Below are 54366 nucleotides of genomic sequence, written 5' to 3'. Positions count from 1 at the left end.
CGCCACGGAGGTGTGGTGCGCCGGCGACGGCCGCTCGGATATCCCGGGGTTGTCGGCGATGCGCGACCGGTCACGGGTGCGCAGGGGGCCGGTCGGATCGCCTGGCCGGCCGGCGTCGTGACAGGTGACGATCTGGCCGCGCGACGCCTCGCTCTCGGGCGCGGCGACGGGCTGAGCCTTGGCCACGGCATGACGCGCCGTATGCGCATATGCGAAGGACGCCGTGGCCGCGAGGAGTTGGCAGGCGACCAGGACGGCGGCGAGCAGCACGAACGCGGGCCGGGCCGTCGCACCTCGGCGCATGCGCCTCCCTCTCGCGGTTCGCAACGTCTTGCGCAGACCAACAGTTGGTCAACGACCGGTCAAGGATGACGATAACTCGGCAAAGTCGTTTGCAGGGTTAACCGAACGTTACGAGCCGAAGAGCGCCCGAAAACCTAGCTTCGTCGGCGTGGCAGCGCGCCGCCCGCGACGACGGCGGAGGAACCGGAGGCCGGCAGAGGACGCCCGTGGGCGGCGTACTCCGCGCGCAGGGCCGACACGGCCCGCGGGGTGAGGCGCTCGTACGGGGCTCCCGGCGCCGGTCGCCACCACACCGGGTCCTCGCAGAGGAACGACTCCCGGCGCAGGGCCACCCGGTGGACCTTGTTCGTCGCCGTCAGCGGAAGCTCGGGCATGACGCGGACGAAGCGCGGAGGCATCTTCGTGCCGAGGTCCCGCTGGGCGGAGAGGAAGTCCTGGAAGGCCTCGGGGTCGAACACCGCGCCCTCGCGCAGCGCGAGCGCCGTCATCACCTGGTCCCCCGCGACCGGGTCGGGTATCGCGTAGACGGCGACGCCCGCCGCGCGCTCCCAGCGGGAGAGGATCCGCTCGATCACGGCCGCCGCGAGGTTCTCGCTGTCCACCCGCAGCCGGTCGTCCGTGCGCCCCGCGAAGTACAGGAAACCCGCCGCGTCCCGGTAGAAGAGGTCACCGGTCCAGTACCAGCCGCCCCGGAGCCGGGCCGCGTCCGCCTCGGGGTTGCGCCAGTACCCCTCGAAGGGGCTGCGGCCGCGGTTGACCAGTTCGCCGATGGCCGCCTCGGCGTTGAGCAGCGCCCCGGAGGGCGAGAAGACCGCCGGCTCGCACTCCCGGCCGGTCGCCGCGTCCACCACCGCGAGATCGTCCCCGGGCGCCGCCCGCCCGACCGCCCCGGTCGGCGTGTCCGGTGTCCGCCGGATCGCCGCGCCGCCCTCCGAGGAGCCGTACCCCTCCACGAGCCGCACCCCGAACCGCGCCTCGAACCGGGCCGCGTCCACCGCCCCCGCCTCCGTACCGAAGCCGAGGCGCAGTCGGTGCGCCCGGTCGTCGGGACCTTCCGGGGTGGCCAGGAGGTACTGGACCGCCCGGCCGACATAGGTGAAGTAGGTCGCGCCGAACTCCCGTACGTCCGGCAGGAACCGGGAGGCGGAGAACCGGGCCCGCAGCGCCACCCCCGCGCCCGCCACGAGCGCCGGCGCCCAGTCCGCGATCACCGCGTTGCCGTGGAACATCGGCATGCAGATGTAGTGGACGTCATCGGGCCCCAGTCCGAAGTGGGTGACGAGCGAGCCGCCCGCCGCCGCGAGCCGGCCCTGGGTGCAGACGGCCGCCTTGGGCGCGCCCGTAGAGCCCGAGGTGAAGTAGAGCAGCATCCGGCTGTCGGGGCGCACGGGCCGGACGGTGGCCTCGCCGGGTTTCGCGGCGCGGTAGGGGGCGAGCAGCTCCCGGTAGGCGTCGGTGTCGGTCACCAGGACCCGTACGCCCGGCAGGGGGAGCCCGTCGAGCAGGGGAAGGTGGGCGAGTTGGGTGACCAGGACACGGCAGTCGGTGTGGACGATGTCGCGGGCCAGTTCGGCGCCGCGCCGGGTGGGGTTGATCCCGGCGACGGCGGCCCCCGAGAGGGCCGCCGCGCTGAGCCAGAGGGGGAACTCCGGCGTGTTGTCGAGGAGCACCCCGAGGTGCGGCTCGGCACCTCGGGGCAGCAGATCGACGAGCAGCGCTGCCCGCGCTGCGGCTTCCGCGGCGACCTGATGGTGGGTGAGGGTGGCCTCCCGGCTCCTCAGCCCGATCCGGCGATCGCCCCACTGACGCTGCACGAGCTCCGCCACGGTCATACGTCGGACGGTAACTGACTGTCCGTCAGGACTGAACGGTCAGAACGAACAGTCAGAACTCAACGTCCGAGCAGGCGTAGAAGGCGTTCGCGGTGTCCGCGATCGTCCAGACCGCCAGGATCAGATGCTTGCCGGTCTTGCCCGCCGGGATGGTCCCGGAGTGCGAGAGCGTGGCCGGCGGCTGCTGGCTGTTGTACGGGACGGTCAGGAAGGGCTGGGAGTCGAGGGCCGCCCGGGTGAGCGGCTTGGTCCGGTCCCAGCCGTTCTTGGTGATGTAGTACCGGAAGTCGGTGGTGCGGTGACGGGCGGTGAACTGCCAGCGGAAGCTGTAGCTCTGGCCTGCCGTGACCCTGGTGGCGGGCCAGTTGCCACCTCGCGGGTCGTCGAGCTGGGCGAAGTGGGCGAGGCCGGCGGAGCAGATCCTGCCGTCGGCGGGACCGGCGGAGGGGAAGCCCTTGGGGCCCTCGACCGACTGCGGCTCCCACTGGATGGAGCCGCAGTTGGTCACGGTGCCGTTGGCGCAGAGCTTCTGCCGGCTGATCGGGGAATCGGTGTAGCCGTGGCTACTGGCGCTGCTCGTGGCGAAGAGGGAGGCGCCGGCGACGCCGAGCGCCACCGCCGCCATGCCTATCTTTTTGCGCATGCTGTCGCTCCAGGTGAACGTGGGGGAGTTCTGGGCCGTGCTGCACGCGTGCGGTGGGTGGTGCGTGTGCGGTGGGTGTGGTGCGTGTGCGGTGGTGTGGTGCGTGTGCGGTAGTGCCTATTCAGGTCTAGACCAAGTACCAAAGTATTGACGGAAGTTGAACCTGTCCATACCACTCACGCGCCTTCCCCGGGCCCGGAGCGACCGGTGTAGAACGCCACCGTCAGGTCCTTGACCAGCGACTTGCGCTCGTAGTCGTCCAGCTCGACCAGACCACGCGTGGTCAGCCGGTGGACCACGTCGTCCACGGCGTCCACGACCGCCGTCAGGACGCTGTCCCGGTGCTTGGCGTCGATCGCGGCGATCCGTCGGCGCCGCATCACCGCCGCGATCTCGGGGGCGTACTCGATACGGGTCGGCTGCGCCGAGAACACGTCGATCCCCACCGGCGCGCACTCCGCGGAGAGCATCCGGGTCAGGGCCTCGCCGACCGCCTCGGCGTCGCGCAGGGTCGGGGCGTCCTCGTGGAAGGCGTCGGCCGGAAGCTGGGAGAGGACCCGGGCCATGGCCGCCTCCACCTGTTCGCGCAGGTACTCCTCGTGGCCTTCGACCCCGAGCGCGGCGCGGACGGTGTCCCGGATGCGCCAGACGACGAGGACGACGACCTGGAGCGCGGTGCCCTTGGCGTCCACCGCGGAGAGCGGTTCGCTGCGCCAGTGCCGGAGGCGGACGTCGACCCGGCGGCGCAGGAGGAGGGGGCTGACCCAGAGGAGACCGGTGCGGCGGACGGTGCCGCGGTAGTCGCCGAAGAGGGTGAGGACCCAGGCGTAGCCGACGCGGCCGCGGCCGAGACCGCCGAAGAAGAAGAGGATGGCCAGGACCCCGAGGGCGAGCAGCGCCCACTGCCCGAGGTGGATGCCGTGGTACGGGCGCGGGGGCAGCCGGAGCATGTGGGCGACCGACTCGGGCACGGCCCCGGCCCACCACACGACGGCCGCGCACGCGGCGATCGCCAGGAGCCCGCCGACGACTCCGATCCACCCGGGCAGGACGGCGGCGGGCCGCTCGACGAGTTGGGGGTCGGCGGTGGGGGCGGGGCGGGAGGGGGCGGCGGGCCGGGCGGGGGCGGGGATGACCGCCTTGAGGGGCGCGAGGGTGGGGGTCGTGGTGGCGGCTCCCACGACGGGGCCGGCCATGGAGACGGTGGCGGGTCCGTCGTCGGCGACGCGGTCGGCCGACTCGGGCTCGTCCCGGAAGAGCAGGTGCACGGGGATCGACCCGGTCGTATCGGTCCCGATCACCGTCTTCCGCCGGACCCCTGCCGGAGCCGCACCCGCGCCGGGCGTGGAACCGGCCGTGGCTGTCCCGGCACGGGGGCTTCCGCCGGCCGGGGCTGTACCGCCGCCGGACTCCGAACCGGCCGGGGCCGACCCGCTGCCGGGCGCTCCCCCTGCCGAAGCCGCACCGGTATCGATCCCGGAGTGGGAATGGCCCGAAGCCGCCGCCGTGCCGTCAACTGACCCGGCGGGGGCGGTACCGAGGCCGACGCCTCCGCCTGTCGGAGCCGTACCAGGGCCGGAGCCTCCGCCTGCCGGATCCACACCGGAGCCCGAGTCCGAGCCTGGACGGGGACCACCGGCTCCCGGAGCCGCCGGGGTCGTCGCCGTGCCGGGCTCCGGACCGGCCGGAGCCGACCCGGTGCGGGGAGCCCCGCCAAGTCTGGGGCCTCCGCCCGTACCCGCGCCGGGATCCGCACCGCCACCGGCCGCCGATGCGACACCCGAGCCGGCGGGGGCCGTACCGGGGCCCCCGACTGCCGGAGCCGTAGCCGCGCCGGGCGTCGAACCGACCGGGCCCGTTGCCGCGCCGGGCTTCAGGCCTGCCGGAGCCGACCCGGTGGAGGGATCCGCTCCGAGGCGGGGGGCTCCGCCTGCCGGAGCCGTAGCCCCGCCGGGCGTTGAACCGGCCGGGGCCGTACCCAGGCCGGCGCCACCGGCCGCCGATGCGACACCCGAGCCGGCGGGGGCCGTACCGGGGCCTCCGACTGCCGGAGCCGTAGCCGCGCCGGGCGTCGAACCGACCGGGCCCGTTGCCGCGCCGGGCTTCAGGCCGGCCGGGGCCGACGCGGTGGAGGGATCCACGCCGAGGCGGGGGGCTACGCCTGCCGGAGCCGTAGCCGCGCCAGGCGTCGAGCCGGCCGGGGCCGACGCGGTGCGGGGATCCGCGCCGAGGCCAGGGACTCCCGCCGGGGCCGCACCCGCGCCGGGCGTCGAACCAGCGGCGGCCGTACCGGGAGGGGGACTACCGGCTCCCGGAGCCGTGCCCGGGCCAGGTGCCGAACCCGCCGGGGCCGTCGCCGTGCCGGGCTCCGCACCGGCCGAAGCCGACCCGGTGCGGGGGTCCCCGCCGAGGCCGGGGGCTCCGCCTACCGGAGGCGCATCCGGCCCGGGGGCCGAGCCGACCGTGCCGGGGTCCGGCCCGACCCGGGTCGATCCGGGTCCGGCGTCCGCGCCGGGGCGGGGGGCTCCACCTGCCGGAGGCGCACCCGCGCCAGGCGTCGAACCTGCCAGGGCCGTCGTCGTGTCGGGGTCCGGCCCGACCCGGGTCGATCCGGGTCCGGCGTCCGCGCCGGGGCGGGGGGCTCCGCCCGCCGGAGCCTGGCCGGTACCGGGCTCCGAACCAACCGAAACCGCCCCCGTGCCCGGCTCCGCACCGGCCGAAGCCGTGCCCGTGGCGGGTTCCCCGCCCGACGGAGTTGGTCTCGCGGTGGGCTCCACACCCACCGTGCCCGCCTCCGAGGCGGGCTGCGGCTCCTGGGCCGGGGGCACCTGGCCGGTCTCGCCGGCCGGCGAGACCTCCGGTCGCGCCTCGCCGGAGACGGCGGCCGGACCCGCGACCACGTCGGCGGACGGGGGCGCAACGGGCCCCGGCCCCGGCTGCGCGTCAGCACCCGGAGTCGCAACGGGCCCCGCCCCCGGCTGCGCGTCGGCGCCCGGAGGCGGGACCGGGCTCGGGGGGCGCGGCCTTGTCGGGCGGGGTTCGGAGGTCAGGCGTCTGGCCGTGCGGGCCGCGTCGCGTGTGGCCGCCGCGCCGGATTCCCCTGGGATCGGGCCCAGCGGGTTCGGGGTCGATCGGGTCATTCGGTCCACCTCATGATCTCGGGGTCATCGGAACAAGCGCCGCCAGGTCTCCGGGCCGGGGTAGCCGTCGGCCGCGCCGCCCCGCCACCCCTGCGCCCGCTGGAACGCCTCGACATTGCGACGGTCCGCCTCCGACCAGCGCGGACCGGGACCCGACAGGTAGTGCTTGCCGTAGCCCCGCTTCACCAGCTGTTTGCCCAGCTTCTCCACATATGCGTTGGAGCGGCCCGGACGGAAGTAGCCACGCCCGGGGAACCCCGGCGCATTCGCGCTCGGGCCGCTCGAACCACTCGAACCGCCGATGCTCCTGCCCTGGCCGGCCACCAGCAGCCGCCAGGTGTGCGGGCCCGGCAGCCCGTCCGCCTCCTTGCCCTTCCAGCCCTGCGCCCGCTGGAACGCCTGGGTCGCCCGGCGGTCCGCCTCGCTCCAGCGCGGCCCGGGCCCCTGGCTGTAGTACGTCTTGCCGCCGCGCTGGATGAGCAGCTTCCCGAGCCGGGTCACGTGCGCGTTGTTCGCGCCGGGCCCGAACTTCGACGCGCCCGGAAAAGCGACCGGGGCCGACGAACCTCCCCCGGCGCCGCCACCAGCGCTCACGATCCCCTTGTAGCGGTAGGCCGTATAGCGGTCGGAGTGCGTCCAGTACGCCAGCGGCGTCGCCTGCTTGCGCGTGCGCGGCTTGGCCTGTTCGTACGCGATGTACGACGTGTGGGTGTAGTCCGTCCAGCCGCCGAAGATCGTGACGTGCGAACCCTTGCTCGGGTCGGCCTGGTTGTGGAAGAGCAGGATGTCGCCGGGCTGGAGCTCGCTGCGGTCGATCCGCTCGCCGAAGCGGTCGAGGCTGCCGGTCCACTCGTTGCCGCGCAGGTTCCACGCCATCGAGATGTAGCCGGAGCAGTCCTGGCGGTATCCGTCCGACCAGTACTTCCCCATGGAGTACGGGACCTGGGCGCGCACCCACCGCTTGGCGCGGTTGATGATCTCGGCGCGAGTCGTCTTCCGCAGGGATGCCACGGTGATCTGACTGTTCGTCGGGGTGGCGCCGGGGGTCGGTGCTCCGTGCAGCGGGCCGGTGCCGCCCTGCGGCGTGTCCGGACCGGGAGCCGCGGACTCCGACAAGCCCGACAACTCCGAGAGCTCCGAGAGCTCCGAGAGCTCCACCGTGCTCGCCAGGTCCGTGACGTCCGCCGGGGTGACGGGGAGCCGTGCGTCCGGCGGACGGGCGAAGGCGCTCGGCCCTCCCCCGCCCAGGACCACTCCCGCCGCCGTCACCAGGACCAGCGCGCGGCGCGCTCCGTGCGCCGCCGGGTGACCGCCTGCCCGTACGGGCAGGCCAAGGGCATGATCGCGCCGCTGCTGGGCGCAGCCCGCGCAGCCGCAGTCGGCCGCGGGCTCGAACTCCTCGAAGACCGGCACACTCATGCGATTCCCCTCCACACTCGTCAAGATCTTTTGGCGCTGTAGTGGGCGTCAGTGTCTCAACTGTCTGGACAAATCGCATTTTGACGGATCGAAGCTAAGAAAGGACCATCCGACAGGCCGGAAGCGACCACCAATGGTCGGGAGCACCCGTCGGCGTCCGGTAGAGTTATGCAGGTCAGCAGGCGCCGCTAGCTCAGTTGGTTAGAGCAGCTGACTCTTAATCAGCGGGTCCGGGGTTCGAGTCCCTGGCGGCGCACGCAGAGTCGAGGCCCCCTCACCATCGGTGAGGGGGCCTCGGTCGTGCGGGCTCAGCGGGTACCGGTCAGATAGGCGGAGACGACCACGTTCGCCGTGTACGTACCGGTCGTGCGGTCGAAGGCGCCGCCGCAGGTGATCAGGCGGAGCTCGGCGCGGTCAGGCACCCGCTGTCCGTACACCTTCCGCGCGTCGAACCGCTCCCGCGGGAAGACCTGGACGTCGTCGACGGTGAACTCGGCGACCGAGCCGTCCGCGCGGGTGACCCGGACGGTGGCGCCCGGGCGGACGGAGCTCAGGCCGTAGAAGACGGCGGGCCGGGTCTCGGTGTCGACGTGCCCGACGAAGAGCGCGGCGCCCTCGGCTCCCGGCCGCGTGCCGGTACGGAACCAGCCGACCGAGTGGGGCATCTCGTACGGCGGCGGGTCCACCGCTCCCGTACGGTCGAGGCCGCGCCCGACCACTGGCGCCGTGACGCCGAGCGAGGGGATCTCCACCCGGCGGGGCTCCGCGGGCTTCAGGGGCCGGTGCGCCGGGGGCAGCGGGACGCCGAGGGGGCGGCCGACGGCGGCGATGTCGCCGTGGGCCGGCGCCGAGCTGCCGCCGGGGCCGTCGGTGATCTCCCGGCCCCAGAGCCACAGCGCCAGGAGCAGGACCGCCCAGGCCACACCGGTCGTCATCCGTCCGGTGCCCGCCGGACGGGTTCCAGGGCCGCGTCCGGGTCCGGGTCCGGAGGGCATGGTCAGTCAGCGCCCGGGGCGGAGTCGGTCCGGCCGCGGCGCGCGCTGCGGAAGGCGACGGCCACCGCGGCGACGGCGGCCATCCCCAGGCCGACGAGGGTGTACGGGGTGCCGAGGCCGCTCTCGCTCGCGGTCTGGGCGACGCCGGGTGCCACCGGTCCCGCCGGTACGGCCATGGCCGCGCCGCCGCCCCCGGCCCGGACCGGGGCGAACGGGGTCGGGTGATGCGAGGGCTTGTGATGCGTCGGCGGCGGCTTGTGATGCGTCGGCTCCGGCTTGTGGTGCGGGACCCGGATCGTGGCGACGCCCTTGTGGTCGTGACCGTCGCAGGTCACGCCCACCTTGTACGTACCCTCGCCGAGCCCCGGCTTGATCCTGGTGGTGCCGAACAGCGGGAAGTCGCCCCCGTCACGGCCGGTGAGCTCGGCCTCGGCGGCGAACGCCTTGGACGTGGCCGCGCCCCTCGTGCCCTTGCAGCCCTGGACGCGGATGTCGACATGCGCTCCCGGCTTGGCGGTGGACGGCGTGACGGTGACCTTCACCCCGTCGTGGGCGGACGCGGTACCGGCCGTGGGTGCCAGTACCAGCAGGGCCGCCGCCCCTGCGGCACGAAGAGCAATGGGACCTGAACGCATCGTGACCTCCTGATAGTGGCAGGGTCACCCGGTTCCGGTCGTTTCGCATCCGCAGGGGCGCCGCAGCACGCCGGTCGGGTCAGACCCGGTCCACGATGTCGGCGATCGAGTCGACGATCTTGGAGGGGCGGAACGGGTAGCGGTCCACCTCCGCCATGCCTGTCAGGCCGGTGAGCACCAGGAAGGTCTGCATGCCCGCCTCGAGTCCGGCGAGGATGTCCGTGTCCATCCGGTCGCCGATCATGGCGCTCGACTCCGAGTGGGCGCCGATCGCGTTGAGCCCGGTGCGCATCATCAGCGGGTTCGGCTTGCCCGCGAAGTACGGGTCCTTGCCGGTGGCCTTCGTGATCAGCGCGGCGACGGAGCCGGTGGCCGGGAGCGGGCCCTCGAGGGAGGGGCCGGTCTCGTCCGGGTTGGTGCAGATGAACCGGGCGCCGGCGTTGATCAGCCGGACCGCCTTGGTCATGGCCTCGAAGGAGTACGTCCTGGTCTCACCGAGGACCACGTAGTCGGGGGCGTGGTCGGTCAGGACGTAACCGATGTCGTGCAGCGCGGTGGTCAGTCCCGCCTCGCCGATGACGTACGCCGTGCCGCCGGGGCGCTGGTCGTCGAGGAACTGGGCGGTCGCGAGCGCCGAGGTCCAGATGTTCTCCACCGGCACGTCCAGGCCCATGCGGGCGAGGCGCGCGTGCAGGTCGCGGGCCGTGTACATCGAGTTGTTCGTGAGGACCAGGAACGGCTTCCCGGTCTCCCGCAGCTTCTTGATGAAGGCGTCCGCGCCGGGGATCGGGACACCCTCGTGGATGAGGACGCCGTCCATGTCGGTGAGCCAGGATTCGATCGGCTTGCGCTCTGCCATGTGCGGGGACTCCTGCCGTACAAACAACGTGCGGTGTGCTGGGGGGCGCCGCGACAGCGCTGTGGCGACGCCCCCACCCTAATCAGGAAGTGGTGACCTTGACCCCGTCGATCACCCAGTACCAGTTGTTGGACCCCGTGTAGCGGAAGCGGAAGCTGACGCTTGAGGCGCCGGTGGGGACGGCGACGGTGAGGGACTGGGGCTGGGAGACGACGTCGGCGGTGTAGCTCTTGACGAGGGTCGGCGTGCCCGCGTTGAAGGAGACGAGCACCTGGGCGCTCTGGCTGCCCTCCTGGCGGTAGAAGGTGGTGAAGTCGAGGATGACCCGCGACGCGCCCGAGACGCTGTACGCCGGGGTGACCAGGGTCGAGTCGTACGTACCGGAGAAGGTCTTGTCGGCCCACTCGTCGGAGTCGGCGACGGCGAAGACGCCGCGGGAGCGGATGTTCAGCTCGCGGGACTGGTCGCGCTGGGTGCGGGACCAGAACTCGTCGGTGGCGAAGGCCCAGCCGCGCCACTCGGTCACGCCGCCGGTGCCCATGGCGTTGTTGATGACGGACCAGCCGCTGGGCGCGGTGTGGGTGAAGCCGAGGACGCCGGCGGGGATGCCGGTCTCGTCGACGCGGCCGGAGAGCGAGCCGTACAGCGCGTCGAACGGGTCGGTGGAGCGCTGCTGGATCGGCTTGCCGTCCAGGCCCCAGGAGGGGTCGGGTGTGATGCCGAGCTGGTGGAAGACGGTGGCGGCGACGTCGACGAGGCGGGTGTCGATGGGGCGGGCGCCGGCGGCGATGCCCGGGCCCTGGGCGAGGACGAAGGTGCGGCGCTCCTCGATGGAGGAGCCGCCGTGGCCGCCGGCGTCGACATGGCCGTGGTCGGTGGTGACGATGACCGTCCAGCGCTCGGTGGCGTAGGAGGGGCGCGCCTTGATGGCCGTCCACAACCGGCCGACGTACGTGTCCTGGACGCCGATGACGTCGAGGTACGCCTGGCTCCCCGCACCGGAGTTGTGGCCGACGATGTCGGACTGGCCGAAGTAGACGAACAGGACGTCCGGGTTCTGGTTCCGCAGGATGGATTCGGCCTCGTCGGCGATGGTGGCGTCGTGGGCCACGTAGCCGTCGCGGTCGCCGTCGAGGACGAGCTTGGCGTCGGCGCCGGTGGTGACGGTGCCCTGGGTGTCCAGCGGCTTCCAGTCGACGGCGGCATACGTGGACAGCTCGGGCCGGACCTGCGCGAGGCGGGCGAGGAAGCCGGGGTACCGGGTGTAGTTCTTGCCGGTGAAGGTGTTGTCCTTCACGCCGTGCTTGTCGGGCCAGACGCCGGTGGAGATGGTGGACCAGCCGGGGCCGGAGGAGGTCGCGGCCATCGGGTTGGCGTACAGCAGGGAAAGGCCGTAGGTCCCGTTCGCCATCATCGCCTTGAGGTGCGGCGCCTTGGCGGCGTCGATCCTGTCGTACCGCAGGCCGTCCATCCCTATGACGAGCACCTTGTCCTTGCTCGTGCCGTTGGGGAGCGTGGGGGCGGCGGTGGTGGCGTGGGCGGCGGGGGCGGCGATCGCGCCCGTGGCGGCGAGGGCCGCGGTGGCACCGGTGGCGGCGAGCACGGTGCGGCGGGACATGCCGGGGGTCGGCATCTCGGATCCTCCGTGGAAGGGTGAGAAAGTGCGGGGCGGGGGGACGCCAACGCCCCTGACTGCTCAGGGGCGTTGACCCTTGGTCCGTACCCGTTATGTTTCCGCGACACTTCCGGCTCGCGCCAGAGCCGTGCGGTGAACTCTTGGAAGCGCGCGGTTAGCTTCCGGTGGCGGTCTTCCACGCGTCGATGTACGTCTTGAGGTTCTTGTCGATGTCGGCCCAGTCCGGCTCGAAGATCTCGACGCCCTCCATCAGCCTGGCCAGCTCGATGGCGTTGGCGTCGGTGGCCTTGACGTCCTTGCGGGCGGGGAAGCCGCCGCCGATCTCGCTGACCTGGCGCTGGGCCTGCTCGCCGAGCATGAAGTCGAGCAGCTTCTTGCCGTTCTCGCTGTGCGGGGCCTTGTTCACGAGTCCGGCGGCGTACGGCAGGGCGAAGGTGGTCGGCTTGCCGCCGTCCTTGGCCGGGAACCAGATGGCGAGGTTCGGCATGGACCTGGACTGGGCGAAGTTCATCTGGACGTCGCCGTTGGCGACGAGGATCTCGCCCTTGTCGACCTTGGGGGCGAGCTTGGAGGTGGAGGAGGACGGGCCGACGTTGTTGGCCTGGAGCTTCTTCAGGTACTCCATGGCCGGCTCCTGGCCGCCGAAGTCGTGCATCGCCTTGATGACCACGGCCGTGCCGTCGCCCGCGACGCCGGGGGTGGAGTACTGCAGCCTGTTCTTGTACTTCGCGTCGAGGAGCTCCTCCCAGGTCTTGGGGGCCTGGGGCAGCTCCTTCTTGTTGTGGATGAAGCCGAAGTAGTTGTTGACGACCGAGGTCCACTTGCCGTCGCCGGCCTTGTCGCCCCCGCCGACCTGGTCGGAGCCCTTCGGCTCGTACGACTGGAGCAGCCCCTTGGAGTCGGCCTGCTGGATGAAGGGCGGCAGGGTGACGATGACGTCGGCCTGTGTGTTGTTCTTCTCGCGGACGGCGCGCTGGACCATCTCGCCGGAGCCGCCCTCGACGTACTTGACCTTGATGCCGGTCTGCTTCTCGAAGTCAGCGAAGACCCTGTCGTACCAGCCGTCGCCCTTCTCACCCTTGAGGCCGTCGGCGCTGTAGACGGTGACGATCTTCTCGTCGGAGGCGGCGGAGGAGCCGCCGCAGGCGGTGAGGGAGGCGGCGAGGGCGAGGCTGCCGGTGACGGCGGCGATCGGCTTGAGGTGCTGGGACATCGTGCGCATGACGTCGTTCTCTCCTTGGGGATTCGCTGGGGGTTCAGCGGAAGGAAGCCTTGGTGCGGATACGGGAGACGGCGAGCAGGACGAGCAGGGTCGCGGCCATGAGGACCACGGCGAGCGCCGAGCCGGTGAAGAGGGAGCCGCGGTCCGTGGCGGTGAAGATGAGCACCGGCAGCGGCATCCAGTCCGGCGGGTAGAGCATCATCGTGGCGCTCAACTCGCCCATGGACAGGGCGAAGCAGAGCCCGGCGGACGCGTTCAGGGACGGCAGCAGGAGCGGCAACTTCACCCGCAGCAGGACGTACGACGGGCGGGCGCCGAGGCTGGCCGCCGCCTGCTCGTACATCGGGTCCAGACGGAGAATGGCGGCCGAGACCGACTGGTAGGCGAACGCCGTGACAAGAACGGTGTGCGCGAGGATCACGATCCAGCGCGTGCCGTTCAGGAGCACGGGCGGCTGCGAGAAGGCGACCAGCACGGCGAGGCCGACGACCACCGAGGGCACCGCGACCGGCAGCATGAACAGCGCGTCGAGGAGCCTGCGGCCCCGCCTGCGCATCGCCGCGGCGGCGAGCGCCGCCCAGGTGCCGAGGGCCAGCGCGAGGAGGCTCGCGGTGACGGCGGTGACCAGGCTGGTGGTGAGTGCCTGGAGGGATTCGCCGCGCACGGCCGCCGTGTAGTGCTCGGCGGTGGGCCCGGAGGGGAAGGCGCCGGACCAGTTCGTGGAGAACGAGGCGGCCAGGATGACGAGGAGGGGCACGGCGAAGAGCGGCACGAAGAGGACCGCGAAGCCGGCCCACGCCGTCCACCTGCCCGTACGGCTATGCACCAGCACGACGGCTCACCACCCGGTAGAGGCCGTAGAGGCCCACGGAGATCACGACGTTGACGACGGCGACCACGCAGGCGGCGGCGTAGTCGGACTCGAGGATGGCCTTGCCGTAGACGAGCATCGGGAGGGTCGTCACGCCCTTGGCGCCGGTGAACAGGACGATCCCGAACTCGTTGAGGCACATGACGAGGACGAGGCTGCCGCCGGCGGCGAGGGCGGGCAGCGCCTCGGGCAGGATCACCTGCCGGACGATGCGCGGCGGCCTGGCGCCGAGCGAGGACGCCGCCTCCAGTTGCGCGGTCTCCATCTGGGAGAAGGCGGCGAGGAGGGGGCGCATGACGAAGGGCGTGAAGTACGTGATCTCCGCGAGGAGGACGCCCCAGGGGGTGGTCAGGAACTGGAAGGGGCCGGTGGGGGCGCCGGTGACGTCCGTCCAGACTCCGTTGGCCATGCCGACCGTGCCGTAGAGGAACAGCAGGGCGAGCGTGATCAGGAAGGACGGGAAGGAGAGGAAGACGTCGATGAACTTCGACACGGCCTTCCCGCCGGGGAAGGGCACGAACGCGATGACGAGCGCGAGCACGAACCCGAGGACGAGACAGCCGGCGGTGGCGGCGACGGCGAGCCACACGGTGGTGAGGAGCGCTTCGCGGAACGCCACGGAGGAGAAGACGTCGGCGTACGCGCCGGGGGCGAGGGACTCCTGGACGACGAGGGCGAGGGGGTAGAGGAAGACGACCGCGAGCACGGCGACGGGCGGAAGGGCCCAGAGCCACACGGGCGTGGACCGTCGCACTCGTTGGGAACCCGTTGTGGGCATACGTTCCGCAGGGGCGGAACGGGTGGGCACAACCCCACGGCCCCGCTCAGCCTTCATGACCGGCTCCGCAGGACTAGCCATCGGTCACCCCGGCCCCCAGCAGCACCGCGTCCTCGGGGGTGAAGTGCAGTGTGACCTCGTCGCCGAGCGCCGGGGTCTCCCGCAGCTCCCGCACGTCCGCCTTCACGCGGTGGCCGTCCCCCACCTCCACGTACAGCCGGTGCGTCGACCCCCGCCACTGCACCTCGGCGATACGGCCCCGCAGCGCGTTCGGGCCGTCGCCGAGGCCCACGAGGTGCGGGCGGACGCACAGCGTGGCGCTCGCGCCCGGCGCCGCGTCGGCGACGGGGACGGGGACCTTGAGCGTGACGCCCCCGAAGGCGACCCCGTCCGCCCCCACCGTCACCGGCAGCAGGTTCGCGTTGCCGACGAACGACGCCGTGAACTCCGTACGCGGACGGCGGTAGAGGTCCTGGGGCGTGCCGCAGTCCTGGAGCCGGGCCTTGTCCATGACCGCGATCCGGTCGGCGAGGGTCAGCGCCTCGACCTGGTCGTGGGTGACGTACAGGATGGAGACGTCGGGCAACTCCCGATGCAGACGGGCCAGTTCCGCCAGCATCCCCGAGCGCAGCTGCGCGTCGAGCGCGGACAGCGGCTCGTCGAGCAGCAGGACGTTCGGCCGGATCGCGAGCGCCCGGGCGATGGCGACCCGCTGCTGCTGTCCGCCGGACAACTCGCGCGGGTACCGCTTGGCGTAGGCGGCCATCCCGGTCATCTCCAGGGCCTCGGCCACCCGCCCGGGGATCTCGGCCTTGGCCACCTTCTGTGCCTTCAGGCCGAATTCGACATTGGCCTCGACCCGCATGTGCGGGAAGAGGGCGTACTGCTGGACGACCATGCCGATCCCCCGCCGGTACGGCGGAAGGCCCGTGACGTCGCGGTCGCCGATGAAGACGCGGCCGGAGACGGGCTGGACGAAGCCCGCGACGGCCCGCAGCGCGGTCGTCTTCCCGGAGCCGGAGGGCCCGAGCAGCGCCATGACCTCGCCCGGCTCGACGGTGAGGTCGAGCGCGTCCAGGACGGTGTGCCGACCGTACGCGACGGTGACGGCGTCGAAGCGGATGCCGCTGGTCATGCGCCGGACTCCCCGAGCAGCGGCTCCCCGAACGGCGACTCCTCGAGCAGCGACTCCTCAAGCAGCGCGGGCAGTTCGGCGACCGACGCCAGCACGTGCGTGGCGCCGTGGCCCGTCAGCCCGCCCTCGTCGTGGGCACCGGTCAGTACGCCCGCCACGATCCCGGCCCCGGCCCGGACGCCGCTGAGCATGTCGTACGAGGTGTCGCCCGCGACCACGACCTGCCGGACGTCGTCCACGGCGCCCGTACGGAGGAAGGCGCCGAGGACCATGTCGGGGTAGGGGCGACCCCGGCCGCCCGCGTCCGCCGGGCAGAGGGTCAGTTCGACCAGGTCGTGCCAGCCGAGCGCGTCGAGGATGGCGTCCTGGGTGACGCGGGCGAACCCGGTGGTGAGGACGACGGTCCTGCCCTGGGCCTTCAGCTCGGCGATCGCCTCGGCCGCGCCCGGTATGGGGGCGATCCGGCCACCGGCGACCAGTTCGCCGTACGCCTCCTCGAAGGCGAGGTTGGCCTGCTGGGCGCGGTTCTCGTCGCCGCCGAAGAGGTGGCGGAAGACGGAGATCTTGGACTCGCCCATGGTGGCGCGGACGTAGTCGATCATCGTGGCGGGGTCCTCGCCGAGGCGCTCGGCGGCGGCGGTGAAGGCCTGCTCGACGAGGCCGCCGTCGGCGACGGTGGTGCCGGCCATGTCCAGGACGACGAGGTTGTGCTGCTGCCGCTTCTGCTGATTCTGCGGCTTCTGCTGCTTCTGCTGCTGCTTGTTCACGGTTGTCACCAGCCCAGTTCGTTCGCGGTCGTCTCGGCTATGGCGGGCGAGCAGGTCATGCCGCGTCCGCCGGGTCCCGTCACCAGCCACACGCCGTCGCGGACCCGCTGCCGGTGCACGACCCGGCCGGTGTCGGTGCACTGCGCGTACACCCCGGCCCAGCGGCGCCGGATCTTCGGCAGCGGGCGGCCGAGGAACGACTCGACGACGCGGGTGAGGTGCTCGTAGGGGTCCTCGACCGTGTCGAAGGCGAAGGGGTGCTCGTACTCGTGGGTGTCGCCGATGGTCAGCCCGCCGTCGAGCCGCTGCACCATCAGGAGCTGCATCTTGTGGGCGGCGGCGGTCGGGTCCTGCGCCTGCCCGGCGTTGAGCGCGTCGAGCGCCTCGGAGGCGTACGCCGGGTAGTAGCGGAAGGAGTCGGCGTCGGCGACGGAGGTGGTGAGCGGTTCGCCCAGTGGGGCGGTCTGCATCATCTGCAGCCGGACCCGGCGGACCGGGATCTCGCCGGCGATCTCGCGGACGAGGCCGGAGAGCGCGGCGCCGGTGCAGAGGACGACGGCGTCCCCGGTGTGGGTCTCGCCGCGGTCGTCGCGTACCGCGTGCTCGCCGACCACGTCCCGCACCTCGCGCTCCGGCAGGAAGGTGTACTTCCCTGTGGCGAGCAGCGCCTCCCGCAGGGCGAGTTGGGCGGTGCGCGGCTCGACGGCCGCGTCCCGCTCGCAGAACAGAGCGGCGTTGAACTCCCCGCGCAGGGCCGGGTTGACGTGCCGGGCCTCGTCGGCGGTCAGCAGCTTGTAGCCGCGGGCGGCGGCGTCGGGACGGGCCAGGGCCGCCTCGGCGACGGCAAGTTCGAGCGCGTTGCGTACGGGGGTGAGGGAGCCGATCGCCCGGAAGCCGAGGCGGGGGACGCGGGCGCCGACGCCCTCCCAGAGTTCACGGGCGCGCAGCGCTGTGTCCAGCTCCTCCCCGCCGGCGCGGCCGCTCACCCATATCTGGCCGAAGTTGCGGAGCGAGGCCCCGCGCGCCTCGGCCTCACGCTCGATGTGTACGACCTCGTGGCCGCGTTCCACTGCGTGCCAGGCGTGCATGGTTCCCACCACGCCGGCTCCTACGACGATCACCTTCATGACCGTCACGCTCCTGGGGGCGGGTGGCCCGGACGGATCCGGCGGGCAACGAGACGGTGAACGGCCCGACAAGGATGGCCTAGACCCGTTATCTTCTCGTGATCCTTTTCGTGATCTGCGTCCGGGCCATGGGGAGTTCAGGCCCGCGCGCCCAGGTGGGCGGTGAAGCTGAAGCGGTCGCCGCGGTAGAGGGTGCGGACGCGTTCCAGGGGGTGGCCGGCGGTGTCCCGGGAGAGGCGGTGGATCAGCAGCATCGGCAGGGCCGGCGGGGTGCCGATGAGGAGGGCCTCGCGCGGGGTGGCGAGCACGGTCTCGATCCGCTCGTCGGCGTCGCCGAACGCGATGCCCAGCTTGTCGTGGAGATAGGCGTAGAAGGAGGAGTCGGGGTCGAAGTCGCTGTCGAGGCGGGGGATGCGGGCCTCGGAGACGTACGTGCTCTCCAGGCCGACGCGCTCGTCGTCGGCGAGGAGCACGCGCTCCATGTGCCAGACGCTCTCACCGCGCCGGACCCCGATCTCGGGCGCGAGGGCGTCGGGGCAGGGGAAGCGGTCGAGCGAGATGAGGGTACGTCCGGGCCGCCGGCCCTGGCGGCGCACGCCCTCGGTGTAACTGGCGAGGGAGAGCGGCTGCTCCAGCTTCGGCCCGGCGACGACCGTGCCCCGCCCCTGGCGGCGCAGCCGCCCTTCGAGCAGCAGCTCGCGGAGCGCCTGCCGGACGGTCTCCCGGGAGACCTCGTACCGCAGGGCGAGATCCCGCTCGGTGGGCAGGAGGCCGCCCTCGCCCAACTCGTCTATGAGCGAGGCGACTTTCGCCTTCACGGCGTAGTACTTCGGGATGCGGCCGTGCTCCGGGATGCCGGAGCGGACGGGGGCGCCGGGTGCCTGGTCGTTCGGGTAGTCCACTCGGCGATGCTGCCAGACGCGAATGAACGGGGAGGTGTACGGAGGGTGGCCTGGCGGGGGTCGGGTGTCGGGGGTCGGGGGCAGGCGGGAGGCCTTGGGGCGGGTCAGGGGCGGGGGCGACCGCCGCCGCGGTGGGACAGCCTGCGGCAGGTAACGATCATCAGCGCGGCGCCGGCGAGGAGGAGGGCACCGGCGACGGGGGCGAGAGTGGCGGTGACCGACTCGTCGCCGGTCTGGGCGAGTTCAGGGCGCTGGGAGGTGGGCGGCAGGCCGGTGTCGCCCCGTGGCGGAACAATCGATCCGGGCGGCGTCGCCCCCTCGGTCTCCTTCTCCGCGTCCGGGGCCGTCTCCTTGCCGACGTCCGTGTCCGGGCGCTCTTCCAGGTCCAGGTCCTGGTCCTGGTCCGGGTTGCCGGAACTGTCGGGGCCGATCGTGAGGCGGTAGTCGCCGGACTCGCCGACCCAGTCGCCGTCGTCGCCCCGGCGCTGAACGACCGCCGCGCCGGCGACCACCTCGTTCGGAGCGGTGTCGGCGCGGAAGGCGAGGCGGAGGGGGACGGTGAGCGTGGCGCGCGCCGGAACCTCGAAGCCCGGGAAGCCGGTGAAGACGCCGACGTTCTCGTCCTCCTCGGTCTCTTCGAAGGGGACGGGCAGCCAGCGGCGGGCCTCGGGGTCGTAGAAGTCGAGCCGGATCTGCGCGGGTCGGAGCACGTGGTCGCGGTCGGCGAGGGCGAGGACCGGATGGATGCCGCGGCAGGGCTGGGCGGTGGTGTTGGTGAGGTCGACGGCGAAGGAGCGGGGGGCGCCGCCGGGGACGTACGCGGTGGGGCCGCCGTGGATCCGAGTGTCGATGGGGAAGTCGGGGTCGGTCGCCTTGCCACAGGTGGGGGGCTTGGCCCCGCGTTCGGCGCCGGGCCGGGAGGCGGGGTGGGGGCTCGGCCCCGGCCCCATGGCGGCGGAAGCGGCGGCGGAGGCAGCAGGGGAAGCGGCGGCGGCCGGGGGGCAGGCGAGTGCGAGGACGGCGGTTCCGGCCGTGGTCGCCGTGGTCGCCGCGGTCGCACCGAGGGCGAGGGCGTCGCGCAGTCGCGTGGGTCGTCGCATGGGCGGGTGCCTTTGCTGCTCGCGGGCGTACGGGACGGCCGCGACGCTTCCACGGGGATCCGCCCGGGCCGGGGAGCGACGCGGCGGCCACCCTCGAACGGCCCGTACGACCGCCCGATCAGCCTATTTTCCGAAGATCGGAGCGAGGATGAGCTGGGCCGCGCCCTCCGCGACGGCGTACGGGGTGACGGCCACTCCCGCCGCGAGGCCGAGTCCTGCGAGCACTTCGCGCGTACCGCGGGCGAACTCCTCGGGGGCGGCGAGGACGGCCCGGCCGCCGAGGACGACACGGTCGATGTCGAGGAGCCGTACGAGATTGGCGGCGCCGGTGCCGAGGATGCGCGCCGCCTCGGGAAGGTCGCCGCGGGCGACGGCCGCCAGGCACAGGACCTCCAGGCAGCCGCGCCCCCCGCAGCCGCAGGGAGGTCCGTCGAGCTGAACGGTCTGGTGCCCGAACTCCCCCGCCCCCGTCCTGGCCCCTCGGTGCAGGGCGCCGCCGAGGACGAGACCGGAGCCGAGGCCCGTACCGAGGTGGAGATAGGCGAACGAGTCGGGGGCGGGGGCGCGGAGGGCGAGTCCGAGGGCGGCGGCGTTGGTGTCCTTGTCGAGCTCGACGGGCAGACCGAGCCGCCGCACGAGCTCGTCCCGCAGCGGCACCCCCTCCCACTCCGGATGGCCGGTGACCCGCCCGGGAGTCCCGCTGAGGTGATCGAGCGGCCCGGGCATCGCGACCCCGACCCCGAGGAGGGCGGGGTCGGGGCCCTGGGCGGGGGCCGGGGCGGGGGCCGGGGCGGGGGCTGTGGCGGGGCCCGGGGCGGGAGCAGGGGCCGGGGCGGGAGCCGGGCTCGGGGCCCCCACCACCGTCTCCCGCGACGCCATCGTCTCCCCCGCCACCACCGCTGCCGCCGCCCCCGCCCCCGTCCCGGCCGCCGACCGCAGGGCCTCGACCTCCGCCTCGATCGCGTCGAGCACCACGTCCACGCCCGCCCCCAGGTCGAGCGAGGTGCGCCGCCTGGCGACCCGTACGCCCGCGAGGTCCACGAGGACCGCCGTCAGCTCGTCGCGGTCCAGGTGCACGCCGACCGCGTACGCCGCCGACGGCACCAGTCGCAGGACCGTACGGGGCTTGCCACCGGTGGACGCGCGGTGGCCGGCCTCCCGGGCCAGCCCCTCCCCCCGCAGCCTGGCCGTGATCTTGCTGACCGCCTGCGGGGTGAGGCCGGTCCGCTCCGCCAGCTCCAGACGGCTGATCCCGTCCTCGCCCGCCGTACGCAGCAGATCGAGCACGAGCGCCGCGTTGTGGCTGCGCAGGGCCGGCAGGTTCACCCCGCCCGCTCCCCCGACCACTCCCGATCCCGCTCCCCCGGCCCCGGCTCCCACCACACCCCGTACACCCCGTGCATCCCCTACATCCCTCACACGCCTGTTCACGAGGCCATTGTCCCCCTCGCTTGCACTTTGGCAACAGCGTTGCTTAAGTGGTTCCATGACTGGCACCGACCCCGCCCCCCTCCGCGTCGGACTCGTCGGCTACGGCCTCGCGGGCTCCGTCTTCCACGCCCCGCTGATCAGCGCCACCGAGGGCCTCGTCCTCGACACGGTCACGACCGGAAACCCGGAGCGCCAGGCGCAGGCCCGCGCCGCGTACCCGGGGGTCCGGGTGGCGGCGTCGCCCGACGAGCTGTGGGCGCGGGCGGACGAGCTGGATCTGATCGTCGCCGCCTCCCCGAACAAGACGCACGTCCCGGTCGCCACCGCCGCGCTCGAGGCAGGTCTCCCCGTCGTCGTGGACAAGCCGGTCGCCGGGACCGCCGCCGAGGCGCGCGCGCTCGCCGCCCTCGCCGAGGAGCGGGGCCTGCTCCTCTCCGTCTTCCAGAACCGCCGCTGGGACAACGACTTCCGCACTCTCCGCGCCCTCCTCGCGGACGGCGCGCTCGGAGACGTCCAGCGCTTCGAGTCCCGGTTCGAGCGCTGGCGCCCGCAGCTCAAGGGCGGCTGGCGCGAGTCCGGCGCACCGGAGGAGATCGGCGGCCTGCTGTACGACCTTGGCAGCCACGTCGTCGACCAGGCGCTCGTCCTGTTCGGCCCCGCCGTGCGCGTCTACGCGGAATCGGACGTCCGCCGCCCGGGCGCGGAGGCCGACGACGACACGTTCCTCGCGATCACGCACGCGAACGGCGTCCGCTCGCACCTCTACGTGAGCGCCACCACCGCCCAGCTCGGCCCCCGCTTCCGCGTCCTCGGCTCCCGGGCGGGATACGTGAAGTACGGCCTCGACCCTCAGGAGGCCGCCCTGCGCGAGGGGCTGCGTCCGGCACCGGGGACGCCGTGGGGCGTGGAGCCGGAGTCGATGTGGGGCGCCCTCGGCGCCGGCGAGTCCCCGCTCACCGGCGGCGGTACGCCGGTCGAGACCCTGCCGGGCGACTACCCGGCGTACTACGCGGGCGTCGCCGCCGCCCTGCGCGGCGCCGGCGAGAACCCGGTCACCGCCCACGAGGCGGCGGCCGCGCTCGACGTCCTGGAGGCGGCGAAGCGCTCCGCCCGCGAGGGAATCACGGTGACGCTGTGAGCGAGGTCGCCACGCTGGAGGCCCAGGAGCGGAAGCTGACCCTCCCCCGCTTCACGTACGACGACGCCTGGACGCTCGGCGGCATTCTCGTCGGCCTTGCGCGCGGGCGCCGCGCGCCCGTCGCGATCGACATCCGGCGCGGCGCGCAGCAGCTCTTCCACTGCGCGCTGCCGGGGTCGAGCGCGGACAACGACGCGTGGATCGACCGCAAGCGGCGGGTCGTCGAGCGGTACGGCGAGAGCTCGTTCCTCGTCGGCGCCCGCTTCCGGGCCAAGGGCACGACGTTCGAGCAGTCCTCGCGCCTCGACCCCGACCGGTACGCCGCGCACGGCGGTTCGTTCCCGATCGCGGTCGAGGGCGCGGGGGTGATCGGCTCGGTCACCGTGTCGGGGCTGCCGCAGGCCGAGGACCACGCGATGGTGGTCGAAGCGCTGACGCGACTGCTCGGCGACCTGCCCCGATAGCCGGAGTTACGGCTACGGCTAGGGCTACGGCTACGCGTCCTTGAGCTCCTGGCGCTGGCGCCCGAGCCCCTCGATCTCCAGCTCCACGACGTCACCGGCGCGCAGGTACGGCTTCGGCTCCGGCTGCCCCATCGCGACGCCCCCCGGCGTACCGGTGTTGATGATGTCGCCGGGGTACAGGGTCATGAACTGGCTGACGTACCGTACGACCTCCGCGACCGGGAAGATCTGGTCGGAGGTGTTCCCGTCCTGCTTCAGCTCGCCGTTGACCCAGAGCTTGAGCGAGAGCGCCTGCGGGTCGGGCACCTCGTCGGCGGTGACCAGCCACGGGCCGAGCGGGTTGAAGGTCTCGCAGTTCTTGCCCTTGTCCCAAGTGCCGCCGCGCTCGATCTGGAACTCGCGCTCGGAGACGTCGTGGGCGACCGCGTAGCCGGCGATGTGGGCGAGGGCCTGCTCGTCGGACTCCAGGTAGCGGGCGGTACGGCCGATGACGATGGCCAGCTCGACCTCCCAGTCCGTCTTGGTGCTGCGGCGCGGTACGAGCACGGTGTCGTCGGGGCCCACGACGGTGTCGGCGGCTTTGAGGAACACGACCGGTTCGGCCGGGGTGGCCTGGCCGGTCTCGGCGGCGTGGCCGTGGTAGTTCAGCCCGATGCACACGACCTTGCCGATCCGGCCGACCGGCGGCCCGATCCGCAGCCCGGTCGCGTCGAGGGCGGGCAGCACACCGGCGGCGAGGGCGCCCCGTATCCGGTCGAGTGCGGACGCGTCGGCGAGCAGGCCGCCGTCGACGTCGTCGACCAGGGCGGACAGGTCGCGCAGGGTTCCGTCCTGGTCGAGCAGGGCGGGACGCTCGGCACCCGCCGGACCGACTCGCAGCAGCTTCATGGTCTTCTCCCTGTGGTCGAGGTGGGCCCGGGGGGCGGGCCCTGGTGAGCCCCGGCCGATGGAGTGCGGCCATCGGATGGATCGGAGGGTTGGTCGATCCTCCAAGAGATACGACCACTCGGCAAGACCCCGTTCACACCCTGGACCCTTACCGATTGGTAGCTCAGAGCAGCAGGGCGCGCTCGACGACGGTCCAGGTGGTGCTGGTGACGATGTAGAGCGCGGCGGCGAGCGGTACCACGGCGACGGTGACGAGCGTCCCGTACGCGAGCAGGGGCATGACCTTCGCGAGGGTCGCGGCGCCCGGTCCCTCAGGCAGGGTCGCCGCCGTCTCGGCCATCTGCCGCTTGGTGCGGCGGTGGCTGTACGCGGCCACGGCGGCGACGAACGCGAAGAGCGCGACGTACACGAGTCCGGCGGGGCCGAAGGGGCCGCCGTCGGTGAGCGCGTCGGTCCAGCGGTCGCCGAGCGGGGCGGCGAAGAGGCTGTGCCCGGCCATCCGGTCACCGGCGAACAGGTGGTACATGAGCAGGAACGCCGGCAGCTGAAGCAGACTCGGCAGGATCCCCTGGAGCGGCGAGACGTTCTCGCGGGCGTGGAGCGCGCCGATCTCCGCGCGCAGCCGCTCGGGGTTCTTGCCGTGCTTCTCGCGCAGCGCGGCGAGCTGCGGGGCGATGCGGGTACGGGCCTTCTGGCCGCGGAGGGCGGCCCGCGAGAGGGGGTGGATGGCGAGCCGGACGAGCGCGGTGAAGAGCACGATCGCGGCGGCGGTCGCGGTGGTGGCGAACAGCGGCTGGAGCAGGTCGGCGAGGCGCTCGACCAGGGTGGCGAAAACGGACATGGGAGCCCTCCGAGGGGTCTCGTCGTGCCGGAAGACGTACGGGTCGGCAGGACGGAACCGCGCGGGGTGGTGTCTCTCGTACCCGCTACGCGGCCGTCGGGAGGGGACGGCCGGGCGCTCGGGGCCGGCTGCGGCCGGCGGCGTCGGGATCGCGCTGCGGCAGGAAGGCGGTGCGTCGCTCGCGGTCGCGCAGGGCGGTCCGTACCCGCGTCGGGGGTACGGAGGCGGGCGCCGCGGCACCGACGAGGGCGGAGACGACGACGGCCGCGGCGAGGGCGACGGCGGCGAAGACGCGGGAGCCGTCGTCGGTGACGGCGAGCAGGAAGAGGAGCGAGGTGAGGAGCGGGGTGAGGAGCGGGGTGAGCGCCCCGAGCACGCGCGGGATCAGATCCCTGACCATCGAGGCCCCCCCTTCCATGTCTTCCAGTCGTTATACCCGATCGTGCTTCAGGCGTGATCATTCTTCCGGAGGAGCTTCGCCCAGACGATGAGCCGGTAGGCGGAGCTGAACTCCGGGGTGCAGGTGGTCAGGGTCAGGTAGGAACCGGGGGCGGAGTAGCCGTAGGAGGGCTTGACGAGGGAGCGGGGGACGGGCTTGATGACGCCGATGTCGCGCGGGGCGGTCTGGGGCAGCACCTGATCGACGCGGTAGACGTACTCCCCCTGCCGGGTCCGGACGGTGATCTCGTCGCCCGCCCGGAGCCGGTTGATGTACCGGAAGGGCTCGCCGTGGGTGTTGCGGTGCCCGGCGAGCGCGAAGTTGCCGGCGCGTCCGGGGGCGGCGGTGCCGGGGTAGTGACCGACGTACCCCTTGTCGAGGACGGACCGCTTGGCGATGCCGCGGGCGATGGGGGCGGTGAGGCCGATACGGGGGATGCGGAGGACGGCGTAGGTGCCGCGGGAGGGGACGGCCGGGGCTTCGGGGACGGCCTCGGGCTCGGACCGGGCCTCCGGCACCGGCACCGGCACTGGCTCCGGCTCTTGCGTCGCCCCTTGAGTCGGCTCTTGAGTTGGCTCGGTCGCGGACCGAGAGGGGGTCTCTGGTGATCCCTCCCACTCCCGCCACTCCTCCTCCAGGACACGAACCTGTTCGGTGGCCTGCGCGCGGGCCTGCTGGTTGGTCCACCAGAGCTGGTGGACGACGAGGAGAAGGAGGACGACACCGCAGGTGACGACGGTCTCGGCGCACGCCCAGAGGACGCGGGCGGGCACACTGCGCACCCCGCCCGTCTGGACGACGACCGGCACCGAGCCCCGCACCCTGTCCCGCACGCGGGGCACGATAAGCGCTGACGCGCCAACTCTCCAGGGCCGTACAGCAGTACGGTGGTCGGCATGCGCCCCGACACACCTGCCGACCACACCACCGAAGCCGAGCGCCTGCTGCGTACCGCCGCGCAGTACCCCGAGGACCAGGAGCCGCTGCTCCTCCAGGCCGCGGCCCACCTGGAGCTTTCGGGCGACCGGCCCAGGGCGACGCAGTTGTACGACACGCTCCTGTCCGCCACCCCTTCGCGGCCGCACCTGATCCGGGCGCTGAAGGCGGCGAACCTGTGGGAGTACGGCCACGAGGCCGAGGCGCGGGCGATCATCGAGGGCGTCCGGGCTTCGGGGCCGCTCGACGCGGCGCCGTGGGAGATCGTGGCGGAGACCCTGGAATCCCATGACGAGCTGGAGTCGTCGGAGGAGATCTTCTCGGAGGCGGCCCGGCTCCTGATGCGCTCGGTGAAGGACGTACGGGAGGTCCCGCACCCGACCAGGTCGCTGCTGACCAGCCGCCACCGGGTCCGCCGGATGCTGGCGCTCCCGCACGACGACTGGGACACCCTGGCGGACAGCCTCCACACGGCGGACGTCCCCCTGGACGAGCTGCACGACCCGAAGCGCCTGTGGTCCCTCGGCTCCTCGGACCCGGCGGAACTCCAGGCCGAGATCACCCGGCTCCGCAGCGAACTGGGCTCGTACCGCACGGCCCTCTCCCGCCCCTTCCCGGTGGCGGTCCTCCACTGGCCGGAAGCGGAACTGGACGAACTCCTGGCGTCGTACCCGGAACTCGAATCCGAGTACCCCACCTACCGCGCCCACCTCACGGACATCGAGGCCTCCCTCCGCGAACTCGCCCAGGCCGGCACCCCCAACCTCGGCATCGTCCCGGCCACGGTCCCCTCCTACGAGGCCTTCGCCGCCTCCGAATCCTCCTCCCCCGCAAACGCGGACCTCCTCCCCCAATACGCCACCACCCTCGCAGCCCGCGGCCGCGCGACACCCTGGCCCCCGGCCCGGGGCGCGGCGTGCTGGTGCGGCTCGGGGAGGACGTACGGGGAGTGCCACGGCGGCGGCCAGGCGTGAGCCGCACCGGAACAGCGAAACGAGTGCTCCCCAGAGCAGCCCCACAATCCGACAAATATTGCGCCGCCGGGAACTCAACCCTCGCCTAATGAGTCATGACTGGTGCCATCTCGTCCCGCTCGTCAAGAGGAGCATGAGTTGACCCTGTTCGACCCGTCAGCAGTGGCATCGCCTGGTGTCTACGAAGACCCCGAACTGATGCTGGTACGGCAGTACTGGCTGGAGATAGACCCCCAGGGAAACCGCTTCGCCCGCGTGCTGCGCAACACCATCGATCAACTGCTCGACGGAGAGCACACAGGTCGGTTCGACTGGAACGAACTACACAAGACCGAAAAGACACATGCGGGCACACTGGTCGAAATCAACCTCTTGCGGGAATTCGATCTCAAAAGCGGGGAAGACATGGACTACCTGATCGAAGGGATCGAGGTCGACTGCAAGTACTCGCAAAAGCTTTTCGGCTGGATGATTCCGCCAGAGGCTCTGGATGAGATCTGCCTTGTTGTGTGGGCGGACGACTGGAAGAGCACATGGCGGGCGGGGCTACTCCGCGCGAATCGCGCCAAACTCACCACGAGTGGGACGGTCACGAAAAAGGGGAACCGTGACGGCAAATTCCAGCTGACGCGGAAGGACCACAATCTCGTCCACTGGCTTTGGGAAGGTGACCAGCCGCTTGAGGAGAACCTCCTGCTGCACCTCAACAAGGAGACGCAGGCAGCAATCCTCGGCGCCGGTGCAGGATCGAAGCGCAGCCCAGGCCAGGCCAAGGTCAACGAGTTGTTCCGCCGGGTACAGAAGCGCAGAGTCAACCGCACGGTAGTCAGGACGCTCGCCCAGCAGAAGGACTACATGAAGCGGGTGCGCTACAACGGAGGCGCACGCGAGAAACTCCGTGGTGAAGGCATCCTGATCTGCGGGGACTACCCCAACCACCAGCTCGTGGCGGCTACGCTTGGCCTGCCCATACCGCGGGAAGGCGAAAACGTCAGCGTTCGCGTCGTCGAGGCCAAGCCGCATCACGGTGATCGCCCTCGGGTGCTGCTTGATGGCCGGTACTGGGTGGAGGCCGATCCGGAAGATGCCGTCGAGCGGGCCCCTCTACTCCCGGAGACGAAGAAGGTCCTGTTTACGGATTAGTCTCTTCTCAGAAGGAGGAGACCGTGCAGGAGCAAGACACGTGGACAGCACCAGCAGGGTCCTGGGCGTCCTCGGCTGCGCGTCGTCGCAATATGCAGGCGATCCGCAGCCGCGACACCAAGCCCGAACAGCTGATCCGGCGTCTGCTGCACGCTCAAGGGCTGCGGTACCGCGTCGCAGCCAAGCCGCTGCCTGGCCTTCGCCGGACGGCAGACATCGTCTTCCGGCCGGTAAAGCTCGCCGTGTTCATCGACGGCTGCTACTGGCACGGATGCCCCGAGCACTACGTTCCGCCGAAGACCAACCCCGGCTACTGGTCAGACAAGGTAGCCCGGAACATGGCGCGCGACCGGGACACGGACGAGCGCCTAGTGGAGGCCGGCTGGACTGTGCTCCGGTTCTGGGAGCACGAGGCGTCAGCGGAATGCGCTGCCCGCATCGCAGCCGAGGTGGAGAAGCGTCGTGCCCTTGCGCAAGGCAAGGGCACGACGTGATCAGAGCTGCTTCGCGTCACGCTCCCGTGCAGCCTTCAGGACTTCCATAATCGACTTACCGACCGCGGTGGCGACCGGCGGCGGGAACGCGTTGCCGACCTGGCGGTACTGCGCGGTCTTGCCGCCGTCGAGAATCCAGCCCCTGGGGAAGCCCTGGATGATGGCCGCCTGCTCCACCGTGAGCATCGGCCCGTCGGGCCCGAAGAGGTCACGGCCTTCTGACTTCTTCTCTTTGCATGTCAGGGTGTCGTTGGCAACGCCAAGCCCAGAGACGCCCAGCTGCTTCCACGCTGCCTTAGCCCGGCTCGGCCCCAGATCCGCTCCACCGTGCTTCTTGGAGCCGCCCACGAGGGTGGGGGCGATACCGCCGCCCTTGCCCTTGAGCTCGCGATCACGTTGGGCGGCCCTCTCGCGCCAGCGATTGAGCGCATCGCGAGCTTGCTGCCCGTAGGGCCCGTCGAAGTACTCCTTGTACCGATCCTCCATGGTGCCGTCGAGCGCCTTGGCTACACTCACGGGCTCCTCGTGCGTCGGCGTCGGCCACTCGTACTTCACGTCCTTCAGGACGTCGTTACGAATTGCGACAAGAATCGCCCGCGGGCGGAGCTGCGGAACGCCGAAGTCGCTGGCCTCCAGCACACCCCACTTGCACACGGTGTACCCCAGCCCCCGAACGCTGGCCAGGTTCCCATCCTCTTCGCGGTAGGTACCGCCTTCAAGCTGGGCGATGATCCAGTCCCGGTAGTCGGAAAACTTCGGGTCCATGATTCCGCGGACGTTCTCGATCATGACCGCGCGGGGATTCAACTGCTCAACCAGCTCAAGCATTCGCGGGAAGAGGTCACGCTCGTCATCCCTGCCGAGCTGCTTGCCCGCGTGAGAGAACGGCGGGCATGGGACACCGCCGGCCAGGAGGTCCAGCCCGTCCCTCTTCAGCAGCTGCCCGCTCTTGACCAGATCGGCATCCGGATCGAACTGCTTGACGTCCTTGTGCAGCAGGTCACAGTGCTGCTTCTCCCACCTCCAGGACGCCTGGGCCTCGATGTTCAGCCGGAGCGTCTCAGCCGCGTGCTTGTCGATCTCGACGAGGGCGAGGTGCTTAAAGCCCGCCATATGCAGGCCGATGGCCTGCCCGCCGGCTCCAGCACAGATCTCAATCGAGGTGAACCCTGACTCAGTGCTGGTCATGCACCCTCCTTCGAACACGTACCCCGCTGGCGCCTTGTGCCACCAGTCATCACAGAGGGTGACAGACCCCACTGACAACGCCCCATTAGTGTGCGGCATCCCGAGCTGCCCCAAGACACGCCACACACGAGACGAACATTTATACGATGTCCGCCATGCCGAGAATCTCGTGGGTCCGGGATGAGCTGCTGCTTGCGTGCGCGCTCGTCGTAGAGAACGACTGGCGCGAGTTGCGCCAAGGCGACCCGCGCGTACTGGAACTGTCCGATCTGCTGCGCTCGCTCCCACTCCATGGAGACGCGTCCGTAGACCCGCGGTTCCGGTCGCCGAACAGTGTCAGCCGCAAGACCACTGACATCGCCACCGCGCACCCCGCGCACACGGGCGGCATGACGAAGGGCGGCGCCCCCACCCAGAAAATCGTCAGTGACTTTCTGGAGCAACCTCAGGACATGCTGGCAGCCGCTGATGCGCTGCGCGCCGGAATCGCCAGCGGTGAGCTTCATCTCATCCCTCCCCAACCAGATGAGCCTGGTGACGACGGAGACGAGTGGAGCGCACGCGAAGGGCGCCTCCTGATCCGCTTGGCCCTCTACCGGGAGCGGGACCGCGGGCTGCGCGACCGCAAGCTCAGGCAGGTCCGGAACCTGGGGCAGCCCCTCCGGTGCGAAGTCTGCACCTTCGACTTCGGCGAGACGTACGGAGAACTGGGCATGGGGTACGTGGAGGTGCACCACATCACTCCTCTCCACGCGACGGGCCCGCGCAAGACCCAGCTCGACGGCCTCTCCCTCCTGTGCGCCAACTGCCACCGCATGTGCCACAGAAGCTACGCAGGGGCATCCTGGCGCACACCTGCTGCCGTCCGCGAGGAAATGGGTTCTGCCAGAGGTCACGCCGCCTCTCCTGCCTCGTAGAGCTGCTGCGCGCGGATCAGGGCATCATCCGGATCACTTCCCTGAAGCGCCAGCCAGACGAGAAGATCTGCGATCAGCGTGGCGGCAGCCTCCTGATTGACACGAGAGCGAGGGGCCGCCGCAGTCGGACCGCGTGCCCCAAGCAGTTCCCGGTAGCTCTCAAGGACCGTATACGCCCGCTGGGCGCGAGCGCCCACCGCGTTGGCGACGAGGGAAAGTTCGCACCAGATGAACTTGCCTGTCCTGGTGGGCAGTACACCCCAGTCGGCCGACATAGACGCCAGGAGATGCAGCCCTCGGCCGCACTCCTCATCACAGTCGGCCTGTCGGCTGCCCCTTGGAATAACAGGGCTCTTGTCGTGAAGTTCTACGCGAAGCCGACCGCTGCGCGGCTCAAGCACGAGGGTCGCCGGCGCGCCTTCGCCTACGTGCTTCATGACGTTCGTTGCAAGTTCGGTCGCGACGAGCTCAATCTCATCAGCCGCACTCGACACGCCCCACTGTCCAAGCGTCGAGCGGATCGCCTTGCGCAGCAGCCGCAGTTCGCTGGGCACCGCCTCGAAGGGCAGGACACAGCGAAGACTGGCTCCGCCGCCTTCTCTGAATGTCATAGCGAGACTCCCTCCCTGGCCACGACGGCCCTGCGCCCACCGCATCCGTACGGCGACGCTGCGTGACCTGACGACTGTGAGTATGCCAGTGAGAATTCTCTTCATGTAACTTCTCAAGAGACTCGATCGGGTGAATCGGGTGGCCTGAACGGCATTGCTGCATAGCCTGATTGACGCCCGAAGTCGGGCAGGGAAGGACATCGTCTTGTCATCGAGGACAACAACCCGCCGCCGCCAACTCGGCGCAACCATGCGCAAGCTCCGCGCCCGCTCCGGCATGACGCTGGAGGAAGCCGGGCGGCTTGTCGGCGTCTCCAAGGCGACAGTGAGCCGGTACGAAACCCAGGCGGGCCCAGTGAAGTGGCCAATCGTGGACGCTCTGTGTCGCGAGTACGGTGCCAGCGATGCTGAGCGGACCGCCGTCGTGGGGCTGGCCAAAGGCGCCAAACAGCAGGGGTGGTGGAGTTCCTTCGCCGACTCCATCCCCGAGAGCATGAACCTGCTGCTCACGCTCGAAGACGAGGCAGTCCGCGAAGACCACTTCTCCTGTGTCTACATTCCGGGGCTCCTGCAGACGCGGGACTACAGCATCGGCTTGCAGAAGGCGAACGAACTGCGTCTCGAGCAAACGGAGATCGAGCGGCTGGTCGACATCCGCATGAAACGCCAGGAGATCCTCACCAGGCCCAACCCTCCACACCTGTGGGCTGTTCTGGACGAGTCGGTTCTGCGCCGGGTCGTCGGCTCCCCAGAGATCATGAAGCATCAGCTCGACCGCCTCCTCGAAGCCAACGAGACAGCGCAGGTCACCCTGCAAGTGCTGCCCTTCTCCAAGGGCGCGCACGCCGCAGCGCTGGGCAGCTTCGTGATCCTCGGTGGTGCCGAGCCTTCTCTCGACGTCGTCTACGTCGACCTGCACACCGGCTCGCTCTTCATGGAGACAGAAGAGGAACTGAACCGATACAGACTTGCGTTCGAGTACCTGCGCGCACAAGCGTTGGACATGGAAGCCTCGTCATCCCTGATCCACCGCATTCGCAAGGAGCTGTAGTGCCCGCATTCCAGCCGCACATTCGCCAGCACGATTGGTTCAAGTCGTCCTACAGCGGGGGAAATACCACTGAATGTGTGGAGTGCGCGTGGGCTGAAGGCGGAGCACTCGTACGGGACTCGAAGCGGCCTGAGGGTCCTGTCGTGGCGGTGGGGGCGACGGCGTGGCAGGTGTTCGTGGCGGGCGTGGTGTGAACGTCGTTGGCTGGGCACTCCACGTGATGGAGGCGGAGCTCAGGGATGTGCTGCCTCGGCGGTGGGCCCACTCGAAGGGCGTCGCCGAGCGCGCGGCCGAGCTTGGGCCGGCCGTGGGTGAGGATTCCGACCTGTTGCGGGCGGCCGCACTGCTCCATGACGTGGGGTACGCGCCCCGGCTCGCGGTGACCGGGTTCCACCCACTCGACGGCGCCCGGTTTCTTCGTGACGAGCACGGCGCTGATGAACGGCTCGTACGGTTGGTTGCGAACCACTCGTTCGCGTTGCTGGAGGCCGAGGAACGCGGGCTGCGGCAGGAGCTGGCGGAAGAGTTCCCGCTGCTGGAGGAGCCAATGCTGGTCGACGCGCTGGTCTACTGCGACATGACGACCACGCCCGACGGCCGCCGGACCACCGCGCAGGAACGCGTCGCGGAGATCGTCGGACGCTATGGGGCCGAGAGCATCGTCGGGCGGTTCATCCGTCAGGCGGCGCCGGACATTCTTGCCGCCGTGAGGCGGGTGGAGGCGGCGCTGGCGGCTCAGCCGAGGTAGGGGTAGGTGCCGGCGAGGTAGTCGCCGATCTGCTGGCGCATGCTCGGGTGGATGTCGTACTGGTCGAGGTCGGCCGGCCGGACGAAGCGGACGCCGTCAGCCTCGTCGTTGATGGTGGGCTCACCTCCGACGGGGCGGCCGATGTAAGTGTTCTCGTACTGCTGGCGGATCTCGCCGTCGGTGTAGGCGACGATGTGGTGCGGGTTGGTGTAGACGCCGAGGAAGCCGGTGATCTCCGCGATGATGCCGGTCTCCTCCAGGCATTCCCGTACGGCGCACTGAGCGGCGGTCTCGCCGATGTCCTGGGCACCACCCGGGAGAGCCCACTGGCCAGTGTCGCGGCGGCGCTGGAGCAGGATCGCGCCGCTGTCGTCCACGACGAGCAGATTGCTGGCGGGGATGAGGGTGTTCGCCTTCGGTGCGGCGGGGTCGTTGTAGTACTCAGTCCTGCCCATGTGCGGCGGTCCCCTCCTGGTCGGGTGTCCAGGGCCGTGCGCCGGCCCAGACGGCTGAGAAGCTATGAGCGTAGTTGTCGAACCAACCGCCGGCCTCGGCTCTCCTGAGGTGGAGCAGAGGGTTGGCGCTGGCCGGCTGGCCCCACACGTGCGGGTTGACGAGCAGGTTGTCGTCGTAGCGGAACAGCGACGTGTAGAGGGTGGTGTCGTGCAGCCGCACCTCACATCCGGCCTCAGCCAGCAAGGGGCGGTAGTACGTGAGGGACGCGCGGATCTTGGCAGCCAGAGTGTCGCCGATTCCCTCTTCCCGGCCGCGGGTGACGACCGCCTGGCCCTCCGGGTCGCCGAAGCACAGACGCACCCGGACGCCGTCGGCGGCGCGCTCGGTGAGCATCCTGGCGACTTGCGGGTTGGACTGCGCCAAGAAGGTGCCGGAGAAGACGAGGACGCCGATCTCCTCCCGGGCTTCCCGCAGCAGGGAGATCCACATGTCCCGCGGAACACTCGCTCGGTTCTGGTAGGTCCCGACAAGCTCCGTACCCCACCCTCTGCCGGACGTCGCCGCCCGCTGCGGCGGGGAAGGCCAAAGGAACGTCTCCTCAACCCGAAGATGACGCGCGACCCTGAAACGGTGCCGGGGGTGAGGAACGCGCCCGCCCAGCCACCGACTTACCGTCTTGGGATCCACCTCGCAGACTTCCGCCAGCGATTCGGGTAAGACGCCGCGCTGGGCGAGTACGGAGTGCAGTCGCTCGTTCACAGAGTCCATCGAAGCGGCGCCCGGCGTGATCACGCAAGGACGAGAGGGGACGTTCTCGCGGGTGCCCTGTGGAACCAGGTACCTACCCTGGCCGCATGGAGCTCATCATCCTGTGGGACATCGACCACACCCTCATCGAGAACGCGGGGGTGAGCAAGGAGATCTACGCGTCCGCCTTCTCGGCACTCGCGGGACGCCAGCCCACGGGGCCGGCGCGGACAGAGGGGCGCACGGATCGCCTGATCATGCGCGACATGTTCCTGCGGGACGGTCTGCCCGAGCCCGACTGGCCCGCTGTCGAGGCCGCCCTCGCCCACGCCGGGGAGGAGCGCCTCAACGATCTCCGGCTACGGGGGACCGCTCTGCCAGGCGTACGCGAGGCGCTCAAGGCGGTGTTGGTGCATGGCAATTGGGTGTCCTCGGTCCTGACCGGCAACATCGCCGCCAACGCCCGCGTGAAGCTGTCCGCCTTCGGTCTCGATCCCCTGCTGGACCTGTCCGTGGGCGCCTACGGCGCGGACGCGGAGCTCCGTCCCGACCTCGTGGCGGTCGCCCGCGAGCGAGCCCGGCGGCGCTACGACGTGCCGGCCAACGTGCCCACCGTGCTGGTGGGGGATACACCGCGGGACGTCGAAGCCGCCCTCGCCACGGACTCCGGCATCATCGCGGTCGCCTCGGGCATCCACAGCGCCGAGGAGCTGGCCGCCGCCGGCGCCTCCGTGGTACTGCCAGATCTATCGGACACCGCACACCTTCTCGGGATCCTGGAGACCTTCGCGGCGCACGGAAAACGTCCCAGGACGTCCTTGGAGTGTCCCTAGACGCGGTGACGGGGTCCCCGGACGCTCGGCCACTATCAGGGCTCCCATCAGGCAACCAGCCCAAGGAGCCACGTGATCGGGGAAGTCACCGGGATCCGGAAGATCCGGATGCTGTACCTCCAGCTGCTGTACCGCTGCAACTTCGCATGCGACCACTGCTTCCACGGAAAAAGACTCCAGCACGCCGACGCCTTCACCGCGGAGCAAGCCATCAACCTCATCACGCTCATGCGCGAGCAGTACGGCACCGAGGCCGTCACCCTGCTCGGCGGGGAGCCGTTCGTCTACAAGGAGCTTGCCCAGGTCGTCCGACAGGCGAAGGAGGAACTGGGCCTGCAGATCGAGATCTGCAGCAACGGGTACCGGATCGAGCGCCGTCTGCCCGAGATCGCTCCGCACCTGGACCTGTTGAGGGTCTCACTGGAGGGCGTCGGTTCGACCAACGACCGAATCCGCAGGTCCGGCAGCTACCAGGGAGCGCTCAGCGCTCTCAACCTCGCGCGGGAACTCGGCGTAAGGACGGGCGTGACTATGACCGTGACGTCGCGAAACGTCGACGAGGTGCTGCCGCTGGCCCGCATCCTTGAGAAGTTTGGCGTCCAGCAGCTCAAGCTGCACCACCTGCGGGCGGTAGGCAACGCTGCGAACCATCCGGAACTGCTGGTCACCGACCCTACCGCCTACGGCAGGCTCCGCGAGGAGATCCAGACGGCCGAACTGTCCATCGAGGTCATCGTCGACGAGGACCTGTCCGAGCACGGCGCCCCGGAGGTCTGCGCGGCGGCCGACGGCCCGGGCGAGATCGAACGGATCGAGGCCGACCCGCGCGGCGCGCTCACCATGTCGTGCAAGGCCGTCGGTAAGGACTCGCACGCCTTCTGGTACGAGAAGACTGCCAACCGCATCGTCCACCGGCCCTCCGCCACGGACGAGCTCACGCTCGTCGTGCCGGACGTGGTGTACTCCCGTGCCTGACCAACCGCTGTTCGAGAGCCTCGAAGGCTTACGGGGGACCGGTAAGTCGACGATCGCGCCGATGCTGGCCGAGGCCCGCCAGGCCGTCCTCGTCCCCACCGTGCCGCCCTACTTCCAGCCCCTGCGGCACGAGGTGGACAGGCGGAGGAATGCCGAGGCGCGGATGTGCTTCTACCTCTCCGCGCTGTTCACCGCGGCCGACGAGATACGGCGCTACCTGACGGCCGGCGTGCCGGTCGTCGTGGAGAGCTATTTCGCCCGCTGCCTGGCCAACCACCGTGCCCTCGGGGCCGGCCTGGGCATCACACTGCCGTCCGACCTGCCCCGGCCCGTCACCTACCACCTCGTCTGCTCCGACGACGAGCGCCAACGGCGCCTCGCCTCAAGGGACAAGCCGGTCTCCCACTGGGACGTGCTCGTCGAGACCGCCACGGACCGGGTGACCGATGCCTACGCCCTCTTCCCGATGCACCGCGTGGACACCACGGACCTCACCCCAGGCGAGGTCCTCCGGGCGATCATCGCCACCGACACGCAAGGAGCACACTCCCGTGCGGACACAGAGCCTCTGGGAGCACACCCTCACCTTCTTCCCTCAGTTCCTCGCCACGCTGAGGGAGCGGGTCGCCCCTGACGCCACCGTCGCGGTCGTCGGCGCGAGCGACGGAAAGTTCGTTTTGCCGCTCGCCGCTTCCGGATACCGCGTCGTCGCCATCGAACGCGACGCACTCGCCCTGCACGGTGGCGAGGTCCGTCTCCCGGGTGACAATCACGCCCGCGTGAGGGGCCTGCTCGACCGGCTCAAACTCGAAGAACTCCACGATCGGGTACGGGTCGTAGAGGAGGACTTCCTTCAAGGCGAGCCTCTGAGCATCCCGTGCCACGCAGTCTGGACGAGCTGTTCATGGCACTACAGTGCCAACCACCACCGGCCGCTCGCCGAGTTCGTCGATCGCATGCAGCGTCTGGTCCGTCCGGGCGGGCTGTTCGGCGCGGAGTTCATGATGCCCGTCGAGAAACGACACCACCTGGTCGAGCACTACACCTCCCCCGAACGCCTGCGGCAGCACTTCTTCGGCGACTGGGACGTGTTGCTCACGCTGCGCACGAACGAATTCACCGAGCGGGCACACATCGGCCAGCTCCAGGACCACACCCACCGCATGGGCCTGTTCCTCGCGGCCCGAACGTCCACCCTCCCCCGCTGACACGGAAAGAAGGACTCATGAAGCACGAGTACGAGGCGAAGTTCCTGGACGTCGACGTCGCCGGCCTTCAGGCCAAGCTCACCGCCCTCGGCGCCGTTCGGGCGTTCCCGCGTACCCTTCTCACCCGCAAGATCTTCGAGAACGACGCTCTCGAGGGCGGTGCGTGGCTCCGTCTGCGGGACGAGGGGACCCGCTCGACGCTCACGCTCAAGCAGGTCACCGACGCCACGACGATCGACGGCACGACCGAGATCGAGACCGAGGTCAGCGACGTGCACGCCATGGCCGACATCCTCCGTCAGGTCGGCCTGACCGAGGTCCGCTACCAGGAGAACTACCGCGAGGAGTGGCGCCTGGGTGAGGTTGCCTTCGACTTCGACACGTGGCCCGACCTCCCCACTTTCCTGGAGATCGAGGGCCCCGACGAGGCGTCGGTTCGGCAGGCGGCGGCCCTGCTCGAACTCGACTACTCCGAAGCCCGCTTCGGCAGCGTCGATGAGATCTACAAGAGCGAGGCGGGCCGCGACATCCTCGCTGAGCCCACCCTCCTCTTCACGGACGCGACCGGATGAAGACAGCACCCTGACCAGCGTCAATGACCTGGCCTTCACTGGAAGTTCACGATTCCGCCTCGCCTCGCTCTCATACGTGGCAGCATCAGGGCCTTCTCCGTTACCGGAAAGCCTTGGGGGCTTGTTGTGCGTGCGGGAGAGATACGTCGCTGTCGGAGAGTGCTGATCGCGTCGGCTGTGGCCGTTGGGGCGCTCGTGGGGTGTGGTGGGGGTGGTGGCGGCGATGATGCGAAGCCCGCCGCGGGCACGTCGGTGAGAGCGGCAACGAGTGCGGCGCCGACGGCGGGAGGCGTGCTCAAGCTGGTTGACGACGAGGAGAGCGCGCAAGGCGCGCGGCTTGTCGTCGCCGTGCTCGCCAACGACACCGCGACCGAGGGCGCGGGTGGGGAGGAGAAGCCGCTCACGAGCGTCCTGGAAGAGAGTGAATACGAGCTGACCGTCGACTCCAGGCCCCGTCACGGCAGTGCCGAAGTCGACGGCGTCACCGTCCTGTACACGCCCGAGGCCGGGTACAGCGGTGAGGACGAGTTCGTCTACCGGGTGAAGCCGAAGGACCCGGGTACGGCGGGTGGCACCGCCGTCGTACGCATCACGGTCACCGCGCCCAGCCCCACACCGACCCCCACCCCGAAACCCACTCGGGCCAAGAAGGCAACGCCTCCCGCCGTCTCCTACGAGAACTGCGATGCCGCCCGCGCCGCCGGCGCCGCCCCCGTGCACGAGGGTGATCCCGGGTACGGGCGGCACCTCGACCGGGATGGGGACGGGGTCGGGTGTGAGTCCTCTTCTGGAGGCTCCGGGTCCGGGTCCGGGTCTGGTTCTGGGTCCGGAGGGTCGGCCAGTGGGGGTGGTGGCAGTACGTACTACGAGAACTGCTCCGCCGCCCGCGCCGCCGGCGCCGCCCCCGTGCGCCAGGGTGACCCCGGGTACGGGCGGCACCTCGACCGGGACGGGGACGGGGTCGGGTGTGAGGGCTGAAGTTAGGCTCGGGGTAAGAGAAGACGAAAAGCACAGGAAGGCCACCCCATGCCCCGCATTCCCTCCCCCGCCATAGCCGCCGCCGGGCTCGTCGGCGGGTACGCCGTCGCCCGGTGGACCAAGAAGCGGCCGCTCGGGGGTGTCGTGCTCGCCGCCGCCGGTGGGGTGGCCGTGCGGGAGTGGCGGCAGGACGTCGGGGGGAAGGGGGCCGCCGGGCTCGCGGCGGCGTATGTCGCCGCGTTCGCCGGGTCGCATCCGCTCGCCAAGAAGGTCGGGGCCTGGCCCGCGGTGTTCACCGTCGCCGGGGCCATGGCCGGGGCCTCCTGGGCCGTCACGCGGCACAAGGGCTGAGGACTTTTCGGGAGCGGGAGCGGGAGCGTTGAACGCTCCCGGGTCGGCGCGCGTACTACCCAGCACCTCCCCGCCGCGCACGGCACGGGCCCCCTACCACCCCCGCCGTGCGCGGTCCACCGGCGCTGGGTGGCTGAGCCGGAACTCAGCCGCCCAGCGCACACCCCGGCGGCAAAGCCGCCCACTCTCAGCCGCCCAGCGCACACCCCGGCGGCGAAGCCGCCCGCCCTCAGCCGCCCAGCGCGTGGCTCACCGTGTAGATCGCCAGGCCCGCCAGCGCGCCCACCACCGTGCCGTTGATCCTGATGAACTGCAGGTCCCGGCCGATGTTCGCCTCGATCTTCTTCGAGGTCTGGTTCGCGTCCCAGCCCGCCACCGTGTCGCTGATCAGGGACGTGATCTCGTTCCGGTACGTCGTCACCACGTACGACGCCGCGTCCTCCACCCAGCCCTCCACCTTCGACTGCAGCCGGCCGTCCGTCACCAGGCGGCCGCCCAGCGAGATCAGCGAAGCCCTCGCCCGCAGGCGCAGCTGGCTGTGGTCGTCCTCCGCCGCCGCGATGATCAGGCCGCGGACCGACGACCACGCCGACGCGATGATGTCCTGGATCTCCGGACGGGCCAGCAGCTCCCCCTTCAGGCGCTCCACCCGCGCCCGCGTGTCCGTGTCCCCCTGCAGGTCGGCCGCGAAGTCCGTCAGGAAGCGGTCGATCGCGCCACGCGCCGGGTGCGCCGGCATGTCCCGCATCTCCGTCACGAAGCGGAGCAGCTCCTTGTAGACCCGCTCGCCCACCCGACGGTCCACGAAACGCGGCGTCCAGCCCGGCGCCCCGCCCTGTACCGCGTCCATCACCGAGTCCGCGTGGAAGACCAGCCAGTCGTGCGCCCGCGCGCAGACCAGGTCCACGGCCCGGTGGTGCGCCCCGTCCGCGACGATCCTCTCCAAGGTCTTGCCGATGCCCGGCGCCACCTCCGCCGCCTCCGCCCGCCGGGTGATCGCCTCCCCCACGACCGCCTGGACGTCGGAGTCCCGCAGCACCGTCAGCGCGCCCCGCAACGCCGTGGCGAGCTCCCCGGTGACTCGGTCCGCGTGCGCCGGTTCGGCGAGCCACGCCCCGAGCCGGCCCGCGATCCCCAGCGCGTGCAGCCGTCCCCGTACGACATCCGCCGACAGGAAGTTCTCGCCGACGAACGACCCAAGGGTGGTCCCCAGCTGGTCCTTCTTCGTCGGGATGATCGCGGTGTGCGGGATCGGCAGACCGAGCGGTCGCCGGAACAGCGCCGTCACCGCGAACCAGTCCGCCAGCGCGCCCACCATGCCGGCCTCGGCCGCCGCTGCCACATAGCCGGCCCAGGCGCCGAGACCCGCCTTCTCCGCCCACGTCGCCAGGACGTACACGACGGCGACGGCGATCAGCAGGCCCGTCGCGAAGGTCTTCATGCGCCGCACGCCGCGCTGGCGCTCCGCGTCCGCCGCCGTGTACGAGAACGCCACAAGAGGGGTCCTGCCCCCGGCCCCCTCGCCCCGGGGCGGTGCCACCCTCGTGCCCGCGCCGCCCGGCCGCCCCGCGCCCCCGCCGCCCGACCGCCCCGCGCCCCCGCCGCCAGGCGGCGGCAAGTCCTCGCCCCTCGTGTCGCTCATCACCTGACCTCCCTACCTCAGGGACTCCCCGCCCGCGCGCCGAGTTCCCGTTCCCCGTACATCTTCGCGATCACGGCCTCGATGTCCGGCTCCCGCACCGACAGGTCCACCAGCGGATACGCCTCCGCCACCGCCGCCACCACCGGGGCCGCCGAGGCGGAGGACGGGAAGGCGAGGATCTGCCGCGGGCCTTCGGACCGTACGTGACGGGCCCCCGGCACCTCGATCGGCGGCAGTTCACGCTCCAGGTCCACCATCAGCAGCCGCTCGCTCTCCCCCGCCTCGTGCAGCCCCCCGAGCGGCCCGTCGTACATCAGCCGCCCGTGGTCGATCACCATCACCCGCTTGCAGAGCTGCTCGATGTCGGTCAGGTCGTGGGTCGTGAGCAGCACCGTCGTGCCCCGCGTGGCGTTGAGCTCCCGCAGGAACTCCCGTACCCGCGCCTTGGACACCACGTCGAGGCCGATCGTCGGCTCGTCCAGGTACAGCACGTCCGGGTCGTGCAGCAGCGCCGCCGCGATGTCCCCGCGCATCCGCTGGCCGAGGGAGAGCTGGCGTACGGGAACGTCCAGCAGCTCGCCGAGCTCCAGCAGCTCCACGCACCGGGCCAGGTTCGCGGCGAAGCGGTCGTCCGGGATCCGGTACATCCGGTGCACCAGGCGGTACGAGTCCTTCAGCGGCAGGTCCCACCACAGCGTCGTCCGCTGCCCGAACACCACCCCGATCCGCTGCGCGAGCCGGGTCCGCTCCCGCGACGGATCGATTCCGGCCACTCGCAGCCTTCCCCCGCTCGGCGTGAGGATGCCCGTCAGCATCTTGATCGTGGTCGACTTGCCGGCGCCGTTCGGGCCGATGTAACCGACCATCTCACCGCGCTCGACGCCGAAACTGATCCCGTCGACCGCCCGGACCTCCGTCTTCTCCCTCCGTACGAGTCCGGCCTTCCGGCGCACCGAGAAGACCTTCTCGACGTTCTCCAGCTCGATGAAGGCCCCACTGACGGTCTCACCGACGGTCATGCTCAACTCCCTGTCGATCGGTACGAACGAAGTCCCGCCCGCCACGCCAGCCACGCCAGTACGCAGCACACCGCCGCGACCAGCGGCGACGCGAACACGGTCCAGACCGGCAGGCCCGCCGGGGCCGGCCGCCCGAGGATGTACAGCGCCGGCACCCAGTTCACGAACGCCAGCGGCACCACGTAGACGACGCCCCGCACCAGGTCCTGCGCGAAGACCGACGGCGGGTACTGCAGCAGCGTGTTCCCGCCGTACGTGAAGGAGCTGGTGACCTCCGCCGCGTCCTGCGCCCAGAACAGCGCCGACGCGCCGATCACCATCACCGCCGAGAAGATCAGCGCGCCGCACACCAGCATCACCGGCAGCAGCAGCACCTTCACCACCGTCCACTCCACGTCGAGCAGCACCATCCCCCAGACCAGGACCAGTACGCCCTGCAACACCCGGCCCAGGCGCCGCAGCGCGAACTGGTCCGCCGCCACCTGCGCGAGCACCGGCACCGGGCGCAGCAGGAAGGTGTCGAGCGAGCCCAGACGCACCCGTCTGCCCATCCGCTGCAGCGAACCCATCGTCAGATCGGCGAGACCGAACGACGTGCTGGTGGTGCCGTACAGGAACGCGACCTCGGGGAACGAGAAGCCGCCGAGCCCCCGCACCTGACCGAACATCAGCAGGATGACGACGAAGTCGAAGAAGGTGACGGTGAAGCTGGAGAAGAGGGTGAGCGCGAAGGAGGCGCGGTACGTCATCGTCGACCGGATCCACATGCCCGCGACCATCCGGTACGTACGCCAGGACTCGCCGAGGAGTGACCCTCGGGTGCCCGTGGCGAACCCCTCGACCGTCCCGTCGACCGGCCCCTGAACCGGCCCCCCAACCAGGCCCACGCCCAGGCCCACGCCCGGGCCCACGCCCGGGCCCACGCCCGGGCCCACGCCCGGGCCCACGCCCGGCCCCTCGACCTGGACCGGCCCTCCCGCCACCGGGACCTCAGCCACCCTGCACCACCACCTTCCGCGTCGCCAGCGTCTGCGCCACCCGCCCCGCCGCCAGCAGCACCGCCGCCCAGCAGCCCTGGAAAGCGAACGCCCCGACCAGCCCCCACCCCTGGTACCTCTCCAGGTACACATCCGCCGGCACCTGCAGCATCGACGCCCACGGCAGCACCCGCGCCACCTCCCCCAGCGCGCCCGGGAAGACGTTGAGCGGCAGCAGCATCCCGGAGAAGAACAGCCCGCCCAGCCAGGCCACCTGCGCCACGCCCTGACCGTCAAGGAGCCAGAACGCGCTCATCGCGACCAGGTACCAGATCGAGAAGCTGACGACCGAGCCGAGCACCACCGCCACCAGGAACGCCGGCCAGGTCGACGGCCGCGACGGCAGGGTGAAGTCGAAGGCCACCGCCCCGACCGTCATCGGCACCACCCCACGGCCGAGCAGCTGGAACGCGGCCCGGCCCAGATTGTCCGAGAACCACCAGGTCTGGAGGTCGGCCGGGCGGTAGAGATCGACCGCGATGTCACCCGTCCGGATCCGCTCCATCACCTCTTCCTGGAACCCGCCGCCCATCAGCCCGCAGACGGCGATCAGCGCCTGACCGATCCACACATAGGCGAGCGCGTCCGCCTGTTCGTACCCGCCCAGACGCGGCCGCTCGTCCCACAGGGCGATATAGGTGTAGGACAGGATGAAGCCGAAGACGGTGTTGGTGAACACCCCCGCGGCGGTGGCCATGCGGTACGTGGCATGGCGCCGGAACCCACCCGCGGCAACAGTCATGTAGAGCCGCAGCATCCCGCCCCCCCTCCGGTCGACACCAAAGCCCTCGACCTTAGTGGGACTCGTACCGCCATCGCGAGTGGATTTCGAGTCGCAATCGTGGCTTCTGCCCCATTACGTGCAGTATGGGGGTTTCCATGCCCCCTTCATCCGGTACGGGAGCTCCGCCCATGAGCGCCATGAGCGACGGCCAGCCACCGCGGCCCGGCTGGGAGCCGAGGGACCCCACCCTCCCCGCCACGCCGCCCACCCCCGCCACACCGACCAGCCCCGCCAGGCCGCCCGCCCCCTCCACGACCGGGAAGCGGCCCAGGCGACGCGCACGCGTCCTGCGGTGGCTGCTCGGCACGTTCCTGCTCGCCGCCCTGCTCCTGACCGGCGGATTCCTCGCCGGATACCTCCTGGTCGACATCCCGCCCGCCAACGCCACCGCGACCGCGCAGACCAACGTGTACCTCTACCAGGACGGCACCCAGATCGCCCGCGACGGCGAGGTCGACCGCGAGAACATCCGGCTCGCGCGCGTCCCCGCCCCCGTCCAGCACGCCGTCCTCGCCGCCGAGGACCGGGACTTCTACTCCGACCGGGCCGTCGACCCCAAGGCCATGGTCCGCGCCGCCTGGAACACCGTCACCGGCAAGGGCAAGCAGTCCGGCTCCACCATCACCCAGCAGTACGTCAAGAACTACTACCTCGCCCAGGAACAGACCATCACCCGCAAGGTGAAGGAGTTCTTCATCGCGATCAAACTCAACCGCGAGAAGAGCAAGGACGAGATCTTCGAGGGATACCTCAACACCAGCTACTTCGGCCGCAACGCCTACGGCATCCAGGCCGCCGCCCGCGCCTACTACGGCAAGGACGCCGGCGAACTCGACTTCACCCAGGGCGCGTACCTCGCCTCGCTGCTCAACGCGCCCAGCGCCTACGACGTGGCCACCCGCCCCGAGAACCGCACCAGGGCCGTCGCCCGCTGGCACTACGTCCTGGACGGCATGGTCAAGGAGAAGTGGCTCTCCCGCGCCGACCGGGCCGCCGCCCGCTTCCCCACCCCCGACCCCGCCCGCCCCTCTACCGGACTCTCCGGACAGCGCGGCTACATCGTGCAGGCCGTCGAGCAGTACCTGACCAGCAACGGAATCCTCGACGACAAGACCCTGGCCGGCGGCGGCCACCGGATCACCACCACCCTGGAGAAGACCAAACAGGACGCCTTCGTCGCCGCCGTCGAGAACCAGGTGATGTCGCAGCTCGACCCGGCACGCAACCCGGTCGACCGCTTCGTACGGGTCGGAGGCGCGGCGATCGACCCGGCGACCGGCCGCGTCCTCGCCCTCTACGGCGGCGTCGACTACACCAAGCAGTACGTCAACAACGCCACCCGACGCGACTACCAGGTCGGCTCCACCTTCAAGCCCTTCGTCCTCACCGCCGCCGTCGAGAGCGCCGCCCACACCCAGGAGGGCGAGCCGATCACCCCGAACACCTACTACGACGGCAGCAACAAACGCCCGGTGCAGGGCTGGAACGGCGCCGTCTACGACCCGGCCAACGAGGACGACCTGTCCTACGGCGACATCTCCGTCCGCAACGCCACCGACAACTCCGTCAACACGGTGTACGCGCAGATGGCGGTGGACGTCGGCCCCGCCAAGGTCAAGGAGACCGCCATCGCGCTGGGCCTGCCCGCGAACACCCCCGACCTCAACGCCTCCCCCTCCATCGCCCTGGGCCCCGCCACCGCCAGCGTCCTCGACATGGCCGAGGCGTACGCCACACTCGCCAACCACGGCCGGCACGGCACGTACACCCTCGTCGACACGATCAGCAAGGACGGCGAGGAGCTGACCCTGCCGACCACGGAGAGCAGACAGGTGGTCCGGCGGGAGGCCGCCGACACGGTGACGTCCGTCCTGCGCGGTGTGGTGGAGAGCGGTACGGGTACGGCGGCCCTCTCCGCGGGCCGGCCGGCCGCGGGCAAGACGGGCACGGCGGAGGACGACAAGGCGGCCTGGTTCGCCGGATACACCCCTGACCTGGCCACGGTGGTCGCGATGATGGGCCAGGACCCGGACACGGGCGAACAGAAGCCGCTCTACGGAGCACTCGGCCAGCCCCGGATCAACGGCGGCGGGACGCCGGCGGAGATCTGGGCCCAGTTCACCCGGGAGGCGCTCGCGGGCACGGAGGCGCGGGAGTTCGAACTCCAACTGCCGGAGGGGATGGAGGAGTCGTTCGACGCCATGGACCCGTCGCTCCCCGACGCACCCGGAGAAAGGGGAGAAGAGGAAAGGGCAGAAGGAGACCGCTGGTGACCTGGTGACCTGCTGACCTCAGTGGCCGGACGTCAGTGGCCGGACGTCGCCTTAAGCCCGACCACCGCCACCAGCAGCAGACAGACGAAGAAGATCCGGGCGGCCGTCGCCGGCTCACCGAGCACCACCATGCCGAGCACCGCCGCACCGGCCGCGCCGATGCCGACCCAGACGCCGTACGCCGTACCGATCGGCAGCGTCTTGGCGGCGTGCGACAGCAGCAGCATGGAGGCGACGATCCCGGCGCCCGTGAAGACACTGGGCCAGAGGCGGGTGAAGCCGTCGGTGTACTTCATGCCGATCGACCAGCCGACCTCGAGCAGACCGGCGATGATGAGAAGAACCCAGGCCATGACGACGACACCTCCGCGAGACGGATCAACAGGGGTGCGTCGTCTTTGCCTACCACCGCAGTGGGCCCGGTACGGCGCGTCTCGTCGGGTGTCTCCAGGCTAGCAAAGGGCAGCGAAAAGACCTGGTGACACCGGTCACCAGGTCTTCTCGTCCACGTACTACACGTACTACACGTACTAGAGGTACAGGCCGGTGGTGTCCTTGGAGCCCTCGAACCGGTCCGCGGCCACCGCGTGCAGGTCACGCTCCCGCATCAGGACGTACGCGACACCCCGCACCTCGACCTCCGCCCGGTCCTCGGGGTCGTACAGAACCCGGTCGCCGGTCTCGACGGTACGGACGTTCTGACCGACCGCGACGACCTCGGCCCAGGCCAGCCGACGGCCGACGGCGGCGGTCGCCGGAATCAGGATGCCGCCGCCCGAACGCCGCTCCCCCTCGGGCGAATCGGTCCGGACCAGGACACGGTCGTGGAGCATCCGGATGGGCAGCTTGTCGTGGGTGTTCTCGCTCACGACTCGAACCTACCTGCCCGGGCGTGTCGCCCGTACCCGGGAGGGGTCATCCCTTGCGCTTGCGGGCCGAGACCGCGATCAGCCCGACGACGGCCACCGCGACGAGCGCCACCGGGATCACCCGCTCCAGACGCGGCGCGCCGTCCTCGTGCGTGAAGCGGGCCTTCACGTCGGACACGGTCCGGTTGACGGCGACGAAGGCGCGCCCGGCGGTGTGGTCGACCGTGGAGGCGACCCTCGCCTTCGCGTCGCCGATGATCGTCTTGGGGTGTACCCGAATGCCGATCTCGTCGAGAGTGACGGCGAGCTGCTCGCGCCGGCGGACGATGTCCGCCTCGATCTGCGCAGGGGTCCTGGCGTCCGACACCGCGCTGCCTCCGTAGTCGTAATCGGTCGTTGACGTTCAGTCTCTCAGCTTCGCGGTCCGCAGGTGGTCCCCGACCCCCATTAGGCTCTTCTGGCGTACGCCTACATCCTTCGAGGAGAGCCATGAGCGAGCGACTTCAGCCCGGTGACACCGCCCCCGCCTTCACTCTGCCCGACGCGGACGGCAACGAGGTCTCGCTCGCCGACCACAAGGGCCGCAAGGTCATCGTCTACTTCTACCCGGCGGCGCTGACCCCGGGCTGCACGAAGCAGGCCTGCGACTTCACGGACAACCTGGACGTACTGGCTGGCGCCGGCTACGACGTGATCGGCGTGTCGCCGGACAAGCCGGAGAAGCTGGCGAAGTTCCGCGAGAAGGAGTCGCTGAAGGTCACGCTGGTCGGGGACCCGTCGAAGGAGGTCCTGGAGGCGTACGGCGCGTTCGGCGAGAAGAAGCTGTACGGCAAGACGGTGACGGGCGTGATCCGCTCGACGGTCATCGTCGACGAGGAGGGCAAGGTCGAGCGCGCCCTCTACAACGTGAAGGCGACGGGCCACGTCGCCAAGATCATCAAGGACCTGGGCATCTGATCCGCCGTCCCGACCGGAACGGCCCGCACTGCTTTTCGTAAGCGGTGCGGGCCGTTCCGCATTTCGGATGTGACCGTCCGATATTCGGCTCGTTACTCCGTGCGAGGCCACGAACAGGTGGCCGGGGCGGAGGGGAAGCGGGATGCCGGAGAGTCCGTAGCTGGGGGTGGACACGGCGCACTTCGAGCGGGAGGGGGCGCGGTGGACGCGGGAGGTCCTGGCCGAGGCCGTGGCCGCTTCGACGAACGTGTGCGAGGTTCTGCGACGCCTGGGTCTTGAGGTCGTCGGCGGTCAGCACACGCACATCAGCCGGCGGATCAAGGCGTACGGGCTCGACACATCGCATTTCCGGCCGCCGTCCCGGGCAGGTGAGCGGCGCCGACGGTCGCCCCGGGCCGTCCTAACCGAGCAAGTACCGAGCCAGGCTCGGCGCATCCCAAGCGATCGCCTGAAGCGGGCCATGAGCGAGCTGGGAGTGAGCGAGCGCTGCGCGCTCTGCGGGACCGAGGCGACCTGGCTCGGGTACCCGCTCCCCCTTGAGGTCGACCACATCGACGGCAACTGGCGCGACAACCGGATCGAGAACCTGCGGTTCCTCTGCCCCAACTGCCACTCCACGACAGACACCTACCGCGGACGCGGGAAAGGGCGCCGGTCATGAGCGAGAGGGTCCATCGACGTGGCTGTCGCAGGGGCGGACCTCGACCGACGACCACTGAACTCGCAGAAGCCGTGGCTGCTTCCGTTTCGTTGGCGGAGACGCTCCGACACCTGGGCAGACCTGAAAGTTCAGGTCAGAGGGCGTCCCTGAAGCAGTGGATCGCGGAGGACCGCCTCTCGACAGCGCACTTCCTGGGGCAAGGCCATCAGCGAGGCAGGCCCGGCCCCACCCCACTGCGGAAGGCCGTGGATCTGCTGGTGAAGCACGACGGCACGTATCGGACGAAGAGCACGCTCCTGCGCCGCGCCCTCTTCGAGATCGGCGTGCCGGAGGAGTGCGCGATGTGCGGCACAGGCCCCGCGTGGCGCGGAAGGCCCATGACCCTCGAAATCGACCACATCAACGGCGACTGGAGCGACGACCGCGCCGAGAACCTGCGGTTGCTGTGCCCCAACTGTCACGCAGTCACCAGTACCTGGTGCCGTGGAGGACGTCGACGTACCCATCAGGCGAGCGGGGGGTGACCGCTACCATGGCCGTACACGCGGCCGTGTTGTAACTGGCAGCCAAGCGGCGCTTAGAACGCCGTGGGAGAAATCCCGTGTGGGTTCGAGTCCCACCGGCCGCACACACGCAGAGGGCCGCCCAGTGCTGGGCGGCCCTCTCATGTTTAACCCAGCAGCTCCCGCACCACCGGGACCAGGGCCCTGAAGGCCTTCCCCCGGTGGCTGATCGCGTTCTTCTCCTGCGGGGAGAGCTCGGCGCACGTCACCTCGTAACCCTCCGGCTGGAGGATCGGGTCGTAGCCGAAGCCGTTCGTGCCCGACGGGGTGTGGCGGAGGGTGCCCCGCATGCGGCCCTCGACGACGCGTTCCGTGCCGTCGGGGAGGGCGAGGGCGGCCGCGCAGGCGAAGTGGGCCGCGCGGTGGGGGGTGTCGATGTCGGCGAGTTGGGCCAGGAGGAGCTCCAGGTTCGCGCGGTCGTCGCCGTGGGTGCCGGACCAGCGGGCCGAGAAGATGCCGGGGGCGCCGCCGAGGACGTCGACGCAGAGGCCGGAGTCGTCGGCGACGGCCGGGAGGCCGGTCGCCCGGGCGAGGGCGTGGGCCTTGAGGAGGGCGTTCTCGGCGAAGGTGACGCCGGTCTCCTTGACGTCGGGGATCTCCGGGTACGCGTCCGCGCCGACAAGGTCGTGGGGCAGGCCTGCGTCGGCGAGGATCGCGCGGAGTTCGGTGATCTTTCCGGCGTTGCGGGTGGCGAGGATCAGACGGGTCATGGGCCGATTATCCGTGGTCGGACGCGGCGGCCAGGGGCGGCCCGAGCCGGCCGGGGTCAGCCGGGGGTGCAGACCTTGCCGATTTCGGTGGCGGCGTCGGTGATCGGCTTGATGTCCGGGGTGGTGTCGCCTCCCTTGACGGCCGTACGGACGGATTCGACGCCCTTGGTGAGGTCGTCGACGGCCTTGGAGAGGTCGGCGTTGTCCGTGGTGTCCTGGAGTTTGTCGAGTTCGGTGGAGATGTCGTTCAGGGCCTCGTTGAGCTGCGTCGGGTCGTTGGAGGCGTTGGAGGCGGCCTGCTGGAGCCGGTCGACGCTGGTGGCTATGGCGTCGGCGGTGGCGACGCAGTCCATCGCCTTGTCGAGGGCTCCGCAGCCGACGAGGGTGGTGAGTGCGGCGGCCGTGGCCACGGCGAGTGCGAGACGGCGCTTCAAGGTGGGGTCCTCCCCTGGTGTACGGAACGGGCGCACGGTTCGGACCGTGCGCCCGTGTTCACGAAGACGCGGTGAAGCCGCGCGAGGTTCTCAGAGTGTGCCTTCGAGGGCCTTGCGCTGGATGTCGGCGAGTTCGGCGCAGCCGCCGGAGGCCAGGTCGAGGAGTGCGTTGAGCTCCTTGCGGTCGAAGGGCTCGGCCTCGGCGGTGCCCTGGACCTCGACGAAGCGGCCGTCGCCGGTGCAGACGACGTTCATGTCGGTCTCGGCGCGGACGTCCTCCTCGTAGCAGAGGTCGAGGAGGGGGACGCCGTCGACGATGCCGACGGAGACGGCGGCGACGGTGCCGGTGAGGGGCTTGCGGCCGACTTTGACGAGTTTCTTGGCCTGGGCCCAGGCGACGGCGTCGGCGAGGGCGACGTACGCGCCGGTGATGGCGGCGGTGCGGGTGCCGCCGTCGGCCTGGAGGACGTCGCAGTCGAGGACGATGGTGTTCTCGCCGAGCGCCTTGTAGTCGATGACGGCGCGCAGGGAGCGGCCGATGAGGCGGGAGATCTCGTGGGTGCGGCCGCCGATCTTGCCGCGGACGGATTCGCGGTCGCCGCGGGTGTTGGTGGAGCGCGGCAGCATCGAGTACTCGCCGGTGACCCAGCCCTCTCCGCTGCCCTTGCGCCAGCGCGGGACGCCTTCGGTGACGGAGGCGGTGCAGAAGACCTTGGTGTCGCCGAAGGAGACGAGGACGGAGCCCTCGGCGTGCTTGCTCCATCCGCGTTCGATGGTGACGGGGCGGAGCTGTTCGGGGGTACGGCCGTCGATACGAGACATGTGTCGAGCCTATCCGTACATGCCGTACATGAAGGAGGGCCCGTTCCGCTGCCGGAACGGGCCCTTCCTCGGGTGAGCGGGTGGCTAGCGGTGGCTAGTGGCTCACATCATGTCTTCGATGTCGGCGGCGATCGGGTCGGCGTCCGTGCCGATGACGACCTGGATCGCGGTGCCCATCTTCACGACGCCGTGGGCGCCGGCGGCCTTGAGCGCGGCTTCGTCCACCTTGGTGGGGTCGACGACCTCGGTGCGGAGGCGGGTGATGCAGCCTTCGATCTCTTCGATGTTGTCGATGCCGCCGAGCCCGGCGACGATCTTCTCAGCCTTGCTGGCCATGTGTTTCTCCCTGTCCGTTCCGTTTGGAGAACGTGAGTCTCGACGCACCGGAGGTCCGCTTCGTCACGGTAACCCACGGTTGGCCCAGCTTCGCGAGCGGACGTCCTGGTTCTGTCGAAGGATGACGATCACCGGCGCCCTGCCCTCAGCGGGCTCCGGGGAGCCTACCGCAACTGGTCTACACCAGTGTGCAACGCGAGCCGGACCCGGCTTGTTCCGGGGCAGGGAGGAAGCCGATGAGTAGCGACAGCGCCGCCGCCGCGCCGCGCAAGAGCCGGCGGAGCAGCCTCTTCCAAGGGCTCCAGAAGGTGGGTCGCAGCCTTCAGCTCCCCGTCGCCGTGCTGCCGGCGGCCGGTCTGCTGGTCAGTCTGGGCAATCTCTTCTCCGCGTACCTGCACGGCGCCTTCTGGGACAAGACGTCCGCGGTGCTGCTCAAGGGCGGCACGGCCATCCTGGACGGCTCCTTCGGTCTGCCCCTGCTCTTCTGCATCGGTGTCGCGATCGGCTTCGCCAAGAAGGCGGACGGCTCCACGGCGCTCGCCGCGGTGGTCGGCTTCCTCGTCTACTTCAACGTCCTGGAGGCCTTCCCGCGCGAGGGCACGGTGACGGCGGACGTGCCGGAGGGTGTGCCGCAGAACCCGGGGGTGCTCGGCGGCATCCTGATCGGTCTGCTCACGGCGGTCGTGTGGCAGCGCTTCCACCGGACGAAGCTGGTCGACTGGCTGGGCTTCTTCAACGGCCGCCGTCTCGTCCCGATCATGATGGCGTTCCTCTGCGTGGTGCTGGGTGTGCTGTTCGGGCTGCTGTGGGAGCCGGTGGGCGACGCCCTGACCTGGTTCGCCAAGCAGCTGATCAACCTCGGGGCGTGGGGCGCGGCGATCTTCGGTGTCGCCAACCGGCTTCTGATCCCGATCGGGATGCACCAGTTCCTGAACACGTTCTTCTGGTTCCAGGCGGGTGAGTTCACCAAGCCGGACGGCACCGTCGTCCAGGGCGACCTGACCCGCTTCTTCGCCGAGGACCCGACGGCGGGCCAGTTCATGTCGGGCTTCTTCCCGATCATGATGTTCGGTCTTCCGGCCGCCGCGCTGGCCATCGCGCACACCGCTCGCCCGGAGCGGCGCAAGGAGGTGACGGGTCTGATGATCTCCGTCGCCCTCACGTCGTTCGTCACCGGCGTGACCGAGCCGCTGGAGTTCTCCTTCATGTTCGCCGCGCCGCTGCTGTACGGCGTGCACGCGCTGCTGACGGGTGCGTCGATGGCGATCACCTGGGCGCTGGGGGTGCACGCGGGCTTCAGCTTCTCGGCCGGCCTCATCGACTACGTCGTCAACTGGCACCTCGGCACCAAGCCCTGGCTGATCATTCCGATCGGCCTCGGCTTCGCCGTCGTCTATTACGTGGTCTTCCGCTTCGCGATCACGAAGTTCGACATCCCGACGCCGGGGCGGGAGCCGAAGGAGGTCGAGGAGGAGATGGAGCGGGACATCACGAAGCCGTAAGCCGTCGTAAGCCGCCGTAAGCCGAGAAGGCCGGCACCGGCCCCTGGACCGCACGGTCCGGGGGCCTTTCGCGTGCGCGCGCCCGGCACGCGTTCACATTCCGCTATGGCACGGGCACGGAGAATTCGCAGGTTCCTTATCTAAGTCTCACGTGCTAAAACTGGTCTACACCACTCATTGGTGTAGACCACGCGGTCCAGACCACCGCGTTCCCTGACGCCGCCGTCACCCCCTTTTTCCTGTCCTCCGGCGGCGCCGTGCCCACTGGAGGAAGTTGTGTCCACGGCTAACGCCGCTCCCGCGGCGGAGAAGAAGAAGGGCGCGGGCGCCATGGCTGTCATGCAGCGCATCGGCCGCAGCCTCATGCTGCCGGTCGCGGTGCTGCCCGCCGCCGCGCTCCTGGTGCGTTTCGGTCAGCCCGACATGCTCGGCAGGGAGTCGTTCCCGACCTTCATCACCAAGATCGCCGGCTACATGGCCGCCGGTGGCGGCGCGCTGCTCGACAACATGGCGCTGCTCTTCGCCGTCGGCATCGCGATCGGCTTCGCCAAGAAGTCCGACGGCTCCACCGCGCTGGCCGCCGTCGCCGGCTACCTGGTCTTCAAGGCCGTGCTCGGCACCTTCACGGACAGCAGCCTGCCCAAGAAGGAAGCCATCGTCGACGGCAAGATCGCCATGGTGGAGCAGGCGGTCGACGCCAAGGTGCTCGGCGGTGTGGTCATGGGCATCATCGTGGCGCTGCTCTACCAGCGCTTCTACCGCACCAAGCTGCCCGACTGGGCGGGCTTCTTCGGCGGCCGCCGTCTCGTCCCGATCCTCTCCGCCTTCGCCGGCCTCCTCGCCGGCATCGTGTTCGGCCTGATCTGGCCGTGGCTCGGCTCGGGTCTGCACTGGTTCGGTGAGAGCCTGGTCGACTCCGGCGCCGTCGGCGCCGGCATCTTCGGTGTCGCCAACCGCGCCCTGATCCCGGTCGGCATGCACCACCTGCTGAACTCGTTCCCGTGGTTCCAGGCCGGCTCGTACGAGGGCAAGAGCGGCGACATCGCCCGCTTCCTCGCCGGTGACCCGACCGCCGGACAGTTCATGACCGGCTTCTTCCCGATCATGATGTTCGCCCTCCCGGCGGCCTGCCTCGCGATCGTCCACTGCGCCCGCCCGGAGCGCCGCAAGGTCGTCGGCGGCATGATGTTCTCCCTCGCGCTGACCTCCTTCGTCACCGGCGTGACCGAGCCCATCGAGTTCACGTTCATGTTCATCGCGCCGGTGCTCTACGCGATCCACGCGGTCCTGACCGGTGTCTCCATGGCGCTGACCTGGGCGCTGGGCATGCGGGACGGCTTCGGCTTCTCCGCGGGCGCGGTCGACTTCACGCTGAACCTGGGCATCGCGTCCAACCCGTGGGGCCTGGCGCTTGTCGGCCTCTGCTTCGCGGCGGTCTACTACGTGGTCTTCCGCTTCGCGATCACCAAGTTCAACCTTCCGACGCCGGGCCGCGAGTCCGACGAGGAGCTGGCCGAGCTGCAGAAGGCCGAGGCGAAGTAGCCCGTACGCCGTGACGGCTGAAGCCCCTGTCCTCCATGGAGGGCAGGGGCTTCAGCCGTACGTCCTCAGATCTCGTAGACCGCGCCCGGCCGGGCCAGTTCCGCGGGGCCGTCGTAGACCGCGCGCGCGTCCGCGAGGTTCTTGGCCCCGTCCGTCCACGGCGGGATGTGGGTCAGGACCAGGCGGCCGACCCGGGAGCGGGCCGCCTCGGCGCCCGCCTCGCGGCCGTTGAGGTGGAGGGCCGGGATGTCCTCCTTGCCGTGGGTGAAGGAGGCCTCGCACAGGAACAGGTCGGTGCCGACCGCCAGTTCGTGCAGCGCGTCGCAGGCGCCCGTGTCGCCGGAGTACGTGAGCGAACGGCCGCCGTGCTCGATCCGGATGCCGTACGCCTCCACCGGATGGCAGACCTTCTCCGTACGGACGGAGAACGGGCCGACCTGGAAGGAGCCCGGCTTCAGCGTCTGGAAG

General features: G+C 70.6%; 59 protein-coding genes, 2 tRNA genes and 1 pseudogene (2 of these 62 running past the window's edge). 24 read left to right on the top strand and 38 right to left on the bottom strand.

Annotated elements, in window-relative coordinates:
- The 5 genes from ACF06X_RS00805 to ACF06X_RS00785 all read right to left on the bottom strand — a co-directional run.
- On the bottom strand, positions 1–303 hold the 5' portion of the coding sequence (locus ACF06X_RS00805) for a hypothetical protein (protein ID WP_392285014.1). 93 nt of this gene lie to the left of the window's left edge; 303 of the gene's 396 nt are visible here — the first part of the coding sequence; the start codon lies at positions 301–303; the stop codon falls past the left edge of the window.
- A 134-nt stretch (positions 304–437) separates the two neighbouring features.
- Positions 438–2135, bottom strand: a complete 1698-nt coding sequence (locus tag ACF06X_RS00800; RefSeq protein ID WP_392285013.1) for an AMP-binding protein — start codon at positions 2133–2135, stop codon at positions 438–440.
- 52 nt (positions 2136–2187) lie between these two features.
- Entirely contained in the window at positions 2188–2778 is a 591-nt protein-coding gene (locus ACF06X_RS00795; protein ID WP_392285012.1) for a lytic polysaccharide monooxygenase, read from the bottom strand.
- A 176-nt stretch (positions 2779–2954) separates the two neighbouring features.
- On the bottom strand, positions 2955–4079 hold the full coding sequence (locus tag ACF06X_RS00790; RefSeq protein WP_392285011.1) for an SPFH domain-containing protein: 1125 nt from the start codon (positions 4077–4079) through the stop codon (positions 2955–2957).
- A gap of 1863 nt (positions 4080–5942) precedes the next feature.
- On the bottom strand, positions 5943–7337 hold the full coding sequence (locus ACF06X_RS00785) for a peptidoglycan-binding protein (RefSeq protein WP_392285010.1): 1395 nt from the start codon (positions 7335–7337) through the stop codon (positions 5943–5945).
- A gap of 182 nt (positions 7338–7519) precedes the next feature.
- On the opposite strand from ACF06X_RS00785, the gene ACF06X_RS00780 reads away from it, so the two are divergent.
- A tRNA-Lys gene (locus ACF06X_RS00780) sits at positions 7520–7593 on the top strand.
- A 52-nt stretch (positions 7594–7645) separates the two neighbouring features.
- On the opposite strand, the gene ACF06X_RS00775 is transcribed toward ACF06X_RS00780, so the two are convergent.
- The 13 genes from ACF06X_RS00775 to ACF06X_RS00715 all read right to left on the bottom strand — a co-directional run bounded on the left by ACF06X_RS00775 (position 7646) and on the right by ACF06X_RS00715 (position 20690).
- Positions 7646–8332: a class F sortase gene (locus tag ACF06X_RS00775; RefSeq protein ID WP_392285009.1), complete on the bottom strand. Its 687-nt coding sequence runs from the start codon at positions 8330–8332 to the stop codon at positions 7646–7648.
- Between the two features lie 2 nt (positions 8333–8334).
- Complete coding sequence (locus tag ACF06X_RS00770) at positions 8335–8967, bottom strand: hypothetical protein (protein WP_392285008.1); 633 nt, start codon at positions 8965–8967, stop codon at positions 8335–8337.
- Between the two features lie 79 nt (positions 8968–9046).
- Positions 9047–9826, bottom strand: a complete 780-nt coding sequence (locus tag ACF06X_RS00765; RefSeq protein WP_392285007.1) for an HAD-IIA family hydrolase — start codon at positions 9824–9826, stop codon at positions 9047–9049.
- Between the two features lie 82 nt (positions 9827–9908).
- Positions 9909–11459, bottom strand: a complete 1551-nt coding sequence (locus tag ACF06X_RS00760; protein ID WP_392285006.1) for an alkaline phosphatase family protein — start codon at positions 11457–11459, stop codon at positions 9909–9911.
- 157 nt (positions 11460–11616) lie between these two features.
- On the bottom strand, positions 11617–12675 hold the full coding sequence (locus tag ACF06X_RS00755; protein ID WP_392285924.1) for a 2-aminoethylphosphonate ABC transporter substrate-binding protein: 1059 nt from the start codon (positions 12673–12675) through the stop codon (positions 11617–11619).
- 43 nt (positions 12676–12718) lie between these two features.
- A complete protein-coding gene (locus ACF06X_RS00750; protein WP_392285005.1) occupies positions 12719–13516 on the bottom strand; it encodes an ABC transporter permease in 798 nt (265 codons plus the stop codon).
- Complete coding sequence (locus ACF06X_RS00745; RefSeq protein WP_392285004.1) at positions 13503–14333, bottom strand: 2-aminoethylphosphonate ABC transporter permease subunit; 831 nt, start codon at positions 14331–14333, stop codon at positions 13503–13505. The genes ACF06X_RS00750 and ACF06X_RS00745 overlap by 14 nt, the downstream gene beginning before the upstream one ends.
- A gap of 73 nt (positions 14334–14406) precedes the next feature.
- Positions 14407–15468 (bottom strand): ABC transporter ATP-binding protein, encoded by a 1062-nt coding sequence (locus tag ACF06X_RS00740; RefSeq protein WP_392285003.1) that lies wholly within the window; start codon positions 15466–15468, stop codon positions 14407–14409.
- Positions 15465–16235, bottom strand: a complete 771-nt coding sequence (locus tag ACF06X_RS00735) for a phosphonatase-like hydrolase (RefSeq protein WP_392285002.1) — start codon at positions 16233–16235, stop codon at positions 15465–15467. Before ACF06X_RS00735 ends, ACF06X_RS00740 begins: the two co-directional genes overlap by 4 nt.
- Positions 16236–16240: 5 nt before the next feature.
- A complete protein-coding gene (locus tag ACF06X_RS00730; protein WP_392285001.1) occupies positions 16241–17362 on the bottom strand; it encodes a TIGR03364 family FAD-dependent oxidoreductase in 1122 nt (373 codons plus the stop codon).
- A 137-nt stretch (positions 17363–17499) separates the two neighbouring features.
- Positions 17500–18264, bottom strand: a complete 765-nt coding sequence (locus ACF06X_RS00725; RefSeq protein WP_392285000.1) for a GntR family transcriptional regulator — start codon at positions 18262–18264, stop codon at positions 17500–17502.
- Positions 18265–18368: 104 nt separating this feature from the next.
- Positions 18369–19364, bottom strand: coding sequence for a hypothetical protein (locus ACF06X_RS00720; RefSeq protein WP_392284999.1), 996 nt, complete (start codon positions 19362–19364; stop codon positions 18369–18371).
- A gap of 123 nt (positions 19365–19487) precedes the next feature.
- Positions 19488–20690 (bottom strand): ROK family protein, encoded by a 1203-nt coding sequence (locus ACF06X_RS00715; RefSeq protein WP_392284998.1) that lies wholly within the window; start codon positions 20688–20690, stop codon positions 19488–19490.
- 160 nt (positions 20691–20850) lie between these two features.
- Between ACF06X_RS00715 and ACF06X_RS00710 the strand changes: the two genes are divergently transcribed.
- Both ACF06X_RS00710 and ACF06X_RS00705 read left to right on the top strand, forming a co-directional pair.
- Positions 20851–21933, top strand: coding sequence for a Gfo/Idh/MocA family oxidoreductase (locus ACF06X_RS00710; RefSeq protein WP_392284997.1), 1083 nt, complete (start codon positions 20851–20853; stop codon positions 21931–21933).
- Entirely contained in the window at positions 21930–22397 is a 468-nt protein-coding gene (locus ACF06X_RS00705; RefSeq protein ID WP_392284996.1) for a heme-degrading domain-containing protein, read from the top strand. The genes ACF06X_RS00710 and ACF06X_RS00705 overlap by 4 nt, the downstream gene beginning before the upstream one ends.
- Before the next feature lie 30 nt (positions 22398–22427).
- Here ACF06X_RS00705 and ACF06X_RS00700 read toward each other — a convergent pair whose 3' ends face one another.
- From ACF06X_RS00700 to ACF06X_RS00685, 4 genes are all read right to left on the bottom strand, one after another.
- The gene (locus tag ACF06X_RS00700) at positions 22428–23285 is read right to left on the bottom strand and encodes a fumarylacetoacetate hydrolase family protein (protein ID WP_392284995.1); all 858 of its coding nucleotides are present in this window, start codon (positions 23283–23285) and stop codon (positions 22428–22430) included.
- Positions 23286–23448: 163 nt separating this feature from the next.
- Positions 23449–24126: a YidC/Oxa1 family membrane protein insertase gene (locus ACF06X_RS00695; protein ID WP_392284994.1), complete on the bottom strand. Its 678-nt coding sequence runs from the start codon at positions 24124–24126 to the stop codon at positions 23449–23451.
- A gap of 85 nt (positions 24127–24211) precedes the next feature.
- Positions 24212–24526, bottom strand: a complete 315-nt coding sequence (locus ACF06X_RS00690; protein ID WP_392284993.1) for a DUF6412 domain-containing protein — start codon at positions 24524–24526, stop codon at positions 24212–24214.
- A 47-nt stretch (positions 24527–24573) separates the two neighbouring features.
- Positions 24574–25398: a class E sortase gene (locus ACF06X_RS00685; RefSeq protein ID WP_392284992.1), complete on the bottom strand. Its 825-nt coding sequence runs from the start codon at positions 25396–25398 to the stop codon at positions 24574–24576.
- A 63-nt stretch (positions 25399–25461) separates the two neighbouring features.
- On the opposite strand from ACF06X_RS00685, the gene ACF06X_RS00680 reads away from it, so the two are divergent.
- The 3 genes from ACF06X_RS00680 to ACF06X_RS00670 all read left to right on the top strand — a co-directional run bounded on the left by ACF06X_RS00680 (position 25462) and on the right by ACF06X_RS00670 (position 28112).
- Positions 25462–26475 carry an SEC-C metal-binding domain-containing protein gene (locus ACF06X_RS00680; protein ID WP_392284991.1) on the top strand — a complete coding sequence of 338 codons (1014 nt, stop codon included), beginning with the start codon at positions 25462–25464 and terminating at the stop codon, positions 26473–26475.
- A 138-nt stretch (positions 26476–26613) separates the two neighbouring features.
- Positions 26614–27618 carry a NaeI family type II restriction endonuclease gene (locus ACF06X_RS00675; RefSeq protein ID WP_392284990.1) on the top strand — a complete coding sequence of 335 codons (1005 nt, stop codon included), beginning with the start codon at positions 26614–26616 and terminating at the stop codon, positions 27616–27618.
- A 23-nt stretch (positions 27619–27641) separates the two neighbouring features.
- Positions 27642–28112 carry a very short patch repair endonuclease gene (locus ACF06X_RS00670; protein ID WP_392284989.1) on the top strand — a complete coding sequence of 157 codons (471 nt, stop codon included), beginning with the start codon at positions 27642–27644 and terminating at the stop codon, positions 28110–28112.
- Here ACF06X_RS00670 and ACF06X_RS00665 read toward each other — a convergent pair whose 3' ends face one another.
- Complete coding sequence (locus ACF06X_RS00665) at positions 28113–29300, bottom strand: DNA cytosine methyltransferase (RefSeq protein WP_392284988.1); 1188 nt, start codon at positions 29298–29300, stop codon at positions 28113–28115.
- Between the two features lie 155 nt (positions 29301–29455).
- On the opposite strand from ACF06X_RS00665, the gene ACF06X_RS00660 reads away from it, so the two are divergent.
- On the top strand, positions 29456–30217 hold the full coding sequence (locus tag ACF06X_RS00660) for an HNH endonuclease (protein WP_392284987.1): 762 nt from the start codon (positions 29456–29458) through the stop codon (positions 30215–30217).
- Here the strand turns inward: ACF06X_RS00660 and ACF06X_RS00655 are convergent.
- Positions 30193–30828, bottom strand: coding sequence for an ATP-binding protein (locus tag ACF06X_RS00655; RefSeq protein ID WP_392284986.1), 636 nt, complete (start codon positions 30826–30828; stop codon positions 30193–30195). The two genes, ACF06X_RS00660 and ACF06X_RS00655, sit on opposite strands and share 25 nt — an antisense overlap.
- A 205-nt stretch (positions 30829–31033) precedes the next feature.
- Between ACF06X_RS00655 and ACF06X_RS00650 the strand changes: the two genes are divergently transcribed.
- From ACF06X_RS00650 to ACF06X_RS00640, 3 genes are read left to right on the top strand one after another with little or no spacing between them, the layout of a single operon-like run.
- Complete coding sequence (locus ACF06X_RS00650; protein WP_392284985.1) at positions 31034–31879, top strand: helix-turn-helix domain-containing protein; 846 nt, start codon at positions 31034–31036, stop codon at positions 31877–31879.
- Positions 31879–32073, top strand: a complete 195-nt coding sequence (locus tag ACF06X_RS00645; RefSeq protein ID WP_392284984.1) for a DUF397 domain-containing protein — start codon at positions 31879–31881, stop codon at positions 32071–32073. Before ACF06X_RS00650 ends, ACF06X_RS00645 begins: the two co-directional genes overlap by 1 nt.
- A 26-nt stretch (positions 32074–32099) precedes the next feature.
- Entirely contained in the window at positions 32100–32627 is a 528-nt protein-coding gene (locus ACF06X_RS00640) for an HD domain-containing protein (protein WP_392285923.1), read from the top strand.
- Here the strand turns inward: ACF06X_RS00640 and ACF06X_RS00635 are convergent.
- Both ACF06X_RS00635 and ACF06X_RS00630 read right to left on the bottom strand, forming a co-directional pair.
- Positions 32615–33082 carry an NUDIX hydrolase gene (locus ACF06X_RS00635; protein ID WP_392284983.1) on the bottom strand — a complete coding sequence of 156 codons (468 nt, stop codon included), beginning with the start codon at positions 33080–33082 and terminating at the stop codon, positions 32615–32617. The genes ACF06X_RS00640 and ACF06X_RS00635 overlap by 13 nt on opposite strands.
- Entirely contained in the window at positions 33069–33842 is a 774-nt protein-coding gene (locus ACF06X_RS00630; protein ID WP_392284982.1) for an XRE family transcriptional regulator, read from the bottom strand. The genes ACF06X_RS00635 and ACF06X_RS00630 overlap by 14 nt, the downstream gene beginning before the upstream one ends.
- Before the next feature lie 95 nt (positions 33843–33937).
- Here ACF06X_RS00630 and ACF06X_RS00625 point away from each other — a divergent pair, with 95 nt between their 5' ends.
- From ACF06X_RS00625 to ACF06X_RS00595, 7 genes are all read left to right on the top strand, one after another.
- Positions 33938–34663, top strand: a complete 726-nt coding sequence (locus ACF06X_RS00625) for an HAD family hydrolase (RefSeq protein ID WP_392284981.1) — start codon at positions 33938–33940, stop codon at positions 34661–34663.
- Between the two features lie 72 nt (positions 34664–34735).
- Entirely contained in the window at positions 34736–35638 is a 903-nt protein-coding gene (locus ACF06X_RS00620; protein WP_392284980.1) for a radical SAM protein, read from the top strand.
- Entirely contained in the window at positions 35631–36272 is a 642-nt protein-coding gene (locus tag ACF06X_RS00615; protein ID WP_392284979.1) for a hypothetical protein, read from the top strand. The genes ACF06X_RS00620 and ACF06X_RS00615 overlap by 8 nt, the downstream gene beginning before the upstream one ends.
- Positions 36190–36846, top strand: a complete 657-nt coding sequence (locus ACF06X_RS00610; RefSeq protein WP_392284978.1) for a class I SAM-dependent methyltransferase — start codon at positions 36190–36192, stop codon at positions 36844–36846. The genes ACF06X_RS00615 and ACF06X_RS00610 overlap by 83 nt, the downstream gene beginning before the upstream one ends.
- 17 nt (positions 36847–36863) lie before the next feature.
- Positions 36864–37418, top strand: a complete 555-nt coding sequence (locus ACF06X_RS00605) for a class IV adenylate cyclase (protein ID WP_392284977.1) — start codon at positions 36864–36866, stop codon at positions 37416–37418.
- A 291-nt stretch (positions 37419–37709) separates the two neighbouring features.
- Positions 37710–38396 (top strand): excalibur calcium-binding domain-containing protein, encoded by a 687-nt coding sequence (locus ACF06X_RS00600; RefSeq protein ID WP_392284976.1) that lies wholly within the window; start codon positions 37710–37712, stop codon positions 38394–38396.
- Positions 38397–38444: 48 nt separating this feature from the next.
- Positions 38445–38747, top strand: a complete 303-nt coding sequence (locus tag ACF06X_RS00595) for a hypothetical protein (RefSeq protein WP_392284975.1) — start codon at positions 38445–38447, stop codon at positions 38745–38747.
- A gap of 229 nt (positions 38748–38976) precedes the next feature.
- Here the strand turns inward: ACF06X_RS00595 and ACF06X_RS00590 are convergent, their stop codons facing one another.
- The 4 genes from ACF06X_RS00590 to ACF06X_RS00575 form a co-directional block, all read right to left on the bottom strand.
- Positions 38977–40389, bottom strand: coding sequence for a DUF445 domain-containing protein (locus ACF06X_RS00590; protein WP_392284974.1), 1413 nt, complete (start codon positions 40387–40389; stop codon positions 38977–38979).
- A gap of 17 nt (positions 40390–40406) precedes the next feature.
- Positions 40407–41408, bottom strand: a complete 1002-nt coding sequence (locus tag ACF06X_RS00585; protein ID WP_392284973.1) for an ATP-binding cassette domain-containing protein — start codon at positions 41406–41408, stop codon at positions 40407–40409.
- A 2-nt stretch (positions 41409–41410) separates the two neighbouring features.
- On the bottom strand, positions 41411–42187 hold the full coding sequence (locus ACF06X_RS00580; protein ID WP_392285922.1) for an ABC transporter permease: 777 nt from the start codon (positions 42185–42187) through the stop codon (positions 41411–41413).
- Between the two features lie 211 nt (positions 42188–42398).
- Positions 42399–43199, bottom strand: coding sequence for an ABC transporter permease (locus ACF06X_RS00575; RefSeq protein ID WP_392285921.1), 801 nt, complete (start codon positions 43197–43199; stop codon positions 42399–42401).
- Between the two features lie 167 nt (positions 43200–43366).
- On the opposite strand from ACF06X_RS00575, the gene ACF06X_RS00570 reads away from it, so the two are divergent.
- Positions 43367–45502 (top strand): transglycosylase domain-containing protein, encoded by a 2136-nt coding sequence (locus ACF06X_RS00570; protein WP_392285920.1) that lies wholly within the window; start codon positions 43367–43369, stop codon positions 45500–45502.
- Positions 45503–45534: 32 nt separating this feature from the next.
- Here the strand turns inward: ACF06X_RS00570 and ACF06X_RS00565 are convergent, their stop codons facing one another.
- The 3 genes from ACF06X_RS00565 to ACF06X_RS00555 form a co-directional block, all read right to left on the bottom strand.
- Positions 45535–45855 carry a DMT family transporter gene (locus tag ACF06X_RS00565; RefSeq protein ID WP_392284972.1) on the bottom strand — a complete coding sequence of 107 codons (321 nt, stop codon included), beginning with the start codon at positions 45853–45855 and terminating at the stop codon, positions 45535–45537.
- 177 nt (positions 45856–46032) lie between these two features.
- Entirely contained in the window at positions 46033–46371 is a 339-nt protein-coding gene (locus tag ACF06X_RS00560; RefSeq protein ID WP_189600978.1) for a co-chaperone GroES, read from the bottom strand.
- A gap of 46 nt (positions 46372–46417) precedes the next feature.
- The gene (locus tag ACF06X_RS00555) at positions 46418–46738 is read right to left on the bottom strand and encodes a DUF3618 domain-containing protein (protein WP_392284971.1); all 321 of its coding nucleotides are present in this window, start codon (positions 46736–46738) and stop codon (positions 46418–46420) included.
- A gap of 122 nt (positions 46739–46860) precedes the next feature.
- On the opposite strand from ACF06X_RS00555, the gene bcp reads away from it, so the two are divergent.
- The 4 genes and pseudogenes from bcp to ACF06X_RS00535 all read left to right on the top strand — a co-directional run bounded on the left by bcp (position 46861) and on the right by ACF06X_RS00535 (position 48617).
- On the top strand, positions 46861–47328 hold the full coding sequence (gene bcp / locus ACF06X_RS00550) for a thioredoxin-dependent thiol peroxidase (protein WP_392284970.1): 468 nt from the start codon (positions 46861–46863) through the stop codon (positions 47326–47328).
- Between the two features lie 160 nt (positions 47329–47488).
- A pseudogene (locus tag ACF06X_RS00545) lies at positions 47489–47989 on the top strand (HNH endonuclease signature motif containing protein); the annotation flags it as partial.
- Positions 47986–48513, top strand: a complete 528-nt coding sequence (locus ACF06X_RS00540; protein WP_392284969.1) for an HNH endonuclease signature motif containing protein — start codon at positions 47986–47988, stop codon at positions 48511–48513. The pseudogene ACF06X_RS00545 and the gene ACF06X_RS00540, both read left to right, overlap by 4 nt.
- Positions 48514–48533: 20 nt before the next feature.
- Positions 48534–48617: transfer RNA gene (locus ACF06X_RS00535), tRNA-Leu, on the top strand.
- Positions 48618–48659: 42 nt separating this feature from the next.
- On the opposite strand, the gene rdgB is transcribed toward ACF06X_RS00535, so the two are convergent.
- The 4 genes from rdgB to ACF06X_RS00515 form a co-directional block, all read right to left on the bottom strand.
- Positions 48660–49262 (bottom strand): RdgB/HAM1 family non-canonical purine NTP pyrophosphatase, encoded by a 603-nt coding sequence (gene rdgB, locus ACF06X_RS00530; RefSeq protein ID WP_392284968.1) that lies wholly within the window; start codon positions 49260–49262, stop codon positions 48660–48662.
- A gap of 56 nt (positions 49263–49318) precedes the next feature.
- Entirely contained in the window at positions 49319–49696 is a 378-nt protein-coding gene (locus tag ACF06X_RS00525; RefSeq protein WP_392284967.1) for a hypothetical protein, read from the bottom strand.
- A gap of 90 nt (positions 49697–49786) precedes the next feature.
- Positions 49787–50518 (bottom strand): ribonuclease PH, encoded by a 732-nt coding sequence (gene rph, locus ACF06X_RS00520; RefSeq protein ID WP_392284966.1) that lies wholly within the window; start codon positions 50516–50518, stop codon positions 49787–49789.
- A gap of 102 nt (positions 50519–50620) precedes the next feature.
- Entirely contained in the window at positions 50621–50854 is a 234-nt protein-coding gene (locus ACF06X_RS00515) for a glucose PTS transporter subunit EIIB (RefSeq protein ID WP_392284965.1), read from the bottom strand.
- A 236-nt stretch (positions 50855–51090) separates the two neighbouring features.
- On the opposite strand from ACF06X_RS00515, the gene ACF06X_RS00510 reads away from it, so the two are divergent.
- Positions 51091–52356: a PTS transporter subunit EIIC gene (locus ACF06X_RS00510; protein ID WP_392284964.1), complete on the top strand. Its 1266-nt coding sequence runs from the start codon at positions 51091–51093 to the stop codon at positions 52354–52356.
- Positions 52357–52632: 276 nt separating this feature from the next.
- A complete protein-coding gene (locus ACF06X_RS00505) occupies positions 52633–53898 on the top strand; it encodes a PTS transporter subunit EIIC (protein WP_392284963.1) in 1266 nt (421 codons plus the stop codon).
- A 65-nt stretch (positions 53899–53963) separates the two neighbouring features.
- Here the strand turns inward: ACF06X_RS00505 and ACF06X_RS00500 are convergent, their stop codons facing one another.
- On the bottom strand, positions 53964–54366 hold the 3' portion of the coding sequence (locus ACF06X_RS00500) for an MBL fold metallo-hydrolase (RefSeq protein ID WP_392284962.1). Its footprint extends 350 nt past the window's final position; 403 of the gene's 753 nt are visible here — the last part of the coding sequence; its start codon lies off the right edge, out of view; its stop codon occupies positions 53964–53966.

The organism is Streptomyces sp. NPDC015346, assembly GCF_043078785.1.
GTDB lineage: Bacteria > Actinomycetota > Actinomycetes > Streptomycetales > Streptomycetaceae > Streptomyces.
Note: the sequence above shows the minus strand (reverse complement) of the source record. Positions and strands in the feature narration are given on the sequence as shown.

What these genes read in the sequence shown, in the direction of transcription:
- ACF06X_RS00565 (WP_392284972.1), bottom strand. Translation starts at nt 45,855, where the DNA reads ATGGCCTGGGTTCTTCTCATCATCGCCGGTCTGCTCGAGGTCGGCTGG.
- ACF06X_RS00665 (WP_392284988.1), bottom strand. Translation starts at nt 29,300, where the DNA reads ATGACCAGCACTGAGTCAGGGTTCACCTCGATTGAGATCTGTGCTGGA.
- ACF06X_RS00515 (WP_392284965.1), bottom strand. Translation starts at nt 50,854, where the DNA reads ATGGCCAGCAAGGCTGAGAAGATCGTCGCCGGGCTCGGCGGCATCGAC.
- ACF06X_RS00655 (WP_392284986.1), bottom strand. Translation starts at nt 30,828, where the DNA reads ATGACATTCAGAGAAGGCGGCGGAGCCAGTCTTCGCTGTGTCCTGCCC.
- ACF06X_RS00585 (WP_392284973.1), bottom strand. Translation starts at nt 41,408, where the DNA reads ATGACCGTCGGTGAGACCGTCAGTGGGGCCTTCATCGAGCTGGAGAAC.
- ACF06X_RS00765 (WP_392285007.1), bottom strand. Translation starts at nt 9,826, where the DNA reads ATGGCAGAGCGCAAGCCGATCGAATCCTGGCTCACCGACATGGACGGC.
- ACF06X_RS00730 (WP_392285001.1), bottom strand. Translation starts at nt 17,362, where the DNA reads ATGAAGGTGATCGTCGTAGGAGCCGGCGTGGTGGGAACCATGCACGCC.
- ACF06X_RS00700 (WP_392284995.1), bottom strand. Translation starts at nt 23,285, where the DNA reads ATGAAGCTGCTGCGAGTCGGTCCGGCGGGTGCCGAGCGTCCCGCCCTG.
- ACF06X_RS00785 (WP_392285010.1), bottom strand. Translation starts at nt 7,337, where the DNA reads ATGAGTGTGCCGGTCTTCGAGGAGTTCGAGCCCGCGGCCGACTGCGGC.
- ACF06X_RS00590 (WP_392284974.1), bottom strand. Translation starts at nt 40,389, where the DNA reads ATGAGCGACACGAGGGGCGAGGACTTGCCGCCGCCTGGCGGCGGGGGC.
- ACF06X_RS00760 (WP_392285006.1), bottom strand. Translation starts at nt 11,459, where the DNA reads ATGCCGACCCCCGGCATGTCCCGCCGCACCGTGCTCGCCGCCACCGGT.
- ACF06X_RS00775 (WP_392285009.1), bottom strand. Translation starts at nt 8,332, where the DNA reads ATGCCCTCCGGACCCGGACCCGGACGCGGCCCTGGAACCCGTCCGGCG.
- ACF06X_RS00795 (WP_392285012.1), bottom strand. Translation starts at nt 2,778, where the DNA reads ATGCGCAAAAAGATAGGCATGGCGGCGGTGGCGCTCGGCGTCGCCGGC.
- ACF06X_RS00680 (WP_392284991.1), top strand. Translation starts at nt 25,462, where the DNA reads ATGCGCCCCGACACACCTGCCGACCACACCACCGAAGCCGAGCGCCTG.
- ACF06X_RS00720 (WP_392284999.1), bottom strand. Translation starts at nt 19,364, where the DNA reads ATGCGACGACCCACGCGACTGCGCGACGCCCTCGCCCTCGGTGCGACC.
- ACF06X_RS00745 (WP_392285004.1), bottom strand. Translation starts at nt 14,333, where the DNA reads ATGCCCACAACGGGTTCCCAACGAGTGCGACGGTCCACGCCCGTGTGG.
- ACF06X_RS00740 (WP_392285003.1), bottom strand. Translation starts at nt 15,468, where the DNA reads ATGACCAGCGGCATCCGCTTCGACGCCGTCACCGTCGCGTACGGTCGG.
- ACF06X_RS00710 (WP_392284997.1), top strand. Translation starts at nt 20,851, where the DNA reads ATGACTGGCACCGACCCCGCCCCCCTCCGCGTCGGACTCGTCGGCTAC.
- ACF06X_RS00640 (WP_392285923.1), top strand. Translation starts at nt 32,100, where the DNA reads ATGGAGGCGGAGCTCAGGGATGTGCTGCCTCGGCGGTGGGCCCACTCG.
- ACF06X_RS00660 (WP_392284987.1), top strand. Translation starts at nt 29,456, where the DNA reads ATGCCGAGAATCTCGTGGGTCCGGGATGAGCTGCTGCTTGCGTGCGCG.
- rdgB (WP_392284968.1), bottom strand. Translation starts at nt 49,262, where the DNA reads ATGACCCGTCTGATCCTCGCCACCCGCAACGCCGGAAAGATCACCGAA.
- bcp (WP_392284970.1), top strand. Translation starts at nt 46,861, where the DNA reads ATGAGCGAGCGACTTCAGCCCGGTGACACCGCCCCCGCCTTCACTCTG.
- ACF06X_RS00635 (WP_392284983.1), bottom strand. Translation starts at nt 33,082, where the DNA reads ATGGGCAGGACTGAGTACTACAACGACCCCGCCGCACCGAAGGCGAAC.
- ACF06X_RS00690 (WP_392284993.1), bottom strand. Translation starts at nt 24,526, where the DNA reads ATGGTCAGGGATCTGATCCCGCGCGTGCTCGGGGCGCTCACCCCGCTC.
- ACF06X_RS00625 (WP_392284981.1), top strand. Translation starts at nt 33,938, where the DNA reads ATGGAGCTCATCATCCTGTGGGACATCGACCACACCCTCATCGAGAAC.
- ACF06X_RS00580 (WP_392285922.1), bottom strand. Translation starts at nt 42,187, where the DNA reads ATGGTCGCGGGCATGTGGATCCGGTCGACGATGACGTACCGCGCCTCC.
- ACF06X_RS00510 (WP_392284964.1), top strand. Translation starts at nt 51,091, where the DNA reads ATGAGTAGCGACAGCGCCGCCGCCGCGCCGCGCAAGAGCCGGCGGAGC.
- ACF06X_RS00695 (WP_392284994.1), bottom strand. Translation starts at nt 24,126, where the DNA reads ATGTCCGTTTTCGCCACCCTGGTCGAGCGCCTCGCCGACCTGCTCCAG.
- ACF06X_RS00595 (WP_392284975.1), top strand. Translation starts at nt 38,445, where the DNA reads ATGCCCCGCATTCCCTCCCCCGCCATAGCCGCCGCCGGGCTCGTCGGC.
- ACF06X_RS00540 (WP_392284969.1), top strand. Translation starts at nt 47,986, where the DNA reads ATGAGCGAGAGGGTCCATCGACGTGGCTGTCGCAGGGGCGGACCTCGA.
- ACF06X_RS00605 (WP_392284977.1), top strand. Translation starts at nt 36,864, where the DNA reads ATGAAGCACGAGTACGAGGCGAAGTTCCTGGACGTCGACGTCGCCGGC.
- ACF06X_RS00570 (WP_392285920.1), top strand. Translation starts at nt 43,367, where the DNA reads ATGAGCGACGGCCAGCCACCGCGGCCCGGCTGGGAGCCGAGGGACCCC.
- ACF06X_RS00800 (WP_392285013.1), bottom strand. Translation starts at nt 2,135, where the DNA reads ATGACCGTGGCGGAGCTCGTGCAGCGTCAGTGGGGCGATCGCCGGATC.
- ACF06X_RS00755 (WP_392285924.1), bottom strand. Translation starts at nt 12,675, where the DNA reads ATGTCCCAGCACCTCAAGCCGATCGCCGCCGTCACCGGCAGCCTCGCC.
- ACF06X_RS00770 (WP_392285008.1), bottom strand. Translation starts at nt 8,967, where the DNA reads ATGCGTTCAGGTCCCATTGCTCTTCGTGCCGCAGGGGCGGCGGCCCTG.
- rph (WP_392284966.1), bottom strand. Translation starts at nt 50,518, where the DNA reads ATGTCTCGTATCGACGGCCGTACCCCCGAACAGCTCCGCCCCGTCACC.